This is a genomic window from Flavobacteriales bacterium (genome assembly GCA_016704485.1).
Taxonomy (GTDB): domain Bacteria; phylum Bacteroidota; class Bacteroidia; order Flavobacteriales_F; family PHOS-HE28; genus PHOS-HE28.
In genome coordinates this window covers 690,498-748,168 of the sequence record JADJAA010000001.1, presented here as the reverse complement: position 1 = coordinate 748,168, position 57,671 = coordinate 690,498, and the positions used below count along the sequence as shown (strand labels likewise).

The window sequence follows — 57,671 nt, the reverse complement described above, 5'->3', positions numbered from 1 at the left end:
GCATCCTTAAAATGCTCGATAGGCTAGGGCCGAAACGGATCATCGTTGTAAGCAGTGCGCCCCAGATCCGGTATCCCGATTGTTATGGGATCGACATGGCGAAGATGGGTGATCTTGCGGCGTTCCGTGCGGCCATTGAGTTGCTGCAAGAGACCACGCAAGAGAATATCATCGACGATGTTTACGATCGCGCCCTTGAGATGGTAAGTCGACCGTTCACTGAGCAGGAGAATGTGGTAAAAGCGATCTACGCACCATTTACTGCGGAACAGATCAGCGATAAGATCGCCGAGATGCTAACGCCACCGGATATTAAGGCCGAGGTAAAAGTGATCTACCAGAGCATCGAGGGTCTACATGCCGCTTGCCCGGACCACTTGGGTGATTGGTACTTCACGGGCAACTATCCCACACCGGGTGGAAATCGCGTAGTGAACAGAGCGTTCATCAATTACATGGAGGGGAAGAACGTGCGGGCTTATTGAACTTATTTCATGGCGCTCACAGCGATCCGCAGATCATGCAACTGCACGGATCCATTCCCGGACTGAAGAACATAGATCGCCAGGTCTTCATCGGGATCTGCTGGAGGTACATTGAAGGAGTGGTTCCATGTTCTCCATGGTCTGTCATCGGCTAGGCGAATATCATTGAGCGGGAAGGTCTGGTAAACGCGATCAGTTCCATTCTTACGCAGCGAATAGACCAACTGGGCCGAATTGGATGCATTGTGTTCCACGGCACTGCGGCCGCACGAAAGTTCCACACGTATTGTCCTGTGATCAGGAAGGATTTCCGGAGTGACAACCAAGGCCAGCGAGAGGCGCTCCTTCTCGTTGATCACGCCACTCGTATTACCCGTGTAGAACGTTGTGTCTGCTAGTTGATTTAAGCCGTTGGGGGCGAACGGAGGAGCCATGTTCGACCATCCGAACCGATCACGCCACTGATCGTCGGATCGTAAAAATATCATGGCATACTTCTCTTTGTCCATATTGAATGGATGAATGATCCCGTTCTGGTATTGCCACGTTTGGAATAGTTGAAGAACCATCAGTGGGATGGCAAGTCCGAATAAGCCATTCCGGATCGGAGTGCGCAATGACTTGAACAGAACTGCAATAGGAACGGCAAGCAAAGGAAGAATGTCGATCAATGGTCGCATGCCGTAACCGTAACCGTAGTACCAACTCCACCAGGCACTGGTAACGTAGATGATCAACGCGGACCCGATCCAAGCAAGTACACCGATCCCGCGCCATCGCACGGTGATCAACATCAGACCCAGTATCGCCAACAGCAGCAAAGGCCAGTAGAAAAAGAATCCCTTCCGTGCACCAAATAGCACCGACCAGATATGTGGATCGCTCCAGTTGAATCCTTCACCCGCATAAGGATCCACCCACCAAAGACCACATTGCAGATACCATGCAAGCGGTTGAATGAACAGGATGGCAAGTCCAACGGATCCAGCGATGATCCAGTGCTTGAGTTCGTGTTCACGGATCCATACCAACAACGGTCTTGGTTCAGTGATGGCCACCAGCGGAAGTGCAAGAATGATCAGTGCGTGGGTCGGACGTACCAATAACGCTAGACCGAGAACGATACTTGTCCGAAGCAGTCCGTAATTGCCGCCGTGCCATGCTCGTTGCGCCTCGGCCAAAGCAAGTGCAATTAGCGCAAAGCCATAAACATGTGACATGGAAGGCGTGATCACCGCGTGATATAAAAGGCCGCTTCCGAAAGTGATGACACTTAGCGTCATTGCGGTGATCACATCGCTCATGCCCAACCTCAGCAACACCTTCCGAAGTTGAAATAGACCGAACACCAAATAGAAGAATGCCGCAACACCAACAGCGATCTGATAGGGCATGCTCATTGCGGTCGGGTCGGTGTAACCGGTGATGGCGGTCCATGCTTTTGCAGCGAGAAAGAACGGCGCGATGAGTAGGGGAGTGCCGCAATAATATTGGATCACCCGGTTGTTACCCGCTGGTGTAAAATGCTGTTCTGCTGCGTCGGCTTTCGCTAGGTCGCCCTCAATGAAGAGTCCTGTCAGGTACGCGTAATAGCCCACGCCATCGCTGTTGATCGCTGTGCGCCACGCGTTGCCATTGTCGCCGGCATAGCGATAGGTATACGAACTGCCGATGTATAAAAGTCCAGCCAGTAAGATCACAACAAAGGACCACTTCCCTATAGTGAACTTCATGGCACGCGTTCCGATCGCCCTTCCTTGCAGAGGTCCTTCAATTGTTTGGCCGTGCCGTTCACTATGGCATCGCCGTGCAACACAATGCGCGAGTCCTTATCAGAGGAGAACTTGGCACTTGCTGAAAGGTCGATGACGCAACCCGGCATCACATGAAGCACCGAGCCACCGGTCACGTTGAGTTCAGCGTTATCGTCAATGAGAACATGTGCACCGGACTCGATCACGAATGTTGTTCGTTTACTGAAAAAGCGTTCGTTCCGAACGGTATCAGGGTCAGCAATACGCGTAGGTGTTCTTGAACGATCGATCGTAACAGAACGACCTTCCGCAATGTGAAGTGCATAGTTGTTCGTGTCAACAGGTGTGTGCAACACAATGCTATCACCACACCACCGTACATCCTGATCCACTAATGTCATATCATTCCGAACCTGCAACACGATGGAACCATCCGTTCGCTGTTCGGTCAGTTCCACGTTGATCCCGGTTAAGTGAACGACCCTGTTGTCCGGTGGTGATCCATTGTATTTCGTCTTGCCGGAAGAGCTGGTAAGCGTGAGCATATTCGCCAAAGGCGGGTTCGTTCCAAGACCTAGTTCGCGATTGCCGTTCACTGTGAAGATCTGTCGGGCATGTCCATAGAACATGGCCTCGTCGATGTAGTTACCGTTGCGCACCTCAACCTTCGGAACGATGCCATCTTTCGAACGCATGAGCACATCGGCACCACGCGTATCGAACAATGGGGCTTCCAATTCACTTGCGCCTGACAGTGGATTAGCGAGACCATCCTTTACTATCAACGGTGTTGTATTTGCGGGCCACAGGCATTCGAAACGTACCGTGTCGCCTCGGAGATACATATCATAGAACCCGGAAGCTGGCAATGCACGCAAGTAGTCGGCTTCTCCACGATAGATCTCCTTGCCCGATTTTTCTTCACGATCCACTTGCATTACGGCAAAGATCCCTGGCACGACACCTTGTACGCATGGCATGTCTTTTTCGAAGTGGAACCGATCCGTAGGTGAGCCATTGTTTTTCCAACCTTGGTGATTCTCCAGCCAAAGGAACTGCGGATATTCATTTGTGTTGAGGTATGGCATTTTTATCCGTAATGCATCGCCGGTCGTAACGAAATCACGGATCACGTACACTCCTGTATCGCCATTCAAAGGATCCAGATCACCGTTAACGCAATTGGAATTTGCGTCTCGTGCATTGATCCTGCTACAACCATCTTTCGCTCGCCATCCCAGTCGATCCCGGTCCCATGCGCAGGCGGTAAGCAATGAGCTGTTCGCTGCGCCCATCATGCTCCAACCACCTTGCAGCGACATGAAATAGCTTTGGAACATAGGTGCGTTTCCACCACCACTGTGAAAATTATTACCGCCGAGCAACAGGTGATTGAACTCATGTTTCAGGATCTCGAAGGGTAGGGCATTCATGCCTCCGAAGCGGCTTTGAGAATCGCTTTCGTAGCCGACTAATTTTCCGGGGCTGCCGCTATCCACGCTGCCTTGTCCATGGGTGAGTCTGCTGTTCCGAACGATCACCATCACATGGTCGTAGCTGTGCGGGTCGTCGGGTCCGGCCTCTTTCGGAAGCCCTGGTTTACCGCCTCTTTTCCATAGGTCGAAGTCCGAAATACTGAGGTTGTGATGGGTTTTAAGTCCGTTGCGTGAGCCGAGTTCTTTCACGGCCAAAGTTCCCAAGCCGAAGACGTTCTTGATCGAAGGGTTCTCACCTTCTTTGATCGTTACGATCTCATCGATGTAGTCACCCAGCACTTCGAATTGGCCCAACGAGATATCGTGGTAATACCGGCTTACCATTGCTATAGGTGCGCGTGAAAGCTGCGGGTCGAAAACGTCATCTTTCCAAACGGGAAGTTTGCCTTTGGGCCAATGATCCGAACCGCCGGGATTCGGGTCATCACTAGGAGTTTTATCGTACTCGATCTCGGCGAAGATCAACAGTACACGAATGGTGCCATGTGGCGAAAGCGACCAACCGTTCTCACTAAATGGAACAGTGGCGGTATCTACTTGAGCAAAGAGAAATGCATGCGCCAAGAGCGCGATAAGAACAACCAAGGAACGCATGCCGTGAAGATACGTTGGGCAGTTGGAAGTTGAAAAGACTATGACGTCGACGGTTTCGGTGCTTTGTATAATGGCACTGTGCTACATGGCTCGCCGAACATCAAGCTCTTCACAACGGGTAACAGTTTGGCACTGAGTTCCACGTACGCATTAAGTGGCACGTGTACTTTGCTGCAACCCTTTACCACCACACGAGAATCTTGGTAAGGAGCACCATCCAATTGCGCAACGAACCGTGTAAAGATCGCACGCTCCAATTGTTCAAGATCGCCTTGCGAAACGAATGCTGCGTGTGGTTGCAATTGTGTAGCTACCAACATATACGCCCACGTAGGTATGATCGCATCAGCCGAGCAATGCACGCTCACGAATTGGTCGTTGTATTGCGCCCAGTCATGCTCCTTTACGAATGCGCGAAGGTCAGCTTCTTTCAACGCTACCTCTTCCCAGAGCAATGGCTTCAGATCGAATACCACACGCTTTCCTTGGGGGTAGAGCTCTTCAAGGTCTAAGGTGATGATGCCACTGCTGGCTACTTTGTTGATGATCTCTGACACGCGACAAAGTTACCTTGAAAAGAGGGTCTATGGTCGTACTACCACCAAATGGCGCGCGACTGTTCCAGAGGCCCCATCAACACTGATGAAGTAAGATCCACTGGGTACACTACTGATATCATAAGTGATATTCGTGGACCCAACGCTCCGGTTGCCCGTTCCTAGCATTTTAACCGATCGGCCCAGAACATCCCTCAGCTGAATTCTATCTTTTTCACTTGTTGCGGAACTAAAAGTGACGGTGACTTGATCCGTTGCCGGGTTGGGATAGATGGCCGATATGTCGTTACTTAAACCTTCCTCATTAATGCCTAACGGGAAGTTTCCCAGCTTCCAAACCACGCCACTCGTGTTGCAGACCCATGCGCCTTCCAGATCGTTATCCAGCGCGATCCCGCTTAGACCAGATATGCCAACGGGAAGCGCATGGTTCTGTACGAATACACCATCCGGGGTGAACTCAGCAATACCAGCATCACTACTGCTTACGATGAACAAATTGCCGGAGATCGGAGAGATGTCCATATCACCGAAGTTCACATCGAAATTCGGATCGAGTGGAAACGTTTGTAAGGTGTCGCCAGTAGCAGCATCGATCTCAGCAACCCGATTTCCATTGAAACCGCTGGGAACGTTATCCTGCACCAAGTAGAAAGTGCCACGAAGCGGATGATAGGATCCACCTACAACATGACTTACTCCGTAGTCGGTGATCAGCGTGTCGATGACCTCATTCGTTACTTCGTCAATGGCGAAGATCTCTGCTACGCCGCTTTCGCCGTTGACCAATAGCAACTGCCCTTGGTCCACGAAAGTGCCATTGAGCATCAGGTCGGTCGGCGACATATCGATGTCAACATCATTCGCGGTTCCACCGACCATCGCTGCTGAGGTAAGAAAGGTGCCGTCCTCCGTATATCGATCAATGGTGTTGGCGCTGCAGCCAATAACCAATACCTCACCAACGGGGGAGTTATAGGCGATCCCGCACAAACCACCGGTGTTCGATGGGTTGAACTGAGTAAGGATAGTGAGTTGAGCCTGGATGGGAAAAGCATTGAGCAAAAAAACGGCAATCAAGAAAGAGTAATTGCGTGGCTTCATAGGTTGATGATTTGATCACGTAAAATTATTGGATCCAACCGCACTGGTTAATCCCACAAAAGGGGGATGGTTCACATAAATCCAAGCTCCAATTGAGCCGCCTCGCTCATCATGCTTTTCTCCCACGCGGGATCGAAGGTGATCTCCACCTTTGCACTTTTTACACCTGCGGCAGTCGCCACTTTATCCTCCACCTCGCCGGGGAGTGTTCCCGCAACAGGACATGCCGGACTGGTCAAGGTCATTTTGATGTAGACGCTAGCATCATCGTGGATCACTACATCGTAGATCAATCCTAGCTCGTAGATATCCACAGGGATCTCAGGATCATACACCGACTTCAACGTAAGGATAACGCGGTCTTCGAGTTGCTGCTTTTCTTCTGTGGTCATGGCATTGATGTATGCATTGAACTGCTATTGAACCACAAGTTCCGGACCTGAAGTTCAGCGTTGCGTCGTTGCAGCTTGCCCTGCACTTGATGCGGGGTTGCGGTAAAATTGGCTTTCATGGTTTTGCGCTTTTCCCGGAGTAGGCTAGGGCGTATCGCTTCATTTGATCGAGCATTGCTGCCAATCCATTGCTGCGGTTCGGTGAAAGATGTTCGCGAAGGCCAATTGATCCGATGAAGGTGAGTGGTGTGTTCAGGATCTCTTCCGGTGTGCGGTCGTTCAATACACGCACGAGCAATGCAACAATTCCCTTGGTGATCAACGCATCGCTATCAGCGGTGAAGTGGACAACTTGTAGCTCTTCGAGCGGAGTCGAGAAGGCTACTAGTTCAGCGCTCAACCATACACGTGACTGACAACCGCGCACAAGATTCGCTTCTGTTTTGTGTTCAGGAGCGATCAGAGGAAGATCTTTCGCTAGTTCGATCAAATGCTCATACCGGTCTTGCCAATCGCTGAACATGGCGAACTCATCAACGACTTCTTGTTGGGCTTCAACCAAGGTCATTTTCGCAACATTTTCAAAGCCTTCTTAACCCCATCCACCAACGCATCCACCTCACCAACAGTATTGAAACAAGCAAAACTCGCCCGAGTAGTTCCTGAAATCGCAAAGCGTTCCATCAAAGGCTGCGTGCAGTGGTGTCCCGTTCGCACAGCAATTCCTTGTTGGTCAAGCAACGTTCCAAGATCGTAATGATGCACACCATCAATAACGAAACTGATCACGCCCACTTTCTCTTGCGCGGTGCCAATGATCCGAAGGCCATCGACACTGAATAGCTCTTTCGTCGCATGTTTCAGAAGCACGTGTTCATGCGCGGCCATAGCTTCGAGATCGTAGTCCTGCATCCAACGAATGGCATCACCTAAACCGATGATACCCGCAATGTGCGGGGTGCCGGCCTCGAACTTGAAAGGCAATTTGGCATACGTGGTTTTCTCGAAAGTGACCTGATCGATCATCTCACCACCACCTTGCCACGGCGGCATTTTTTCGAGTAGTTCTTCACGCCCATACAACACGCCAATACCAGTTGGACCGTAACACTTATGCCCACTGAATGCATAGAAGTCGCAACCAAGATCTTGCACATCAACACGCATGTGTGGCATGGCTTGCGCACCATCGATCACCGTAACAATACCGCGTTTCTTCGCTTCAGCAATGAGTTCCTTTATCGGGTTGATCGTCCCTAAGGTGTTGCTGACATGCGTGAATGCAAGGATCCGGCAATTAGCTAATTGGCTGATCATCGAATCAGCTAATTGACCATTATCCGTAACTGGAATAACTCTCAACACCGCACCAACTCGCTCACAAGCCATTTGCCACGGCACAATGTTCGCGTGGTGCTCCATTCCGGTGATCAATACTTCATCGCCTTTCTTCAACAGCAAACTACCAAGACTGTTCGCCACTAAATTGATGCTCGCTGTGGTGCCACTGGTAAAGATCACTTCGTGGGCATGCTTCGCGTTGATGTGCTTACGGATCGTCTCACGTGCAGATTCTTGTGCTTCGGTCGCTAGGTTGCTAAGCGTGTGCACACCACGGTGTACATTGGCATTGATCGTGGCGTAATACATGCTTTCAGCTTTGATCACACGTCGTGGTTTCTGGCTAGTTGCGGCATTGTCGAAATACACCAATGGCTTGCCGTGCACGGTCTCTTTCAAGATCGGAAATTGCGAACGGATGGCTTCGACATCGAATGCCTTTTTGATGGTTGTATCGGTCTTCGTGTTCATGAATGTGAATGACTTGAACCGCAACCGCGCGACGACGCCACGAAAATACGCGCAACGTTTTCCGCTTCTTTGCGAACCTTTTGCGTCGTAGCGTCGTGGCGGTTATCCATCACAACGTTGCCAGCTTAGCATCGATCACCCCCGCCAAATGCTCTCTCCAATCTTTATTGCTGATCCGCTCCAACACATCGAAAATGAACGCATGCGCCATCATCTTTTTTGCTTCGGGTTCACTCACACCGCGTGAGCGTAAATAGAAAAGCCCTTGCTCATCGAAACGGCCGATCGTACAACCATGGCTGCACTTCACATCGTCCGCGTAGATCTCGAGTTCTGGTTTGGTATACACCTTAGCATCATCACCTTGTAGAATATTCGCGTTGCTCTGGTACGCTCGTGTGCGCTGGGCATCTTGCTTCACGTAAACCTTTCCATTGAATACACCGGTGCCTTTCTCAGCTATAAGGCCTTTATACAATTCATCGCTCGTGCAATCCGGAACATCATGCCCGATGTACGTATGATTATCGCAATGCGTGGTGCCGTTCAAAATGTAAACACCGTTCAATTCGACATGTGCGTTGGGGCCCGCTAAGGCGACATGCACTTCATTGCGTACCAAAGAACCTTCAAGCGTTGTCGTATCAATGCTGAAGTGTCCGTTCGCATCGATCTTCACACCGTCCAGTCCGATCATAGAAGGGCTATGTACAGCATTCTGCAACACGTGGATCGTCAAACGTGCATTCTTTCCAACATGTGATTCGCGCACACTGTTCACCAAAGTATTCGAAACGTCGTAGGTCTTCGAGCGGAGCCCGGTTAGATCTTCGTTTGAGTCGTCGTAGGTCATCGAGCGGAGCCGAGAAGCCGAGACGACCTCAACGATCACCTCCGCCTCGGCCCCTTCCTGTAAAATGATTAGATCACGTGGCTGGATCAACGCTTGCACATCTGTTACGATATGCAGAACATGGATCGGACTCTCAACTTTCACGCCTTTAGTAACTAACAGGATCAGTCCATCGGTCGGGGCTGCACCATTCATTGCGGTAAAGAATCGATCGTTGATCGGAGCGATGTTGCTATAATTCACTTTCACTGGTCCGTGCGAAAGATGGGTGTGCAAACTATCGATCACCATCCCTTTTTGCACTTTCGTATCATCACTCAGGTCAGCACGGTAATGTCCGTTCACGAATACAACACGTATCGTGGCAAATTCCAATCGTGCAGGTAGCTCAACGGCCACATCACCAATGGGTGCTACGTAACCCGTGTTGAACAGCTTAGCCACGCGTGTGTATTTCCAAGCTTCGATCTTACTGGTCGGGATCGGCAATGCATTGACTTGTGCCAAGGCTTCAGAGGCGTTGGGCCAAGTGCTTCCTTTCAGCAATGGCAACACCGTTGCCTTGGGGTCGATCAGTGTAGTTGTGCTCATATCAATATGGGTCGACCCATTGGGTCGACGTTACAGGTGCGCATGGTACGCTCAGCGTATACCCTTAGCTGGTCAACAAGTTGTCCGATCATAAAGATCATTTCTTTCCGCGTTATCTGCGTTCCCTCTTTCTATCCCTTCACCCAATCGTATCCTCTCTCCTCCAGCTCCAGCGCCAATTCTTTTGGCCCGCTTTTGATGATCTTGCCGTCGGCCATCACGTGCACTACATCCGGGATGATATGATCCAACAAACGCTGGTAGTGTGTCACCACGATGAACGCATTCTCCTTACTGCGCAATTTGTTCACACCGCCAGCAACGATGCGCAATGCATCGATATCCAGACCGCTATCGGTTTCATCCAATATGCCGAGTTTAGGTTCCAGCATTGCCATTTGGAAGATCTCATTCCGTTTCTTTTCGCCACCACTGAAACCAACGTTCAGGTTGCGGTTCATTAGAGCAGGGTCCATTTCCACCAACTTGGCACGTTCGCGTACAAGCGTTAGAAAATCCTTGCCGCTCAATTCGGCTTCATTGCGTGCTTTTTTTGATTCGTTCAGCGCTGTTCGCAGGAAGTTCATGTTGCTAACCCCTGGAATTTCCACAGGGTATTGGAATGCGAGGAACACTCCTTTCCAAGCGCGTTCTTCAGGAGATAATTCAAGTAGATCCGATCCGAAGTAGGTCACGGTTCCTCCTGTTACCTCATATTCCGAACGACCGGCCAACACATTGGCCAAGGTGCTTTTTCCGGAACCGTTAGGCCCCATTATCGCGTGGACTTCGCCTGCGTTAATTCGAAGGTTCAAGCCTTTCAGGATCTCTTTGCCATCAATACTGGCGTGTAGATTTTCTATGTTCAGCATAATTCACGATTCTTATTTAGAATGGTTCTAAATAGAATGGGAAGCAAAGGTACAACGGAACGTCGGGGTGGCAAAGGGATGTACTTGATTTTGGATACAATTGTCCGAAATAGAGGAAGTCGCTGTGGTCAGGACGGCTTACGCTAAGCCACCTCGGCAACCGGATTGAAAAGTCGAACTTTGAAAAGGTTTTATATTGAACTGCATGAAAAGCACCAGAGTAACGTTCCCGAATGGTACAGGTAGTGAGTTGAGCGCCCGATTGGATCTGCCTGCCGATCGCAGGGCTACCCAATTCGTACTATTCGCCCATTGTTTTACGTGCAGCAAGGACCTAGGTTCTGTGCGCAATATCAGTAGGGCACTAACGAGCAATGGTTTCGGCGTGTTGCGTTTCGATTTTACCGGCCTCGGGGAGAGCGAAGGCGAGTTCAGTGAAACTGATTTCAGTAGCAATGTGAGTGACCTCTATGCTGCTGTCTCGTTCATGGAGAAGGAATATTCGGCTCCGGTATTGATGATAGGGCACTCGTTAGGTGGTGCAGCGGCCATAGTTGCTAGTGCATCGTTAGCACAGGTCAAAGCAGTGACGACCATTGGTGCTCCGGGACACATTGGACACATCCGGAAGTTGTTCTCCGGTGATATTGAGAAGATCAAGGAAACGGGTAGTGCGCAGGTGAACATCGGCGGTAGGCCATTCACCATTTCCAATTCATTCCTAGAGGATATTGAAAAGCGGGACCTGGCAAGCATTGTAGGTTCACTTGGTAAACCGATATTGATCATCCATAGCCCACAGGACCGCATCGTAGCAATAGATAATGCAGCACAACTATACACTGCCGCCATGCACCCGAAAAGCTTTCTGTCACTCGATGGCGCGGATCATCTACTAAGTGATCCAAGAGATTCGAACTATGCGGGAAGTATGATCGCGAATTGGGTAATGCGTTATCTGCCTGCTATCGGGCGCACTGAGGAATTGAAAACTGAGCTCGACGTTGTTGCGCATATTGCCAACGAAGGATACACGACGCAGATCCTGGCCAACGGTCATCACATCGTTGCGGACGAACCTGAGTCAGCAGGAGGCAATAATTACGGCCCATCACCTTATGACCTTCTTACCGCAGCATTGGGCGCGTGTACGGCGATGACCATGAAAATGTATGCCGAGCGTAAACATTGGGATCTCCAAGAAGCATACGTACATCTTCGTCATGGAAAGGAACACGCACAGGCCACTGGAGCTGCCGACGAAAAGACTTCACGAAAGATCGATCGATTTGAACGGATGATCGAGCTACAAGGTAATCTGGATGAGGATCAACGAAAGCGTCTCGTGGAGATCGCGAACAAATGCCCTGTACACCGAACATTGCATGAACCCGTGCAAGTGGATACTTGGTTGATGAAAAATAATTGAAAGCGGTTAACGGTGATACGCTTCACGATCTTCTTCCACATGGTAGCGTACCCGTTGCTCGCAAGGTCCGAGCGCTAGGGGATAATGAAGATCTATCGAACCTTAGTGGATCGAAAGGATATTCACTTCCTGTCCATTGAATGTGATCGTTGCACCCGCCGCTTTATGCTCCAATAGTTTGCCAATTGGTGAAGCCTTTGAGATCACGAATACGGACTGTTGCTCGAACATCACCTTACCAAGTCCGATGCAGATGAAGTAGGTAGCATTGGTGGTTTCCACGAGGGACCCGAATGAAGCATGAACAAAATTTCCGGTCAGCGGAACACGGTCCAGTTCATTCCGGAGCAACACTGTTTTTGCAAGAAGCGCTTCTTGCTGATCAAGTTCCTGCTGGATCATCGCACGTCCTACTTCATGTTTATCACCCGCGCTGCTTTTGGAGTCGCTGTTACGCGAAACATTGGTCGAGGCAATGTCTCGCTTCATTACTTCGATCTTTTCGTCGAGCAACGAGCTGAGGTGGACGAGAAGGTAGGTTTTGTTCAAAGCATTCTGCTCTTGGGTCTGCAAAGGTGCTTCTCGCAGATGAATGAAGCGCTTATCATTTCTGGAGATCGCTTACTTCTACCGATCTTCGCTGTATGTCGAACATTCCGATCTCTGCAAATGAAACAAAATGGGAGCAACTGCGGAATGAATATCCCGCATTGCGAACATGCACCTATGTGAACACCCCCACGTGCGGTGCCATGGCCCGATCATCGGTAGAGAGCGCTGCGGTAGAACTTAAGGATCTACGATCGGGAGACAAGCACCATTTGAGCCACATTCCGAATGTACTAAAAGACTTTCTCCCCCCTCAATAGCCACTGGGACCAATCCTTGTTGTAGGTATGAACGCGCTGGCTTGTGCCTGAATCACTGACTACTGACCGGCCACTATTCACCCACTCAAAGATGCCTCCATACAAATTTTGGACATTTGTAAAACCCGCATCAATAAGTTTTTCGGTGATCTTTTCGCTTCGGTATCCAACGGAGCAATACACAATGATCGCCGTATCTTTCGATAAGTCCTTCACTGAAGCAATATCAAAATCATCATAGCCCACGGACCGGGCATTCTTGATATGACTTACGCGGAACTCTTGAGGTTCACGTGCATCCAGGAAAACCGCAGCTGTATCAACATGGGCTACATCCACAGCCGGTATAGCGTGATCGAGTAAGCGGTTCAGTTTATTCGCAAATGCGGCATTGCCAACGTTCTGCGCCGGCATGCTGTTGCATGTGCCCAATAGAATAAGTGCGGAAAAGAAAATTGCTTTCATCCAGAACGTTCAGGTTGAACGTCGCAAGATGGCATCAATTCCTTACACCTTTATCACGCAAGTGTAATATGCCTAAACGGGCAAGTAGAATGAATGGAGCACCGTGCCACAGCAGATCCAGCCAGTCCAGCGGTTGCATTCCAACTGCACCACCAGCGATCCATTTCAGTTTACCCCAAAGATGTGGCTCCGGAAAGAACGGCGCCAGCCCAAGGAAAGCACAGGCGGCCAAAAGAAATTTCCAGTCGTTCAGCGGGTTTTTCATTTCGTAAGAGGGTAGGCGAGTTGTTTGCCAAGGGTTTTAGGAAAGCCGTCATCACCAGGAAACCCAAGTTCAATATCACGTCCACTGGAAGGGATCACGGCAGTGCCGAAAATGTAATCCCAGAGGCTCAGGCTAATGCCGTAGTTGATACCGTTTGGGTGCCCTTCCGGTAATTCTTTCACATGGTGCCAAATGTGCATGGCCGGGTTATTCAGCACATACTTCAATGGCCCGTAGGTCAGGTTGATATTGCTATGGTTGAGGTGCCCGATCGCGGTCGCAATAATGTGTACGATAAAGAAATCGGTAAGGCCAAAACCGATCATGGCGAGTGGAATGTATTGAGCGGATTTATAGAAGATGTTCTCCATCCAATGAAATCGAAGATGCGCAGCGAATCCCATCTCTTTTACACTGTGATGCACCTTGTGGAACTCCCACATCCACGGTACGCGATGCAACGTGCGGTGAACGTTCCAATGAATGAAGTCCGCCACGATGAACAATGTGAATAATTGCAACCAGGCTGGCCATGAAGCGATCTCTATCGCGACCAGGTTGTTGATGCCGACAGCACCAAGAGTGTTGTTGAACAGATCAACGAAGACATTGCTGATGGCATTGTATGCGATCAACGAGAACAGGAAATAGTTGAAGAACATGTAGAACCCATCAAGCCAAAAATCCTGGCGAATGCGGGCTTGGTCCTTGCGCCAAGGAAAGATGATCTCTGCGACCCATGCGAATATGGATAGGCCGATCAACCAGTAGAAGTAATTGTGCCACGATGGGTTCAGGACCTCACTGGTCAAGTAGTTCCAGTAGTCCTTGTATGAATTGATGATAAGATCGATGTAGTACATCATGATCGGCCTTCTTTGGACCGCGAAGCTAAGAGTGAATGGAGCCGTGGTTTGTGCGCTAGGTCACTGAGCGGAACTGGTTCTTGAGTTCACATGTCGGAACTTTGTGTACTATATCCAACCAGTTGACCAAGATGAACAGTTTCCCATTACTAACGATCATAGCCACGCTCATTGCACAACTGACCACATGTGGAACGGGCACCAGCAAAATGGATGTACCAGAGAATGGCCCGGCGTTCATTGCTCCTTCCGAAGGGTTTAGTACGTATTGGTACCAAGGCAAAGCTGAGGTGAACCGATATGCTTTGACACAAGCGCGTTACGGTGAGATGCGGAATGGGGATGCGCTCATGGTGTTCGTTACGGAGGATTTTTTGGTGAATGAACAGGTCAAGTTCGAGGGCGGGTCGAAAAGCCCGAAGACAGGTGTCCTGAAATTGAATTGGATAGAACGTTTCAATACGGGGATCTACGATTATTCATTGATGACAAGTGTATTCTCGCCCGTGGATCAATCGCCTGTATTGAAAGTCACGTGTAGCGTTCAGGATTGGTGTGGACAGGCATTCGTACAATTGAACCAGCGCAAGGATGGTTACCGAATGGAGAGCAGGAGTTATTTCGAACAGGAGGGAGACGAGGATAAAAGGGTCGGTGAAGTCTGGTTGGAGGATGCACTTTGGAATCAGATCAGGATCGACCCGGTATTATTGCCCATCGGCAACGTGAAGCTGTTGCCAAGTGTGCGCTATCTGCAACTAATGCACAAACCGCATGAAGCTGTTGATGCTCTCGCAAAGAGGGAAGCTCAAGGGGACACAACGATCTATGCGATCACATTTCCCATGCTTGAACGCGACATGACCATAAAGTACGCGACCAAGGAACCACATACCATTTTCGGATGGAGTGAAACGCGCATGGACGGGCATGGGACGAATGCTCAGAAGCTTACATCGATCGCTATACTTACCCATCAGGTCATGGAGCCTTATTGGGGATTGAACAGTAATGCGGATGACAGTTTGCGTTCATCGTTGGGTATGCCACAGATGCCAGTGCGTTAGGGATTGCAACGGAAAGCCCGTAAAGGCCCTGGTTTTAAGGGCCTGCGGACTTGGAGAGTTAAGCCCGACCGTGCGTGGGCTGCATTTGAGCGTTGGAAAAGGGAACGCCCAAAAACTAAACGACCAACTTAAATTCTGTCGATCTCTTCCGGATCTCCCAAAGAATGAAAGTTCCGAGCAGAATGTATTCCACGGCGATCCACCAATAAGGTTGTGTGAATGGGTCCTGCGCATAGGTCAGGTATGTCGGTATGATCAGCAAGGACCACAGGATCGGCCATCGCCATTGCGTGAGCACGGATAAAGCGACAAGCGGTAGTATGTACCATGGGTGTACGGCTTGCGCGCCGAAGAGGTAAATGGCGTGGAGCCAAAGCATTGCGCTGGGCCAATCGGCATGTTTGGTTTTCCAGATAGATAGCGTGTAGATTACCAAAGCGATCAGTGTGAGGATGGAAAGAAGGCCTGTTCCTTTTACCAAGTGATCACCAAGAGTGTGGCGAAGCAATTCGAAAATAGGTCCATTGAATTCGAGGTAGCTGACATAGAGTTTCAGGCTGCTTGCGAAATGTTGAAGGATATCCGTGGTGTAAAGCGGGATCCATGATAGAGTGAAAAAAAGAAGCGTGATCGCGATGTAGCGAATACTTTTTCCAACACCAAGAGCTGAAGGGATCCAAGCGAGGAAGAGGATCGGCCAAAGTTTTGCTGAGATCGCTAGCGCGAGCAGGAATGCGGAGAGGTGATACCGTTGTTGCTTGAAGAAATAGATAGCACCAAGACATGGCGCGATCATCAGAGCTTCCGTATGCAGATTCACGGAGAATTCCAATAGAGCTAATGGATTCAGTGCATAGATCGCAACTAGTTGTACGCGGCTCACGTGGGCTTTCAGTAACGCTCCTAATGAAACTATGATAAGTAGGTCGAATAGGATGATGATCACCCGAAGCGCCAATGTCGATCGCCATATATCCACACCGCCGATCGATGTCGCAGTGGCGAAAATGAGTTGTGCAGCGGGTGGGTAAACTGAATGGAATCGAGGAGAATTGAGCTCTGCGAAATGTTGTGGAGTGAAGACTTCAGGTTTTGTTCTGACTAATTCTTCAGGCGTAAATGCGAATGGCGATATGCCGTTCGTGGAACAGAGACCATCCCAGAGGTAGCGGTAATGATCATCGGTCCAGTTGACCGGTGCAAGGAGCAGTAGGATGCGGAGTCCGATGGAAATGATCAGCAATTGATGCCAAGAAATGAACTGCTTGCGCGTGACGAGTACGTATGCAACGAACGCAACGGAGAAGCCGATCAGTAGAGCACTGGGATCAGAACGCGACGGACCGTAAGCCAAAATGACAATTGCTGCTATCAACGTAACAAGCGCTGCAACAAAGAAGCGTTTGCCGTTGAACATTAAGCGGTACGTAACGAATGGACGAAGCTGTAGTAACTGACCAGACCGAAGCCTACTGCAAGCATGAAATGGTAGGGGAGGAGGCCGAGGTCACCAACACGGAAACCGATAACGATGCCCCATACTGCATACCCTGCAATAGCTGCTTCCAACAAGGTCATGGGCGATATTGCACTTTTCCAGTAGGCGTCGTGCTTGATCGCTTTGTCGCCGTCGGATGAGCCCAGTTTCGGGGTGCGTAGGAAAGGCGTTCTTCTACCGAGATAACCTTCAAGAACAGCAACCGCATTATGCAATGAAAGCCCCATGCTCACGGAGAGAAAGACAGGAAATATCCAAATGAAACGGAATGCTCCGCGCCATCCCCTCAGTCGCTGGCGGTGGGCTACCCAATAGAAGAAGATAAGGACGAGCAGCGCGAAGGTGAAGACAATGGCAATGTCGAACAGGGTTCGGAATTCGGGATGTGTTTGTTTGAGCAACAAGAGCGGAACACTTAGCAACGCTGTCCCAAGTATACTTACGAAAACGGTGCTATTCATCAAGTGAAAGATCGCATGCATCTTTGTACCGAAGGTCACCGAACTGCTGCGGAGCACACGAGGTAGGTTCTTCACCGCACATTCCGCAGCTCCTTTGTTCCAACGGTATTGCTGGGTCTTCAACGCATTCATGGCAGCGGGAAGTTCGGCGGGTGATGCAACATCTTCCAAGTAGTGGAATTGCCAGCCTTTGAGTTGCGCTCGGTAGCTGAGGTCAAGATCTTCGGTCAATGTATCGGCTTGCCACCCGCCAGCATCAACAATACAAGCCTTTCTCCACACACCGGCCGTGCCGTTGAAATTTATGAAATGACGTAGGCCATTACGACCAACTTGTTCAACGGAAAAATGCGCGTCTAGACCGAACGCCTGCAGCTCAGTGAGCAAATTGCTGTTGCGATTCAGATGGTCCCAACGCGTTTGTACCATACCGATCTTAGGGTCATTGAACCAAGGGGAGATCACTTGCAACATGTCGGTCGGCGGCATGAAATCAGCATCGAATACGGCGATGAATTCACCCTTTGCGATCTTTAGACCGTATGCTAGTGCACCTGCTTTGAACCCTTCGCGATCGGCTCGGCGGATGTGGATCATGTCAATGCCTTCAGCTTGCCAATGGGCAATTCTGGCCGCAGCGAGATCAACGGTTTCATCGGTACTGTCGTCTATGACCTGTACCTCTAGACGGTCATGAGGCCAATCCATTTTAGCGACTTGATCGATCAGTCGTTCCGCCACGTGACGTTCGTTGTAAAGCGGCAATTGGATAGTAACGATGGGTAGCTCACCGAAGTTGGGCGGTGGTATCATCCGCGTGTATTTATGCTTGTTGAGATAGGCCAATGCGAGTCTGAGCTGCATGAAACTGAACAGGAGGATGAAGCTCAGTAGCACCGCGTATATCACGAGGATCGCAATAGCCATCAGCGATATTTGAAAATGGTTACGATGATCTTGTAACCAGCAAGAATGGAGCCTTTCACCGTACCACTGATCTTGGAGAAGCCGATACGCTTGCGGTAATCCACCGGCACTTCGATGATGCGGAGGTTCTGTTTGGCGGCTTTTAATTGCATTTCCACGGTCCAGCCAAATGTACGATCCTGCATATGCATGTTCTGGAGTGCCTGCCAGCGTATGGCCCGGAAGGGGCCTAGGTCTGTGTAACGCACGCCGTAGAATAATTTCAACAAGCGCGTTGCGAGCCAGTTCCCGAAGACCTGTTGGGGCATCATACTTCCGTCTTCGCGATGTCCTAGGGCACGCGATCCGATCACGAAGTCGGCATCGTTCATTACGATCGGTGCGACAACTTCCGTCATCTGTTGTGGGCGATCACTGTGATCCGCATCAATGAAGACCACGATGTCCGGAGGTGGTTGGTGTGTAGCTACTTTCTCTATTCCTTTCAAACACGCATTGCCATAGCCGCGCAGCGGTTGGTCCATAACGATAGCACCGGCTTTGCGCGCTTCTTCACTCGTACGATCACTGCTTGCGTTGTTCACTACCACGATATGCCGTACGAGATCCTTTGGAATATCGCCGACCACAAGTGCTACGGCTTCCTCCTCATTAAAGGCCGGAATGATCACGTCGATGATGGAGCTGGCGGTCATTTAGAAAAGGACAAGTAAAAAGTTGATGCCGAATAGGACGAGTTGTAGCGTGTTGTTGTTATTGACGATCAAATGCTAATGTTGGCTCAAGCATACTGTCCTACCTCAACGTAGCACCAGTCCTACCTATCGCTATTGGATCACTACTCACTCTTCCTTGAACTTTGCCTCCTGCAAGCTTGCGGGACTCAAGTTTCAACACGCCGCGTGGACAAACTGCTGCGCATACACCACAGCCCACGCAACTGGAACGAACGATATTCTCGCCGCGTTGTGCGTAGCTGCGCACATCGATGCCCATTTCGCAATGCGTGCTGCAGTTTCCGCAACTGATACACTGGCCGCCATTTGTGGTGATCCGGAAACGTGAGAAGAACCGTTGTTGCATTCCGAGTATCGCGGCCATGGGGCAGCCGAAACGGCACCACACACGGCTCCCCATCAACGGATAGAATCCTACACCGATCACACCACTGAATATGGCGCCGATCGCAAATCCGTACCACTTGCGCAGTGGATAGCTCTCTACAAAAAAGACATCACCACGACCGGTCAAGTACGCGTGTGCCGTAAAACCGATGATCAATAGCAGAATAGCAAGCACAAGGATTCGAACGGTGTTGTTCACCTCCTTGATCATACCCGGACGAACAATGAGAACGATGGCCACGCAACCCAGAACGAGACCAATAATTCCGAGCAACATACCACGCGTTACCCAGAAACCTCCCGCAGTATTGCGGGATGCGTCATCACCGAGGTAACTGTATACCAATGCAACGGTCATAACCACGGAGAAAACAAGAACGGTGTGAATGACCCACCGTTCGATCTTCCATGCGGTAGTGCTTTTATCACTGAGGTGGCGAAAGGGATCACCGGCGGTTTCAGCAAGACCACCGCAACCACAGACCCATGAGCAATACCAACGTTTCCCGTAGAAGTAGGTGAGGATAGGGGAGATCACGAAGATCATGGCAACACCGAACAGCAGCATGAACAAACCAAAACCTCCTGCATCGATCAAGCCTTTCAAGTTCCATTCATCGAAGAACGAATAGTTCAACGGCCACATGTTCTTGAAATCGTTGTACGGCAGGCTAAGTCGTGCAAGTAGTTCCGGGATCAGATAGGCGAAACCCAATTGAAAGAACATCACCGAAATGGTACGTACGACCTGATACTTGTTGTGCCTGTATTTCAATATGAACTTGTAACCCATCGAAAGGATCGCAACGGTATAGATCGTGCCATAAACGAACCATTGGGAAGCCGCATTTCCACTAAGAAAACGGCTCAACGGATCGAACAGTGCTACGATCCCATGGTTCACGTTTCCTTCGGCTCCAAGGCCGAGATATTCCGGATAGAAGTATAACAGAATGTAGAACCCCGTGAGGATGATCCCAATGATCCATCCCGCAATACCACGCGTTGAAATCCCACGATGCCAAACACCATTGTTCTGGATCCCTTCGGGTCGTGTGAGATAGGATCTGCGTGCATAAATGATGGTTCCCGAGATAATGGCCGCTAAAGCCACGGTCAACCATATTCCAGGGTTGGGAATAGTGTTCATCGGGATGCTAACGATCAGCCCAAGAACGCCGATCGCAGCAAGGCTCAGTGCACTTTTTTGAATACCATCAAGGATGCTGCTATGCGCATCCGTGATCGAAAGGCTATGGTCGGTCTGCTTCATGCAGGAACTGTAGAGGTTTGATTGAATGACCTCTTGATCGTGGATGCAAAGCGTTCGTAGAATTCTGGATCAAAGGCCGCTTCATCCAAGTGATCCACCACATGGTCCACTGTTATTTGATCATTCAGCCAGCGATCAAAAACTTCGTGCCGTAACCGGAACCCGAAACTACTCATGCCGTGGAAGATCCGCGTTCCAGCATCCCAAACAAGATGGATCGCGATCTTTCCATTGGGGTGTTCCCAGTAATATTCGGCTTCACCAATTCCAAGTTTATTGCGTACCCAGCCGTATGTCTGGTATTCAATGTCGAAGAATTTTGCACTGTTGAACCATTGACCAGGGGCATAGGGTGTCCGTTCTCCAGTGATCGTTCTAGCCACTTTCTCTCCCATCATACGTCCGGTATACCAAACTTGCTCGATCGACTTTCGCTGCTTATCCGGGTGTTCATGGAACTGCGCACAATCTCCAGTGGCATAAATGTTCGGCACATTGGTTTCGAGAAATTCATTCACGAGTACACCTTTGTCCGTAGCAATTGCAGGGCTTTCCTTCAGCCACGCTATATTGGGTTTTACGCCAACGGTAAGTCCAACGAACTGGCAATCGATCGTTTCCCCCGCCTTGGTAAGAATACCGCGAACGCGACCGTCGGGCCCAGCGATCACCTCTTGTAACTCAGAAGAGAATTGCAGATCTACGTGGTGTTCGCGCATATGCCTGGAGATCAGGTCAGCTTCTTGTTCTGGCATCACGCCTCCCCAGAATGTATCTTCACGAACAAGAAATGTAACAGCGATCTTGCGAGACAATAACATCTCGGCCATTTCAACACCGATCAATCCACCACCCACGATCACCGCATGAGAAATGCCCTTCGTGTTCACCTCCATCAATTCAAGGTCCTGTAAACTGTATAGCCCCTGCACACCAGGAAGGTCCTGTCCCGGCCAACCGAATTTATTGCTAACGCTACCTGTTGCGATGATCACTTTATCGTACTTGATATTGCCACTACTTTTCAACTCCAAGAGCTTCTGGTTCGTATCAATTCTATTGACCCGGTCAAGTTTAAGGTCGATGCGGTTCTTCTCCCAGAACTCATCCTCATAGGGTTTCACATCCTTGTACCGCATATGCCCCATGTAGACGTACATAAGTGCTGTGCGACTAAAAAAATGTTCGCTTTCCTCGCTGATCACAGTGATCTTTGCGTCGCTCCGCTTGCGGATATGGCGTGCAGCCGTGATCCCCGAAATGCCGTTACCAATGATCACGATATGGTCCATTCAATTCTGATGTGCAATTTTGTTGATATAGTTGTCGTGTCATAGTATGATGCTGACAGATCATGTACGGGTCTTAATTTTTGTGATCGGCTTTGCAGCGGTGAGCCAAAGTACGCATGCGCAAAAGATCCAAGGCGTGTGTTTCAGCGCCCCGCCGCGCGAAGTGGGTGATACATGCATAGCACAGGTACAAGCTATTGGGGCCGAGTGGGTCTGTTTCATTCCGTATGCATATGGCCCGGACAACAATGGGCGCATCATCTTTGATCCAAATGGCCACCAATGGTGGGGTGAGCGTCCAGTTGGAATACGTGCAATGGTAGCCATGGCCAAAGCACGAGGGTTGAAAGTGATGCTGAAACCACACCTCTGGTTGGGCCACGGTGAATTCACTGGTGCCTACGAGCCGGACCCAGCTGTCGGATGGGGGCCATTCGAACAGAGCTACGCGGAGTACGTACTTTATTTCGCGAAGTTGGCAACGGAACTGGATGTTGACCTGTTCTGCATTGGTACGGAAATGGAACGGTTCGTGACCCAACGCACGAACTATTGGCAGGTGTTGATCGATCGGATTTCAGAAGAATACAATGGGCCATTGACCTATGCGGCGAATTGGGATGAAGTAGTGCGGTTCCCGCTGTGGAAGCGGATGGCATATATTGGTGTTGATGGCTATTTCCCACTTTGCCAGAAAGGCGATCCGACAATGGCAGAATTGCGAACAGGGTGGGAGCCGCATCTGGCAATGTTAAAGGAGCTGAGTCTTCGATTGGATCGTCCCGTACTCTTCACTGAATTGGGATACACGAACACATCGACGTGTGCGAAGGAACCGTGGGCCGAAGATCAGGATGCGGTGCGCAATGAAGCAGCACAAGCTTTGGCATTCGAAGCGTTCTTTCATGTGTTCAGCAAAGAGACATGGTACTCCGGCTGTTTCATATGGAAGTGGTTTGCCGAAGGTGGCGTCCGTGAGAGTCGGAATGGGGTCGGGTTCTCTCTCCAAGGAAAGGTGGCGATCAGGGTGCTTAAAGAACACTTCCAATAGGTATACGGTGGATCGTTCCGTATTTTTATTGGCCTCTTGGTCAAGAATAAATTACGATGTTCAAAAGGATTTCGTTCACTAATCGACCGACCAGTGATGTCCGTGCAACAGATCAATTCAATAGTGTGCAGCATGGTCTTGGTTTTGTGTGGCAATGCAACCATACGCGCTCAGGAACATCCATTTATTGCGCATAATGAGCTCACTGAACTAACTGGTGGGATCCGGGTCGATTGGACCATTCAGGGTGGCAGCACATGTAATGGTCAGGCTGTTGAACGCTCGGCCGATGGCATCAATTTCACCGAAGTACACCACATTGAAGGCATATGCGGAGATCCAACGAACGCCGTCGCGTATCAGTGGTTTGATGAATCACCACCTGAGCTTAGCACTGTTTTTTACCGGATACAATTGGGCTTTGAAGGCTATAGTTCAGTAAGGTCAGTGGAGTACGAACAGATCGAATCCAGCGATCAGCGCTTCTATCCGTCGCCGATGAACGATGTGGCCACACTGTTGTTGAAGGTGCCATTCGGGACCGTAGTGGATCTGACGATCTGGAATAGTAGTGGTCAGTTGGTCCATCAACAAACCACTAACGGTGGAAAGGTCGATCTGGTCCTGCCTGGATTGCTAGCAGGTGTCTACACCTACCAAGCAAGTGGTGATAGTAAAGTGTTCAAGGGACGGTTCGTGAAATTTTGACCTTGATCCGCATAATACTAAGCATGAGAAAAAGCCTCAATGGACTCTTCTCCTAATTTAGTTGCACAAGATTCAAACTTCCATTAACCCGGCTGTAGGAGCGTTCGTTCTTACACTCTCGATCCCCTTATCACGTGCAGTTGTGCTTGTGTAGACCTGACTTGTGCCAACCACTTGATCATTGGCAGCTAGTAGGTTGAAAGAGTGTCCAGCGTCGGACTTCTTGCGTTCGTAATTAGCGTCATGGACAGCGTTGGTCTTCACGCTTTCGATACCGTTCATTGCAGATGCTTTGGCGGTGTAGCCTTCGCTGGCAAGGATTATCTCGCCGTTACCCGCTTTGAGCCGGAAACGAAATTCGCCAGCTTTGTCAGTGTAAAGTTCAAAAGTCGCCATGTGTGTTATTGTTTGTTTTTTAAGAATGAACATACATATTTCGTGCCGATAGTCAGGGGCAGGATCTATTGAAAGATCACGCTCAGACCACTTTCTCCAAGCTCACTGCATTCATGCAAAAACGCAGCCCGTTGGGCGCTGGTCCATCGGGAAATGCGTGTCCAAGGTGTGCATCGCACACATTGCATATGGTCTCTATACGTACCATGCCATAGGTCTTATCCATGTGGTGCGCTATCACATTCTCTGCGATCGGTTGGGTGAACGAAGGCCAACCAGTCCCACTCTCGAACTTGGAGCTGGCGTCGAATAATTCAGTTTTACAACAAACACATTTGTAGATGCCAGGTTCAAAAAGTGAACACGCTTCTGAGCTGAATGCACGCTCGGTTCCCTTCAAGCGTGTTACGCGGAATTGCTCGGCGGTCAGCACAGCTTTCCACTCAACTTCTGTTTTCTCAACACGGCTCGGAGGTTCCGGATTACCGTGGTTGGCGTAACCTAATACATCGTTCCAGTTCATAGTATGATCGGCCGTATCAGAATTCGGATCAGCCAACACTACCTTCAAGCGAAACAGCCAACAACTTTTGCGCCTCCACGGCAAACTCCATGGGCAATTGGTTAAGTACTTCCTTGCAGTATCCGTTCACGATCAGCGAAACAGCCTTTTCCGTTGCGATCCCGCGTTGATTCAGATAGAAGATCTGGTCCTCACCGATCTTGCTCGTGGTGGCTTCGTGTTCCACTATTGCACTAGGGTTCTCGCTCTCAATATAAGGAAACGTGTGTGCACCGCAACGATCACCCAATAACAACGAATCGCACTGGCTGAAATTCCGAGCACCCTTCGCACCGCGACCGATCTTGACCAAACCACGATAGCTGTTATTGCTAAGGCCAGCACTGATCCCTTTGCTGATGATGGTGCTTTTCGTGCCTTTACCGATGTGGATCATTTTCGTTCCGGTATCGGCTTGTTGTTTGTTGTTCGTAACGGCTACGCTGTAGAATTCCCCTATGCTGTTATCGCCTTTCAGAACACAGCTCGGGTACTTCCATGTGATCGCACTTCCGGTCTCTACTTGGGTCCAGCTGATCTTGCTGTTATCGCCAGCACACAGGGCACGTTTCGTAACGAAATTATAGATCCCGCCCTTTCCGTTCTTATCACCAGGGTACCAGTTCTGAACTGTGCTGTATTTGATCTCAGCATCTTTCAGCGCGACCAATTCAACGACCGCTGCATGCAACTGGTGTTCATCGCGTACGGGCGCAGTGCATCCTTCCAAATAGCTTACGTAAGCGCCTTCATCTGCTATTAACAACGTGCGTTCGAATTGGCCGGTCATTGCCTCGTTGATCCTGAAATACGTGCTCAACTCCATAGGGCACCGCACTCCAGGAGGTATGTAGCAAAAGCTACCATCGCTGAATACCGCGCTATTCAATGCCGCGAAATAATTATCGGTGCGCGGCACTACACTTCCTAAGTATTTCTTGACCAGATCAGGGTGATTCTGCACGGCATCACTGAAACTGGAAAAGATGATCCCCTTCTCCTTCAACGCCGCTTGGAACGTGGTCTTCACGCTTACGCTATCGAATACTACATCCACAGCAACACCGACCAAGCGCTTCTGTTCCTCCAACGAAATACCCAACTTTTCGAAGGTCTTTACCAACTCCGGATCCGCCTCATCCAAACTGTTCAGCTGCGGTTTCTTTTTCGGCGCGCTGTAGTAATATGCATTCTGGTAATCGATCTTCGGGTAATTCACATGGGCCCAGTGCGGCTCCTCCATCTTCAGCCATGCGTGATAGGCTTCAAGTCGCCAATCCAACATCCACTCCGGTTCATTCTTCTTCGCGCTGATAAAACGCACGATCTCCTCGCTCAACCCCTTCTCAGCCTTCTCGCTTTCAATGTCGGTGATAAACCCGTAGGCGTACTCCTTCTCGGTAACTTCCTTCAGGATATCGTCTGTCTCTTGTGCCATGTACTAATTAACCGCAAATGCGATCAGTTGGTTTTAAACGCGATCATGCGACAGCGAAAAGCTTCCGAAGATGCACCCTGGAACAGGCCACGTGTGCCCATAATAGGAGATGCAATTACGTTGCGTCGTTGCGGTTCATTTGATTCAGATCGAAAAACTCTCCCCACACCCACACGTCCGACTCGCATTAGGGTTCACGAATTGGAAACCCTTACCGTTCAATCCGCCGCTAAAGTCCAGTGTTGTGCCTAATAGATAGAGCATGCTTTTCTTGTCAATGACCACCTTCACGCCATTATCCTCGAACACTTTATCGCCATCTTTCATCTGGTCATCGAAATCCAGGTCGTACATAAGGCCGCTACAACCGCCGCCTTTCACGCCGACCCGCACGAAATGATCTTTACCACGGCCTTGCGTACCAAGCAGTTTGGTAACTTCCGCCTTCGCATTCTCACTGACTTTTATCATTACGATGCGTCTTATTTAGAATCGGTCTAAACAAGACTTGCAGCAAAGGTAAGGCTCAAGTACAAAAGAAAGTGGAATGAAGCCTTTTTCTTGATGTTAAAAGTGTCGTGTTGGTTCATGAAGTAGTTGAGCTCGATCGCTATCCAAAAAGTTAGCTGATCCGCTTATCTGCATAACATTGGTGTTATCGGGTTGGGTAGCACGGATCAGTGTGTAATATCCTGCTGCGGCAAAAATGGTTCTGCGTTACAAGATCTCAGACAATTTTCAGATCATGGTGTAATAGACAAAACGAATGGCTTTTGGGAGACGTTTGTCTCTAATGGACAAAACGAATGGCGAGTTATCAACCGTTGTTGGAGAACCTAATTGCGATTCTGATCTTTGGGTGTCTGGCGAAACGGAAGTAGGCTCTGCTGGAGAGCAACCTGCCAGAGATAAACCTGATGACTGAGCGATGATCGGATGGGGAACGGAACCTTCGGATCAACCGTTCCCATCGCGAGGTCCGCATGCCTTCAAAAACTCATCGATAAATTTTTGTTTCCGAGTCAAGGAGAGGCCATTGTGATTGCGAAGCTTGTTCTTCAGGTCTGCGAAGTAGCCATCTATTGCATTGGTGGTGTTGGGAATATCCAGTTCAGGATAGTCGTACCAAGTGAACAACCAAGGCAGATTGCACGATAGGCTCCGGTGTGCGCTCCGCAGGCGACCGTGCGTATAACGTGACTTGCCGGTGGTTGATTCCACAGTTCGTTCAGCGAGGAAGGCCTTCCATTTGGTATGCCATAGTTGTAGACCCCCAGTGAAGCTTTCCTTATCGGTCTTCTTCAGCATCTGTGTCAATTGGCGCAGCTCAATGGCTGCTGGCAACTTGGGCTTTCTAGTGAGATAGCGGGTAATGATCGCTACTTGATGAAATTGGCACATTTGCACCGGGATTCCTCTGCAGAGTTGCAACAGGCCTCGTCGGCCATCACAAACAACGGCGCTTATCTCCACGCCTTGTCCACGAAGGAATTTCAGACCATCCGCATAAAGCTGGTTGGTCTCATGTTTTACGTATTTCCTATACAGGACTGTGCCTGTAGTTGCATCCCTGAACACCATTACACCGAAGGTTCTCCTGAAGTAGGTCGTATCCATTAAAACCACGGCTGAAGATGGCAGAACAGCCTTGGCTTCAGTGCCTGTGTATTTGTCCAACGTCCGCTGTATGGTCCGAATAGAACAACCATACTTGAGAGCCAACTGCCTGTAAGTCTGTTTGCCAGCTTGATACTCAAACCATAGTTCTTCGGGCTGCTTTGTTTGGCCGCCTAAAAATTGCTTACCACAAGTGCGGCAACGGTACCGTTGCTTACCCCGAACCTTGGCCGTATTTGTTAATAACTGGACCACCACACAAAGAGCACTTTTTTGGTTCATGACCTTTGAAAGGCCTCTAACCTAAGCCAGGCAGGACTTTCAGAAGGTTTTACCATTCGTTTTGTCCATTAACCCCAGATCATCTAATTCCTGCCACCTTTGCACCCATGTCTCGCACAGAACTTTCCGCCCTAGGCGAATTCGGTCTTATCGAGCGGTTGGCCAGCCGCATTCATCTTACTCAAAAGAGCAGCATTAAGGGCATAGGTGATGATGCCGCAGTGATCGATCCACTTGGCTTGCAGCAGGTCATCACCACGGACATGCTTGTGGAGGGTGTTCACTTCGATCTGAGCTACATGCCCTTGAAACACTTGGGATACAAAGCCATTGTTGTGAACCTTAGCGATGTGTATGCCATGAACGCAGAGCCTCATCAGGTTACGGTGGCACTGGCATTGAGCAATCGTTTTCCTGTTGAAGCGGTTGATGAGTTGTACGAAGGCATGTTGCTTGCCTGCAAGAATTACGGCGTAGATCTGATAGGCGGTGACACTTGCAGTAGCACTAGCGGATTGATCCTAAGTATTACTGCGATCGGCGCAGCGGAGAAGGAGAACATTGTTTACAGAGGCGGAGCAAGCGATAATGACCTCTTGGTCGTAAGCGGAGACCTAGGTGGTGCATACATGGGATTGCAGATCCTGGAGCGCGAGAAACAGGTCTTCAAGGACACCAACTCACAACCTGATCTTGGAGGCCACGATTACATTCTGGAACGACAACTGAAGCCGGAAGCACGCAAGGACATTACAGCGCTCTTGAAAGAGTTGGGTGTTAGACCAACAAGCATGATCGACATCAGCGATGGACTTGCTAGTGAAGCGATGCATCTTGCAAGGTCATCGGACCTTGGCGTTCGGATCTACGATGAGAAGTTACCGATCGATCCGGAGACGTACAAGACAGCGCGGGAATTCAATCTGGATCCTACAACGTGTGCGCTCAATGGTGGCGAGGATTACGAACTGCTCTTTACCGTAGCCCAAGCGGATTTCGAGAAGATCAAAGGGAATCCGAGCCTCAGTATCATAGGTCATATGATCGACAAGGCCAGTGGTTACTACTTGGTCGACAAGCAAGGTGGCCTTCACGAACTTCGTGCACAAGGGTGGGATGCGTTCCTCGGAAAGGAATAGTTGCACGATTGATCTTTCTTCATTCACATTTGTAACAGCGGCTACGTCGATCCCTGTCGTACCGATATTTGCACCATGCCCAATTCCACAAAACTCCAACGTTACTTGCAAATTATTGAGCGTGTACAACAGCGAACATCATTCGCGGAATTGCATGAGTACATGTCGTCTCGCGGATTTGAACTAAGTCCGCGCACGTTACAACGAGATATCGAACAGATACGGGAGGATCTTGGAGTGGAAGTAGCGTACGATCGGGAGGAGAACACCTATCAGATCGTTTCGAAGACCAAAGGAACCGCAGTACTTTCTCAGTTGATGGAAAGAGCGCAACTGATCAAGTTGTTTCAGGACCAGACTACGGTAAAGGAATTACCGGCGCAATTGGAATTGGAAGGATCATTGAAGGGTTTAAGCCATATGCCACAGATCCTCCGATCGATCCGTGAACACAAAGAAGTGGTGCTGACCACACGGACAGGCAAGAAAGGAAAGGTGAAAGAATATTCGATCCATCCTGTGAGCATTAGAGAGTACCAAAGTCGTTGGTTCGTATTAGGAATAGCAACCCAGAATGGTCGGCCGGTCTCCTATGGCCTGGATAAGGTCATATTGGTGGTTCTAAAGTCCGCGACCATCACCGCGGAAGAAGTAGGTGAAGTTCGTAAGCGGTTTGCGCAAATTGTCGGTGTTGATGCGACCACCGCAAAAGTTGAAAAAGTGAAAGTGCGTTTTGTATCGGAAGTAGCGAATGAACTGCGGTTGCGTCCTTGGCATCATTCACAACGTGAAGGGAAGCGTAAAGGAGATCACGTCACGTTCCATTGGAAACTGCGTCCGAACAAGGACCTGATCGAACGAATTATACAATATGGCGCAGATGCTCAAGTGATGGAGCCAAGATCGTTCGTGAAACAGATCCGGAAACAACTCAAGCTAGCGCAGAAACAATATAGGAAATAGATCCTGGCGATACGATCCATGTCGAACGAACTGGATTAGGCCGCCCGACCTACGTTTTGTGCTCGCTGCTTCACCAACTCAGCGAAGGGCAGGCCGGTTAGTTTACTCTGCGCCCAGGCGATCGGGTCAAGATGATCGAACACCGCATGTTCCAATGGGTCGTGTTCAAGCGGTAGTAGCATATCATAGTAATGTTGGTAGGCTTCCCGAAGAGCCGTCACGCTCTTGGCTTTCATCAGGGCATGCATCAATTCGAGAAAATACGGTTCAAATTTGTAGGCTCGTTGGCGTGTTGCGAAGTAGCGTTCAGTGCTTCGCAACGCATAAGGAATTTGCTCCGTTTGATCCAATTCGATGTACGCCATTAAATTCAGGACGCGACCAAAACAGATTATCTCAGCGCTATCGTCAATATGCACATCGTTCAATAAGCGGTTGCTCCATTTCAACGCTTTGTCTGGTTGGTCAGCACCAAAATACGCGTAGGCCAATTGGTAGAAGAAACCGGCCTTGCGTACTGGACTGATGCGTTCATTATGATGCGTTAACCCGCGCTTTACGCATGGGACCAGCTCAACCGCTTTATCGAACGCTCCCATTTGTGCATGGATCGTCAATTCCAGACTGGTACTCGTGCTGAATAGCTTCAAGTCAAGATCTTCTGTTTCGGGCATTTCCCATTCAGCGGGTATGGTGCGGAAGCGATCGAGCAATGAGAATGCATCATCATACAGGCCTAGTCGCACATGCACATAGATCAAATTGCTCAAGGTGGAGATCACCAGACTTGGTTCATCTTCGAAACGCTCGCGTTCATTTGTGAGCAATGCGAAATTGGCAGTAAGATGTTGTTTGCAATCGTCCAATCCACCGTTTGCAAATGCAGCAGCACTTTTAATATGATGGAACAGGAATTTACCGCGAGCAGTTCGAAGGGTTTCCGGGTCTTTCCTAAGCATGGGATGCTTCAGCACATGGCTTAACTCCTTTTTACTTGCAGCGCTTCTTGTTTGACCTTGTCGGTACAATTCAATGAGCACTCGGCTCTTCAGGTCCCAGAGTTGATCAAGTTCGGTTTGCTCTTCGATCACAGCTGCACTTTCAACTGCTATTCGATCCAGCTCCTTCAAACTGCTACGACAATAATTCGCCGTTTCTATCAACCGCCGTTCCCATTGAAGAACGATGATCAATGCAGCTTGGTTGTCGAGTTGCCTTGCTAGTTTATGTGTGCTGTTCAAGATCTTTTCAGCATCCTCGTAAAGAGCCTTTCCGTAAAGCAGTTCGACCTGATGGAGGAGACGATGCAATTTGGCATCTGCGGAGCTATTCGCATGATAGGCATCCAAGCTTTGCAAGATCTGCTCGTACAACCGTCGTTTTGTAATGGCAAAGTGCTTGGCAAACGCTTCACGCTTGAACTTCTTCAACAGGATCGATTCGTCATAGACCTCCATGGTACCAATGGCATCGAAGAGCAGTTGCGCATTGTTCTGCCCTGCAACACTATGCCTTCCGGCGTATAGCTTGAAATACCGCTTCTCTGCCCGATCCATGGAGCGGATCAGGCGATGAACGTGGTCGTGGGCTTTGTGCGACATAGGACAATTCGATGAACTTCGAATGAAAAATAGTCCATGACCACAGCCCAGGAACACTGAATGCGAGGAACGGCGGGGAATGGGCAACCAACGGTAGCCTTTCAGGAATGGTATGAAAGATGAACGCCCGAGTTAGTTTCGGGCGTTCAGAATAGTTGGAAAAACGAGGCTTAGATCTTAGGCTTACGACCTTCTGAGCCGGATAGATCATCACCATCATCGCTGATCGCGGAATCCGTTCCATCGTCCACGGTGCCATCGCCGGATTTGATGATCGATGTTGGCTTACTATCGGTCAAAAGCTCCAAGGTGTTGAGTGATTTGCCTACAGCCTCGTTGTTTTCCTGGTGACAACGCGGTGCTAACGGCTCGTCTTTTGAGCAAGAAGTGAACCCTAACAAGGCAACCAATAGGAGGCCGGTCAGGAGACGAAGTTTCGCGACGTAGGTGCTCATCGTATACCAAAAGTACATTATTTGATGTCGTTCTGCAACTTTTCTTGCAATTTATTCATGCTGTCCATAGCTGGTAGCTCGATCGCTACCCGCGTACCAATAACGGTATTCGTGCCTGTTTCGTGCCATTGTTCAGGTCCTGTAATACGAATATCAGTTAGATCTAGTTTCCTGAGAACGTCCGCTCTGCCTTTGGTGATCTCGATCCCGCGGGATATATGGTCGTTCTTCTCTTTATTCTCCATACTTCGATCAAAGCCTATCCCGTCATCGTCTATACGCACAAGGACCCGTCCTGGACGTGCCTCGGTCACGTCAATTCGGACCAGACCTTGATTTTCCATAGGCAGTATTCCGTGCCAAATGCTGTTTTCCACGTACGGCTGTAGCATCATAGCGGGAAGTCGGACTTCTGCGGTATTTACACCTGGTGCCACAGTTATTTCGTACCGGAACTTGTCTTTGAAACGCATGTGCTCCAGGGTGAGGTACAGTTCCAATCGTTCCAACTCCTCGGCCAGCGTTGTTGTATCGTTTTGGCTGGCATCCAGGTTTTTCCGTATCAGCTTCGCGAAACTGCTCAAATAACGACTGGCCGTTTCCCGGTCCTGCTTGTTGATATGGTATTGAATACTGTTCAGCGCATTGAAGACGAAGTGGCGGTTCATATTGGAGTTAAGCGCTTGCTGTTCCAATTGTAACATGCGTGATCGAAGCAGCAATTGGCGCGTTCGTTCGTGGCGTTGGCGCACTAAAGAGCGAGCATGCATAATACCGTATGCTGCAGCTGCTAGCACCGTTACAATGGACACGAAGAACCACCACCTTAACCAGAATGGTGGTGCGATGCTGAAGGTGAACGTATCAGGCTCACTCCAGTTCTTGTCGCCTACCGCAGCAATGACCTGGAACGTATACTCGCCGTTCGGTAAGTTGCTATAGCTTGCGAATCGTGCATCGGTCGCAGGTAACCAATCAGGATCGAATCCTTCCAACCGGTAACGATATTGCACACGGTCCGGATCACTGAGGCTGATACCGGTATAATCGAATGTGAGGTAGTTCCTGCGATACTCAAGGTCCAGTCCAATGGGCAGACCATTAGGTGATATGCTGTCGCTTTGCTTGCTCCAATCCGTTTGTTGAAGGAATGAACGCACTCCGGTTATATGAACTTTAGGTGCCCGTACGAAAGGAGAGTTCGGATAACGGCGGGTATCATGGAACACCAGTCCTCCTGCGCTCCCCAGTAACAAACGGCCTTTGTCATCTACGTATCCGGCATTCAAATTGAATTCCAGATTGCTCAGGCCAGCGCTTCGCGTAATATGTTCATAGGCCAACGGGTCATTCAAAAGGCTATCGGGTTGAAAGAGGAATAGCCCATTGTTGGTCCCAGCCCAGATCCGTCCGCTTTCGTCGCACTGGAGCAGGCCAAAAAAGTTGGAGCCGAAGTCCGTAGCGAAACGAAAGGTCCTGAACTTACCAGAGTCGAAGCAGGAAAGACCGTTGTTCGTACCTATCCATAATCTGCCATCGTCATCGTGCAACAAGCATTGCACGGTACTATCACAAAGCCCATCCTTGACCCCATATTTGCCGAACGTGCTGCCGTTGAGAACACCGATCCCATGATCTGAGCCTAACCAAAGCCGACCTTCTCCATCGGCTATTATTGCGCGGATACTGCGGCCCGGTCCATTTGTTCCTGCTGGGTATCGTTTCGTAGTTCCGTCGGTATTCACAACGGCCAGGCCTTCCCGAGTTCCACACCAGATACGGCCTTGAGCATCTTCCAAAAGTGATAAAATGCGTAGTTCGGGCATTGCGATCTCCGGAGGAAGTGGAACAGGAATGCCGCGCTCGATCTTTGTGAGGCCTTCGTTCGTGCCGAACCAAAGCGCATCGTTCCTATCCTTAAGCCCGCACCATATCGTATTGTTCGGTAATCCCTCCCGAGTGGTGACAATTGCCATTCCATCCATGCGACAAACGCCGTTGTCATAAGTTCCTAGCCAACGGTCACCTTGGCCATCGGCAACAATGGTCATCACCAGGTCGCTGCACATCCCGTCCTTCACCGTATAGGTCACAAAACGATCACCTAGGAATTTGATGGCACCGGCGCCATCGGTGCCGAACCAGATGTTTCCTTCATTATCCTGGAACGAGCAATAAATATTGTCGTTCGGCATGCCTTGGTGAATGGTGAAGACACGAATACGGTCACCATCGAAGACGTTCAACCCCAATTTCGTTCCGACCCATACACGCCCGGTCCTATCAACCAGGATGCTCCGAACGTTATTGCGCATCAGGCCGGTTTCTTCGCTGAAATGGGTCAATGCACCGCTTGGTTCAATACGGAATAGTCCATCCAAGTATGTACCTACCCACCACGAACCGTCCATGCCTTCTGCCAATGCGGATATTGGTTCGGGTTCATCAGCATTAAGTGTGACGCGTGTGCATTTTCCATTGTCCCAGAGCAGGAGGCCGTTGCGCAGTCCGATCAACAATCGACCATCGCGCAACGCTAGTAAGGAACGTATGCTGGCTGCAGTATCCGTTGGGTAACCTTCCACGGCGTGGATCCCATTAGTGTCACGCACCCATAGTCCACCTCCATCCGTTCCGGTATAAAGCTTTCCATTTCCAGTAAAGACCATGCTCTGAATGCGGGCGCCTCCATTGCTTTTGGGCAGTGGGTCGTTGATCCAAGTGAGGCCTTTGCGATGCACAATGGTTGCACCGCAACCCATCCATAAGTTACCATCGCCATCAACGGCCGTTGCGCTCACTTGGGCATCGGGCAGTCCATCCTGTAATGCATAGTTCAAGAATCGCGCACCATCGAACCGGCTCGCGCCGCCGAGTGTCCCGAACCATAAATACCCGCGGCCATCCTGAGCAATGGTCCGTACTTGACTTTGCGCGAGACCATCACTGGGTGTTACTTGCGTAAAGGCATATTGCTGCGCGAAAAGAGTAGAGGTGAGAACACCTTGGATCGCAAAAGCAAGACAATATTTCAGCACGAATGATCGAAGATCTCGTTTCATGATGAGATCGGATCCTGAAGTACATTTCTTGATGTTAAACATACTTCGACCCCGTTTGAACATAAGTTGCTGAAGTAAGCGGAAATGTGAGTGAGGCGCACGTTGTATCGCTATCAGAACGCTAAGTTATTCCAATGAATGGATCGAGGTTCGTCGAAGTGCGCCAACAATTACCAGCTACCATCAGTTGCCTAGAACGTATTGATCAACGATAGGAAATCCGGCAATCGTCTCCGGGAAACAGGCACTAAAGCACCGTTGTCAAGCACCGCCATATTTCCTTCAGCGCGGCTGAATTCTTTGAGGTGAGCGAGATTCAGGATATAGGACTTGTGTACTCTGAAGAAGCTTTTAGGGTCCAAGTTCATCTCGAATACACGAATATGCTTGCTGCTGACCGAACGTTTTCCATCGACGGTATGGATGGTCGTATAACTATCGTTTGCTTCCAAGTATAAAATGTCCTTGTGCTTTAATAGCACCAACCCATCACGGCCAGGAATGGCTACGCGATTGCTCAAGGGTGATGCAGGGTCTTTCATCAACGCTGCGATCGCGGATGGAGTGGTTGACCCCAATTCTCCCGTTTGCTTCATGAGTATTTTAACGGCGCGATGTAGCTCGTCGATATCGATCGGTTTTTCCAAATAGCCCAATGCATTCTGTTTGAAGGCCTTCAATGCGAATTCATCATACGCGGTTGTAAAGACCACCGGAAGATCAAGTTCTGCGATCGAGGTCAATAGTGAAAACCCATCCTCTCCGGGCATTTTGATATCCAGGAAGAGGGCATTGGGTTGTAGCTCCTTTATTTTTTCCCGTGCTTCCGGGGCGCTTGCCGCAAGGCCAACGATCTCCACTTCCGGGCAGTGGGCTTCGAGCATCATCCGCAGGTTTTCCCGTGCGTCGGCTTCATCATCTACGATCAGTGCGCGCAATGCCATGGTGTTCGGATTTGGGGATAAGATAGATCGTGCAATGTAGCTGGAATGGGCCGACCAGCGAACGGTTGGTTGTGGCTCAGCAACGGTATTTTTCAATTCCTGATTCCTAGTGATCGTTACAGACCTATCATTTAGTCTTGGGATGCTGGGAATCAGGAATTAGAAATCAGCAATACGACCGGAGGGGGGAATCAGGAATGGAGCGAAGCGAGTGAACCGTTCATTCATTGACATCCGCCGTTGCTCGTTCACCGCTTTTATGCAACTGGACATAGTCGTAGTTTTGATCAAGTAAGAAATCAAAACCCCCTCGTTGCGATGAAAACTACGAACTTGAATTCGACCTCGAACACGAACCTTTGGATCTTTAACGACCAAGGTAGTTGAATGAAACGCGGGTAAACTACCCGCAACAAAAAAGGGAGTTGAGCGCCCCTTGTTTTTTGGAATTTTGGTTTGGTGGTCGCCCGGTCGGTTGAGGAACTGACCGGGCTTTTTTTGTGTCAATGGCAAATTGCTTTGGCACGAACATAGGTTTACTCCACGACTAAGATCCGTGATGATCATCACTTTCCGCGACATCTGCGTTCCATTCTTCAGTAAGCCTCCTCTCCGATCGGATAGGGGGTTTGGGAGCTTGCCTACCGAACGGGAGGGTGTGGTCACTTCTTCCCCTTCTTCCCAGAATTCATCATCTCCTCTATAGCCTCGGCTTCTTGCGGAATTTCCTTGAACAGATCATCCTGGCCTTTCTTGGTCACCAGAATATCGTTCTCTATTCGGATGCCCAAATTCTCCTTAGGAATGTAGATGCCGGGTTCAACCGTGAAGCACATGCCTTCTTTGATCGGTTCGTTCCACAGACCTACATCATGCACATCGAGACCAATGAAATGACTAGTGCCATGCATGAAGTATTTCTTATAGGCCGGCCATGCAGGGTCCTGGTTCTTGATGTCCGTCTTATCGATCAACTTCAACGCTAATAATTCCTTCTCCATCAACTTGCCCACTTCCTTGTGGTATTCAACGAGCATGGTGCCGGGACGAAGTAATTTCGTAGCTGCTGTTTTAACGCGTAACACGGCATCGTAAACCGCTCGTTGCCGTTTAGTATACCTACCATTCACTGGTATGCTGCGTGATAGGTCACTTGCATATCCTCCGTATTCACAGCCGAAGTCCATAAGGATCACATCACCGTCCTTGCACTTCTGGTCATTGGTAATATAGTGCAACACACAGGCGTTGAAACCACTTGCAAGTATGGGCGTGTATGCATGTCCGCGAGAGCCATTACGCAAGAATTCGTGCGTGATCTCAGCCTCGATCTCGTACTCCATTACACCCGGCTTGATGTAGCCGCAGACCCGTGCAAAAGCTTTACCAGTAATTGCAACAGCCTTCCGCATTTGAGCCACTTCCTCAGCGGTTTTTACACTGCGGATGCGGTGCATGATGGGTGCACTTCGCTTTACCATGTGTAAAGGAAATTGCACCCTTAATTGCTTGTTGTAACGATCCTCACGCGTCTCCACTTCGTTGCCCTGACGTAAGTGTTCGTTGCTGTTCTGATAGAGACTCTCGCACTGCGGTACCAGTCTTTTGAGCGTTGCCTCGTAGGCGCTGGTCCATAATACCGTAGTAACCCCGCTTAGGTCGGTTGCTTCCTTCTTGCTGAATTTGGCACCTTCCCAGATCGCGATATGGTCGTTCGTCTCTCGGACGAACAGGATCTCACGGTCCTTTGGATCCTGTGCATTCGGGAATAGCAACAAAATGCTCTCCTCCTGATCGATGCCCGTGAGGTACATGATATCCGTAGCCTGTTTGAATGGCATGGAACCATCCGCACTCGTCGGCATTATGTCATTGCTTTGGAACGTGGCAAGCCCGCCTTTCTCCATTGCCTTGCGGAATCGTGCTCGGTGTTCGCGGTAAGTAGCGGCGGAAAGTGGTGTGTAACGCATGTGGCGAAGGTAAGGTGATGAGGTGGATCCGGTTGACCGGGAATTCGTCCGGAGTCCGTCATGGCTGAAAATTCGATTCCAACTTTCTGGATTCCCAGCTCACCGTGTAAAACCTGATCTCTTTCATTTCATCCCCAATTGTCCACCACTTACTTTTGCCGACCACCGAACGGTGCATTCGCCGTTCACAATAGATAGGCATGGCATCTACAGGACTATTCGGCTCGTCGCTCACCAAGAAGTATTTGATGGCCTTAACGGGCTTTTTTCTGATCACGTTCTTGGTCGTACATGCTACGGTGAACGCCATGATCTTCTTCAATGATGGCGGTGTTACTTTCAACGGAGTTGCACACTTCTTTGGCACCAACATCCTTATCCGGACCATGGAGATAGTGCTTTTTTTGGGGTTGATCGCACATGTAGTTGATGGCTTGATGTTATGGCGCCAGAACCGCGTAGCTCGCCCAGTGAAGTATGTCATGGAAAAGGGAAGTGCGAATCGCACATGGTACAGTGCTAGCATGGGTATTCTAGGCAGTTTGATCCTCCTCTTCCTTATCGTTCACCTCTGGCATTTCTGGGTAAAGAGCCGCATTACGGGCTTGGATGTATACGGTCTTGATGCGGAAAAGCAAGAGAACCTATTTGCTGTAATGGTCGAGATCTTTCAGAACCCGGTCGTTGTGCTGGTGTATGTGCTAGGGTGTATCAGTCTCTTCTGGCATTTATTGCACGGTTTCAAGAGCGCGTTCCAGAGCCTTGGCCTGAATCATAAGCGCTATAACCCGATCGTTTCAGCAGTAGGAACCGCATTCAGCATTATAGTTCCGTTGGTATTCGCGTTGATGCCCATTACCATATTTTTTGGTTTGATCAAGTAAGGTCTGTAAGCACGAACAACGAAGATCACGTTATTTCAGGCCACGACCAGGAAAACCGACAACCGCCACACAATGAAACTCGACAGCAAGATCCCCGAAGGCCCAATAGACAAGAAGTGGACCGACCATAAGGATCATATACGCATAGTTGCCCCTTCGAATAAACGGCGCATCGACATTATCGTTGTAGGCACCGGATTGGCCGGAGGTGCGGCAGCAGCTTCCTTGGCTGAAATGGGATACAACGTAAAGGCGTTCTGTTTTCAGGATAGTGCGCGTCGGGCGCATAGCATTGCAGCACAGGGCGGTATAAATGCAGCGAAGAATTACCAGAACGATGGTGATAGCACCTTCCGCCTGTTCTACGATACTGTAAAAGGTGGCGACTATCGTTCGCGTGAGGCCAATGTGTATCGGCTTGCCGAGGTTAGTGCTAACATTATTGACCAATGCGTTGCCCAAGGCGTTCCGTTTGCGCGTGACTACGGTGGATTGTTGGATAACCGCAGTTTTGGTGGCGTACAAGTAAGTCGCACCTTCTATGCACGTGGACAGACCGGACAGCAATTGTTGTTAGGTGCATACAGCGCACTGATGCGCCAAGTTGGCAAAGGTGCTGTGAAGATGTACGACCGTCATGAAATGTTGGACGTGGTCGTGGTCGATGGAAAAGCCCGCGGAATTATTGCGCGGAACCTGATCACCGGAGAAATTGAAAGGCACGGTGCGCATGCGGTTCTACTCTGCACAGGCGGATACGGCAACGTATTCTTCTTGAGCACAAATGCCATGGGCTGTAATGTCACCGCGGCGTGGAAAGCGCACAAACGTGGCGCGTACATGGCTAACCCTTGTTACACGCAGATCCACCCTACATGCATTCCGGTAAGTGGAACGCACCAAAGCAAGCTCACGCTGATGTCCGAGAGCTTGCGTAACGATGGACGGATCTGGGTGCCTAAGTACATTGAAGATTCCAAAGCGATCCGTGAAGGCAAGAAAAAGGGCAACGATATTGCCGAGGCGGATCGCGACTATTACCTGGAACGCCGTTATCCTGCCTTCGGAAATTTGGTGCCACGTGACGTTGCAAGTCGCGCTGCCAAAGAGCGTTGCGATGCCGGCTATGGCGTGAATAAAACGGGAGAGGCCGTGTATTTGGATTTCGGAGCAGCCATTGAACGCTACGGAAAATTACAGGCCAATATCCATAACATGGAGAACCCATCACCTGAAAAGATCAAGGAGATGGGAACAGAGGTGATCAGCGAGAAATACGGTAACCTCTTCGACATGTACGAGAACATTGTTGGTGAGAACCCGTACATGCATGCCATGAAGATCTATCCGGCCGTTCACTACACCATGGGGGGCTTGTGGGTCGATTACAATTTGCAAACGACCGTACCCGGCTTGTTCTGTTTGGGCGAAGCCAACTTCAGTGACCACGGAGCTAATCGGTTAGGTGCTTCCGCCTTGATGCAAGGCTTGGCCGATGGCTATTTCGTAGTGCCTTATACCGTTGGTGATTACCTCGCGGATGATATCCGTACTGGAGCGATCGATACCAAAAGCGCTGCATTCGATGAAGCCGAAAAGGGCGTCACCGATCGTATCAACCACTTCCTGAACAACAAAGGCACCAAGCCCGTAGATGATTTCCATCGCCAATTAGGCAAGGTGATGTGGGAGAAATGCGGCATGGCGCGTAACGCACAAGGGTTGCAAGAAGCCATCGTGGAGATCCGTCAAATTCGCGAAGAATTCTGGAAGGATGTACGAGTTACCGGCAAAGGAAACGAGTTCAACCAGGAACTGGAAAAAGCCGGTCGTGTAGCGGATTTCCTTGAACTGGGCGAATTGATGTGTAAGGATGCACTAGAGCGAAACGAAAGCTGCGGCGGTCACTTCCGCGAAGAGTACCAGACCTCGGAAGGTGAAGCGATGCGCGATGACGACAACTTCGCACATGCGGCAGCTTGGGAATGGACCGGTGATCCCGGAACCAGTAATCGTCACAAAGAAGAAATGAAATTCGACGTCGTGAAATTGACGCAGAGATCATACAAATAACAGCACAATGGGCAATATGAAATTGAATTTAAAGATCTGGAGGCAGGCTGGCCCAAAGGCGAAAGGTGAAATGAAGACCTATCCAGTGAACGATGTCTCAGAAGACATGTCGTTCCTGGAAATGCTGGATATACTGAACGATGATCTCGTTCGCAAAGGCGATGAGCCTATCGCGTTCGATCATGATTGCCGCGAAGGAATTTGTGGAATGTGTAGTTTGTTCATTGATGGTGAAGCGCATGGCCCGGGCCGTGGCATTACCACCTGCCAATTGCACATGCGCAAGTTCAAGGATGGTGATACCATTCATGTGGAGCCGTGGCGTGCGCAGGCATTCCCAGTGATCAAAGACCTTGTTGTGGACCGTGGATCGTTCGATCGCATACAAGCAGCGGGTGGTTTCGTAAGTGTAAATACCAGCGGTAATTTGGTAGATGGCAATGCGCTGCCGATATCGAAACCAGATTCCGATACGGCCTTCGATGCTGCTACGTGTATAGGGTGTGGTGCGTGTGTGGCTTCCTGCCCCAATAGTTCAGCGATGTTGTTCGTATCCGCAAAGGTTTCGCAGTTATCACTGTTGCCACAAGGCCGTCCGGAAGCTAAAATGCGTGCTTTGAACATGGTGGAGCAAATGGATAAGGAAGGCTTCGGTAGTTGTAGCGCTATAGGTGCCTGCGAAGTTGAGTGTCCGAAGGGCATCAGCTTGGAGCACATTGCACGCTTGAACCGCGAGTACTTGGTGGCGAGTGTAACGAAGGAGTGAGAAGGAGTCCTTTAAGGTGAGAACCCGGATCCGGATCGAACCAACCCTTGCGGAAATAACTTGTTGGAATAATAGAAAGCCGCACCAGTGATGATGCGGCTTTCTAGTTTAGTATGACTTCGTTCGCTGTGGTCTATGACCAAAGAAGAAAGCTATTTCTTGGCTGATTTCCGCGCTTTGGCGAAATCCTTCATTACGGGTTCAAGTGCATTGTCCATTGCATTCACCCAATAGTTGCGGAAACCCATACCGACCGGAGTACCTGTAAGCCGCTGGTGATAGATGATACTATGGTCCTCTATTTGAAAAAAGGCATAGTGCATCACAGCGATATTCTTCTCCTTGTTCAAACTCACCATGAAGAGGGTCAATCCTATTCCGGCTGAATTCTTTCCGTTGTAGTGGGAGATCGCTTCCTGTATCTGAGCTTCGTCCACGTCGTAATCCTCATTCTCTATGATGCAGTCTTCTTCAAAAGCATACGCTTTGTTCCGAACGGTCACTTCATCCAGCGAAACCGAGTATTTGGGTATGCTGAAATACCTGGTCACACTGAATTTATCGCGTTCGATGACAAAGAGGTCATTCCATTCGGCGAAGTATTTGAATGGAAGCGACTTGCACATAGGCTTGCCGTTCTTATCCACGAAACCATCTTGGTGGATCAACCTCAAGAAGGAAAAATCCATTCCGAAGAACTCGACCTCCTTGCTGCCAAGAAGATCCCTTGGGATATCCTGAGCACTGATCTGAAGACCGAACGAGAAAAGAATGGCGACAACTAACGATCTCATTTTCCGGCGATCGTATTCTTGATGAATTTCGAAAAGAACTTCGAGCTATACATGATCGCTACATTCACGGTCATTCCCATGGTAGGTGTCGTCATGCCCCATTGCACACCACGCACTTCGGGTACGTGCAGCACGGCTACTTCCTCATCCGTGGCCATGTCGATAATGTGGATCTTCATTTCAATGCTGGAATAACGCACTGGCGTGCCGGTCTTCACCTTCATAGGCCGTACGATCATCTTGTACTTGCTGTCGGGATCGTCGCTGCTGATCTTCAGCTTGGTCTTTTTCAGATCCTTGGAAAGCATTTCAACGTAAGTGTTCGCAAAACCTGCTTTGTCTTTTTTCCAGCCATTCTCCCATTTTTCAGGGTCCTTTTCTTTTCCTTTATAGTATTCCACGAATGCTTCTTCGGTATCCAAGGCATCAATGGAGGAGAGGGACATATCCCATTCAACAAGAAATGAAGCATCGCCTTTGAAGATCGATTTGTCCCCTTTGATGAATGTTACGGGTTTACCCGCGATCGTCGTGGTCCCAATAAGGGCAGCGCAGAGTGTAATGAGCAGTGTTTTCATGTTCGAGGTTAGGTTAAGGTCCGGCGAAAGTAAACCGATCCGACGGTTTTGGGTGGCGATTGCCAAAAAGCATGCCAAGGCCTGAGGTTTAGGTATCGCGTGCATGAAGAATTGGGTGGTTACAAAACAGCCAAATTGCGCTCAGGCAATTGCGGGATCTTGCTTCAACAGACTGGCCAACGTAACGTAAAGCTCCGGTAATTCTTGTTTGAATGCACCTGGCTGCTCAAAGAAATACTCGACGGCTACGGCAAAGAATTCGGCCTGATCGCGACCGGCATACTTACGGAAGAATGCCGTTTTACCGTTATTAATGCGGTCTGCTTCGATCTGGGCGAGCTCCTTCCAACGAGCGAGGATCTTTGGTTCCATGAAATCGTTCTCGGCGTTGTCGATCTTGTTCTCGAGCCACAGCGCATGAGCCATTTCGTGCAGGCCAAGGTTGCGTCCATCAAACGCATCCGCTTCGCCTTGTATAAAGTGTTTCCAAGAAAGCACAATGAGCCGAGGGCCCGGTGCAACCTCACCTAAATGGTTCTTACCGGTTTGGCGATTCCTGTATTCATCCGAATACACCACGATCCGTTCAAAATGGATGAAAAGCAACCTGCCCAGGCCGAAGCTGATCTGCACGGCCAACGCTGCAATGTGCAGTTTCATCTGGCGAGTAAGCTCAATACCACGTCCTTCCCAATCCTTGTCGAAGATGAATTCCTTCACCTGTTTAGAGAATACTTTTTTACGATAGGGAGGAAGTGCGGCATAGAATGGGCTAATTCGTTCCAGCTCGATCTTGTCAACTTTTGGTAGTGGGGTCAGCGAATGTCCGGCAATGGCTACCAGCTGAAGACTTCCGCGAAATACTTGGAACAAACCGACCAATACGACCACAAGGGTCATGACCAATGCGAACATGGATGGGTCGTACCAAGTTGCCATCACTGGTGGTCAATTGCAAAATGAAAATGAGTCAATAAGCCACCTTATCCTCCTTCGCTTTCCACTCGTTGAACACCACTTGTGCTTCATCGCGAAAGGCATGTTCCGTAGGGATCTTGCGTTCGGTGTAGGGTAGGGGTAGCTCGTCGTAGATCAGTTGGTCATCGAACCCAGCATCTGCGGCATCCTCGCGTGTGCAGGCGTAAACAATGCGATCAGGGCGTGCCCAATAGATCGCTCCCAGACACATGGGGCAAGGTTCGCAACTCGTATATAGTACGCATCCGGTAAGCTGAAAATCGCCGAGCGCCTTGCAAGCTTCACGGATAGCGACCACCTCGGCATGTGCAGTTGGGTCATTGGTGCTGGTAACCTTGTTATTACCGCGACCAACAATTTCGCCATCCTTCACGATAACACATCCGAAAGGTCCGCCATCACCACGTAGCATTCCAGCGCGCGCAGCTGCAATTGCCTCGCGGATAAAGTCTTGATCTGTCTTGTTCATGACGGCTTATTAATTACGATCCCCAATTCCTTCAACTGTACATCATCGATCATGCTTGGCGCATCGATCATTACATCACGCCCGGAGTTGTTCTTCGGGAAGGCGATGAATTCACGGATATCACTTCGGCCACCGAACAGGCTCACCCAGCGATCGAAACCGAATGCCGCACCGCCGTGTGGTGGTGCACCGAACTCGAAGGCATCGAGTAGAAACCCGAATTTGTAGCGTGCCTCTTCGTCTGTAAATCCCAGCACACGGAACATTGCTTCTTGCATGGCACGATCGTGAATGCGGATGCTGCCGCCACCGATCTCGGTACCGTTGATCACAAGATCATAGGCATTCGCTTTTACAGATCCGGGGTCGCTTTCCAGCAGATGTGCGTGCTCCGGAATGGGGGAAGTAAAAGGGTGGTGCATGGCATGCCAACGGCCCTGCCTACCGGCAGGCAGGCGCTCATCTTCATCTTTTTCCAACAAAGGAAAATCCACGACCCATAAAGGTTTGAATACGTTCGGGTCGCGCAAGCCCAGTGTTTCAGCAATGTGCAAGCGTAGTTCGTTCAGTTGCTTGCGTGTCTTATCAGCTGGGCCTGCCATGATGCAGATAAAGTCACCCTCTTTCATATTGAAATGTTCGGCCCAACGTTTCAGTTCATCCGGTCCGTAGAACTTGTCAACGGTGCTCTTCAACCCTTCAGCATTCCAGCGCAAGAATATGATGCCCGTAGCACCGATCTGCGGACGTTTTACGAAGTCGATCAACGCATCGGTCTGCTTACGGCTATAGCCAGCGCATCCCTCTGCATTGATGCCCACCACCAATTCCGCATCGTCGAATACTTTGAAACCTTTGCCTTTCGCATGCTCGTTCATTTCATGAAAGCGCATACCGAAACGCAGGTCAGGTTTATCGCAGCCATAATACCGCATGGCCTCATCATAGTTCATCCGCAAGAATGGCTCGTTCATATCCTTTCCAAGAATAGTCTTGAACAAATGCTTGGCAAGTCCTTCGAACGTTTGCAGGATATCCTCTCGGTCCACAAAGGCCATCTCGCAATCGATCTGGGTGAACTCAGGCTGTCGATCCGCACGAAGGTCCTCATCCCGGAAGCATTTCACGATCTGGAAATAGCGATCCATGCCTGCCACCATCAGCAGTTGCTTGAATGTTTGCGGACTTTGCGGCAGCGCGTAGAACTCACCTGGGTTCATGCGGCTAGGCACCACGAAATCGCGAGCACCCTCAGGTGTGCTTTTTATCAGAACCGGTGTTTCGACCTCTAAAAATTGTTGGTTGCTTAAATAATTGCGCACTTCGATCGCCATACGGTGGCGCAGCTCCATGTTCTTGCGCACACTGTTGCGGCGAAGGTCCAAATAGCGGTACTTCATGCGCAACTCATCGCCGCCATCCGTATCTTCCTCAATGGTGAAAGGAGGTGTCTTCGCGGTGTTCAATACCTTCAGGTCAGTAACGACCAATTCGATCTCGCCGGTAGGGATGTTCTTGTTCTTGCTTTCGCGTTCTGTAACAACGCCTGTTGCTTGCACCACAAATTCGCGGCCCAAGGAATTGGCTTGATCGCGCAGTGATCGATCGCGTTCCGAATTGAAGCTAAGCTGAGTGATCCCGAATCGATCGCGCAGGTCAACAAAAGTGAGACCACCCAATTCACGGGTGCGCTGAACCCAGCCAGCAAGGGTTACTGTTTGGCCAGTTTGGCTAGGGCGGAGTTCGCCACAAGTGTGGGTGCGGTACATACGGATGCTCGAAGAAGGCACTTGAATGCCTTGGGGCGCGAATTTACCGGAAGGCAATGAACCAATGGCAATTACTGCACAACGAACGTAAGTTGGCGCCAGATCCGGTCGCCATCATTCTCCTCAACTCCAAAGCTCCATCGTTCCATACCCGCTACGCCACGTAGAATGATCTGCTTTTCGAACTCAAAAGTGTCGGAACCGACCGGAAGACTATCGGTTATGATAGGTTGTTGTTGATCATAAACGGAGCGCACTAGGAATGTTCGCAAATTTTCATTCCCTTGTTGAATGATCACACCGACCTTCAGTGTATCGGATAATGGCAAGGTATCGTTGAGATAGGTATACCCGGAGTCCATGACGAAATTGATCGTAGGGTTCACGACAGGCCCATCATCATCCCGGTTGCACGAAGTAGCGGATAACAAGCCAATAAGCAGCACGCCCAAGGCGGTCCGTATCCATATGGTTAAAGTTGGGTGCATTGTACTGCAAAGGTAGCATTGTCTCACATGGTTAACTGGAGATCAGCGCGATAAGGCAACGGAACTGCTGTTCATTGTGTCTTGATGCTATGCACACCGTAGCTAAATTCTCCTTGGCCTTTGTGGTTGGTCTGATGTTCCATGCAAGCACACTTGCTTGTTCGTGTATTGGTCCGCAGACCTTTTGTGAAACGATCGATCCATCATTCAGTGGCGTACCTGATGCCATTGTGCTTGCCGTAAAACTGGGTAATGTGGAATACGGTGCGGATATGAAGGTGATCCGCTCGTTCTCCGGAACACTACAGGATGATCAAGAAGTACGCGTATGGGGTGATTGTGGTGCGCTATGCCGCTGGTATGTGGATGGCTTTGCTGTTGGCGATACGGTGGTTTGGGGCATCCATCAAACTGACCTCTCGGGCAACGTGATCTGTGGCACATCCTTCGAACAACCGAGTGATTTTCATTTGTCGATCTGCGGTATTTACTGGTTAGGTTATGAGAACGGAGTCGTAACTGGTCCACTGACAACAGCCTTCGCATCTGAGAGTTTGCCCGAATCTGAATTCGCGCTATTCGTGAACGGGTGTTTAACAACAGGGGTCGATGATCATGATCAAGCAGACCCGATCACCGTTCGGCAGGAGCTGGATGGCACGACGATCTCATTGAACACGAATGAAAACCTTCAGATCACTGTCTTTGATGGCCTCGGCCAACTTTGCGTGGAACGCACGTGGAACGGAATACCCATTAAGTTGAACCAATGGCCTACAGGCATTTACACGGTTGCTGTGCTTAGCGATAAGAAGCGTTGGGTCAGGAAGGTGTTTGTGGAGTGAGGTGTTTTCAATCAAAGCGAATATCAAATAGTGCGTTTTCCGAGCTCTAAGGATGAAGCCGTTACCTTGCATTTTTGAAGTCCGACTTCAAAAATACAAGGATACTTTGTGCAAATTCCTCGAAGAGTATACTTTGGTTTTTCAATTGCGGATAGATTTTCAACGAATGTGTCGTCTATTCAACCGAGTTCTCGAAGTCTTACTATGTCTTTCTCAATAGAACTGTTCTCGTCTTCATTAGCCAAATGACTAGAAGCCATCTCAAAAATAACTTTTGAGAATTATCATTACGCAAGCCAACTGCACCATGCCTAAGAAGAGGTCTGCATGGTATTCATACCGAACGAATGTACGGCGCGAGTTAAACAACCACGCGAACAACCTTTCGACCTTCCAGCGGCGTTTGTAGCGCCGTAATTCCCGTCCATCTTGATGCACTTGTCGTTTTCTGTTACTCCTGTGCGGACATACCAGTTGGATTCCGCGTTTCTTCAATGTGCGTCTTAGTTTGTCACTGTCGTACGCCCTGTCGGCGATCACACGTTTGGGCTTTATGGCACACGAACGGATCGTCCTATCGGCTAGCTTTACTTCATGGGTGCTGGCGCTAAAGGCCCGTACGGTGAGAGGAATACCAACAGCGTCTGTGACTGCCATGATCTTGGTGCCTTTCCCTTTCTTAGTAGGTCCAACACAAGCCCCCCGTTTGTGGCACTTGCGAAGGTGCCATCGATAAAGCATTCGGTAATGTCGATCTTCCCTCGATCGCGTAGATCCGATGCAAGAGCATGCAGCAGTTTATCCCAAGAACCGCTCTTGCACCAGTGTTTGTGGTACCGATGGCAAGTCTGGTATGGCGGGTATCTGCCAGGTAGATCTGCCCATGGTGCACCGGTCCGGCATATCCACAAGATCCCGTTAAGCACCGCACGTGGATCTTGTCTGGGCCTGCCACGTGTTTCGCTCTTATGAAAAATACTTGTAAGCGGTTTTTCCAACACTTCCCATTGCTTGTCGCTGATGTCCATCGCTTTTCTTAGCGAAGTACATTGCGCCAAAGAAGAAGATCAACTGGAACATTAAAAAGTTGATCAAAGCCCAGTGTTCATAGATAACTTAGGCAATGCTTATTTTTGAGATTCCTTCTAGGTTTTATCAATCTCAGGCGTGATGCATCATCACTGAAATCGTCTAGAGTGTTAATGGAGTACGAACTGAATTTCATGGGGGAATGACGACCACCAACGGAAATTTGTACATTCAAGTCACCAAAAAATAGTTCCTCATTTACTGGGATGTTCACATCGAAAGGTAAGCTTTGAAAAGTTCCGTAATGTAATATGCCACCAGCTTTTGAAACCACAACCGTTCTGCCCCCATTGGTTACAACTGAATTGCGAAATTTGCTTTCCGGGAATGAACCGTGGCTAATCATAGCAGAGACTGAGATGTTTTCTTCGTTCTGGAGTCTGGAATGGTTCACGCATTTGATTATGAAGCTAACTATCACCTTTTCTTGGGTCCTTTGAACCGAGATAAGCTCTAGGTATGCTGCGATATCCGGAAAAGTCACTCGACGCGTCAGCGCCTCGACCAAGTAGTGTGGTGCGGGATGAGTTTGAACATTGAACCGTGCAAAGTAGGTGCCATTGAGTTGATGCGGAGCATAGGGGCTCTTCCTGACCTCAAATACATAAATCCGATTCGTACCTTCTACAAGTTTTTGATGCCGAATTCCCGGAGGCATGGGGCTAATTGTCTGAAGAATTCCATCAGACATCTGGTCATCGCCTAAATCTGAATCAACGGCGGTCAAATCGCCTCTGAAAACTTTCTCCTTTTCTCCTTCTGGCTTGTAACCTACGGGTGCGCCCCAAACGAGCAGTCCGCCGTCGGAATTGAGAAAGGCACAAATCGTTTTACGTACAGTCGATAAGTGCTCTTTCGGACTTTTATTCTTATAGTCGGTGCCGTATGATTTGAACTCAAGAATATCACTTTCCTTTCTTTCCTGAGTGAAGAATGTCTTCAGATCTTGATACTCGAGTTCATGTATTTCTTTCCCGAAAACTCTACTTGCAAGACTGTGTTCCATTTTGATAGCTTCAAATCTTAGCCGCTACCATGGTAACGCCAATTGCTTTTCGTCCTAGAAGACCTACAACGTCCCTCTCGACTCCTGCTCCCTTTCAATAGCCTCGAACAACGCCTTAAAATTCCCCTTGCCAAAACTCTTCGCGCCTTTGCGTTGAATGATCTCGAAGAACATTGTGGGGCGGTCTTCAACCGGTTTGGTAAAGAGCTGTAAGAGGTACCCTTCATCATCGCGATCAATAAGGATACCAAGTTCCGCTAAAGGCTCCAGATCTTCATCGATCGGTCCTACGCGGTCCAACAAGCCTTCGTAATAGGAAGATGGCACTTTCAAGAACTCCACACCGCGGCTCATCAGGTCGCGAACGGTCTTTACGATATCATCCGTCGCCACTGCGATGTGCTGCACTCCTTCACCGTTGTAGAAATCGAGATATTCTTCTACCTGACTTCTCTTTTTCCCTTTAGCAGGTTCATTGATCGGGAATTTGATGCGGCCATTGCCGTTGCTCATCACCTTGCTCATCAGCGCGCTGTATTCGGTGCTGATATCATCGTCATCAAAGCTGAGCACGTTCGCGAAGCCCATTACTTCTTCGTAGAACTTCACCCACTTGTTCATTTGGTTCCAGTCCACGTTCGCCACCATGTGGTCCACGTATTTGATACCGGTGCTGGTAGGATTATAGGAACTCTTCCAAGGTTTGAACCCGGGCAGAAAAGTGCCATTGTAATTCTTGCGCTCAATGAAAATGTGGACGGTATCGCCGTATAGTTTTATCCCACTTTTCACTACTTCGCCATCGCTGTCATTTTCAACGGTCGGCTCCATGAACGGCACTGCGCCGCGTTTGGTCGTTTCCTCGAACGCTTTGCGCGCATCATCCACCCAAAGCGCGATCACCTTCACACCATCACCATGCATGCGCAAATGATCATTGATCGGATGGTCCTTGGTCATCGGAGTAGTAAGCACCAGGCGGATCTTGTCCTGCTCAAGTACATAACTGGTTCGATCCTTTACTCCGGTCTCCAATCCAGCATAAGCCAAGCTCTGGAACCCAAAAGCGGTTTTGTAATAGTGAGCGCTTTGCTTAGCGTTACCAACGTACAGTTCGATGTAGTCAGTGCCGAGTAGAGGGAGGAAGTCTGCTGCTCCTTCAACGATCTTTTCCAGTGTGGGCGTTTTGCTTTCTATACTCATGGTGTTTGTATTTTATGATCGGTCATCCTGGAGAGCGCGAAGCGGTGATCCGCGGCTGATCGTCTGAACATCTAATTTTCTGATCGTCTAATTTTCTGATCATCTGATCCTCCATTCACTCCAACCAGCTCTTCCAGTATTTTCCGTCATCGATCTTCATCGCCTCCTCGGTCACCATCAACGGTTTAAAGGTGTCGATCATCACGGCGAGTTCGTCGGTTTCTTTCTTACCCACGCTGCGCTCCATGGCACCGGGGTGCGGGCCGTGGGTGACACCTGCGGGGTGCAGGCTGATGTGCCCAGCGGCGATGTCATTGCGGCTCATGAAATCGCCGTCCACGTAGTATAGCATTTCATCGCTATCGATGTTGCTGTGGTTGTAAGGCGCGGGGATGGCATACGGATGGTAATCGTACAGGCGTGGGCAGAAGCTGCAGACTACCATCGCACTGCTCTCGAAGGTCTGGTGTACGGGAGGTGGTTGGTGTACGCGGCCGGTCAGCGGCTCGAAGTCGTGAATGCTGAAGGCATAAGGGTAGTTGTATCCGTCCCAGCCCACCAGATCGAAGGGGTGCGTGGCGTAGACGAACTCGTGCATAGCACCCTGTTTCTTGATCAACACACGGAAATCGCCGATCTCATCATGTGTTTCCAAGCCATGCGGACGACGGATATCGCGCTCGCAGAAAGGAGCACTTTCCAGCATCTGGCCGAACCAGTTGCGATACCGCTTCGGCGTGTACATCGGCTGATGACTCTCCAGTGTCAACAGGCGGTTGTCCTCTGTATCGAAATCCAGCGTATAGATGATCCCGCGCGGGATCAACAAGTAGTCGCCGTACTTGAAATCCAAGGTGCCGAACGTGCTGCGCAGGCGGCCGCTTCCCTTGTGGATGAAGAGCATCTCGTCGCAGTCGGCGTTCTTGTAGAAGTAGTCCACTTTCTTTGCCGTAGGTGCGGCCAGACCGATGGCCACATCGCTATTCACCAGTATGATCTTGCGTGCTTCCAGGTGGTCGGCTACGGGAGCCACTTCAAAGCCTTTCAGCCGTAAGGCGCGCAGGTTCTTCTCCACGGCGATCTTAGGGCTGACGTCGCGTGGCGGCTTCATCTCCTTTACCTGCGTGGGGCGGTGCACGTGGTACATCAAGGAGCTCATACCATCGAAGCCAACGGTGCCGAATAGCTGCTCGTAGTAGAACTTGTCTTCCGGGCTTTTGAAAATAGTGTGCCGCTTGTGCGGGATGTTGCCGAGAGTGTGGTAGATTGGCATTACGTTGAATGGCGTTATGGTCGGTAAGTTCGGTACTTTACTTGATCAAGGCGCTGATAGTTCTTAGTTCAGGATGTAGGGTTCCTGTCTTACTTAAGAGTTCCTCTTCCCTCTTGATCCGGGACCTAAGCGCTTCCGGATCAGTAATGGCCTTGCTCTTGGCACTTTTGCTTGGGCGGCCCTTCCGCCACTCGCGTTGTATGTCTTCTGGAAGTAAGTGTATTTCTCTACAGCTTGGCGAGCAACAATTCGCGTATTCCGATGCACACATTTTACATTGCACCAATAATAGATTGCACGTGGCCATTTGGCAATTGGTGATCCGGTCGTTCGGCACGCCACACTGCATGCAGTTGCTTACAACGTCATCAGAAATGCGTTCTGCCAGTCGGCCGTCGAACACAAAATTCTGTCCTTTATATCTATTCGTTAGCTCTTCCGCTTTTACTTGCCGAGCATAGTCGATGATACCGCCGTGCAGTTGGCCGACGTTGGTATATCCATGATGACGGAACCAAGCGCTGGCTTTTTCACAGCGGATGCCTCCCGTGCAATACATAAGGAGTGGTTCGTCCTTCTTGTCCTTAAGCAAATCCAACATTTCTTCCAATGCTCCACGAAAGGTGTCGCTCTTGGGCAGCAACGCACCCTCGAAATGGCCGATCATCGCCTCGTAGTTGTTGCGCATATCAACCACCGTAGCGCCTTCCCCCATCTTTTGGTTGAAGGTCTTGGCATCGAGGTGTTCACCAACATTGGTAGTGTCGAAGACATCATCGGCTAAACCATCGGCCACCAATTTCGGTCGCACTTTGATCGTGAGTTTCAGAAAGCTATAGCCCTCGTCCTCAACCGCGATCTTGAATGGAACATCCTTGAATTCCTTACGTTGATCGATCGCAGCACGAAAAGCCTGCAGGTTTTCGGTGGGAAGGCTAAGTTGCGCGTTGACCCCTTCGTTCGCCAAGTAGATCCTGCCCAAAACACCTAATGCACTCCATTCCACGTAGACCGCGTTCCGCAGAGTTTGCGGTTCCGGCAAATGCACATACTGGTAGAAGGAAAGGGTAGTGCGGGGCGTGCCTTCTGATTCCAACTGATGTTTCAGGGTTTCCGCTGACAGGGTATTTTGTAGCTTTTTCAACTTAGGCAAAGATAATGAAGACCACTTGCCTTAGACACGAATTCTTGCTTTAGATGGCTACTTTCGTCACCATATCTTTGAAGGATGTCCGCAAAACGTATTCTCGTCATTGGCTCCAGTGGCCAAATAGGTACTGAACTGGTTGAAGGGCTGCGCGCCCGATTCGGAGATGATAACGTAGTTGCGTCGGACATAAAAGAGCCACAAGTGGCACAGACCGGTCCCTTCGCGATGGTAAATGCCATGGATCGCCGTGGCATAGAGCGCGTCATTGATAAGTATGGTATCACTGATGTTTACCTGTTGGCAGCACTCCTAAGTGCAACGGCGGAAAAAGACCCTGCGTTCGCTTGGCAATTGAACATGGAGAGCCTGTTCATTATCTTGGAATTGGCACGTGAAGGCAAGTTGAAGAAAGTGTATTGGCCGAGTAGTATTGCTGTGTTCGGTCCCACAACACCAAAAGAGGGGACACCTCAGCACACAATAGCCGAACCGAGTACAGTGTATGGCATCAGCAAACAAAGTGGGGAGCAATGGTGTGCATATTACCATAAACGCTATGGTATTGATGTCCGAAGTATCCGTTATCCGGGACTCATCGGTTGGAAAAGCGCACCTGGAGGGGGTACCACGGATTATGCCGTACACATTTTCCATGAAGCGATCAGGACCGGTAAATACACGAGTTTTTTGGGCCCTGATACTACGTTGCCAATGATGTACATGCCGGATGCCATTCGCGCCACGATCGACATCATGGAGGCCCCATCGGAAAAGATCAAGGAACGAACAAGTTATAATTTGTCTGGCGTGAGCTTCGACCCTAAGGAGATCGCGTTGGAGGTGAAGCGTCACATTCCTGCATTCGAAATAAGTTACGTTCCAGATAGTCGCCAAGCTATTGCGGATAGCTGGCCGCGAAGCATAGATGACGGCGCTGCCAAGGCCGATTGGGGTTGGGAACCACAATATGACCTGAGGTCGATGGTGGATGATATGATGCTGAATTTGAGGCGGCAGCTGGGAGAATAAGTACCCATGCGGCACCCGCTTTGGGGTTGTAAATGCTTAATGGACGCGTACTCTAAATTCCGGATCAAGTAACCTTTTCGCGTGTTTTTCGTTTCGCAGTGCGTACAAGAAGCACAGATGAACCGATACCTATTTTCCTTACTAACGGTCATATGCATTGTCCAGCTAAGCTTCGGACACTCGGCTTGTGCTCAAGCTAGTGCTGGTTCTACTATCGATACCCTGAACCGCGTGGATGAAATGGGCCGAAAGCAGGGGCATTGGCGGTTCATTGCCCCAGAGACCGAAAAACCAGGATATACTGATGGTGCATTGGTTGAAGAAGGTACATATACCAATAGCAAACGGATCGGCGTATGGCGCCGGTATTGGCCCAATGGGAAACCCATGAGTGAGATCACCTACCAGATGGGCAGGCCGCGTGGTGAATACAAGACCTATTACCCAAATGGGAAGGTTGAGGAACAAGGAGCATGGGATCTGGACCGGAACACCGGGAAATTTCTTCGGTACCATCCCAATGGGAAATTGGCACAGGATTTTGTCTTCAATGACCAAGGGCTTCGTGATGGTGAGCAGAAGTATTACCACGATAATGGTAAGCTGGCGGTTCATGTGAACGTAAGAGAAGGCCGAGAAGATGGATTCCTGAAGCGCTATTCGGAGAATGGTGAAATTCAACAGATCGCCGAGTTCAATAACGGTGTGATCAACGAAGCCAATAGCAAATACATCAAGTCCGCACCTAAGGCTGAAGAAGTAAAAGTGGACGCGACAGCGCCAATAGCACCTGCGGTTACAGCAGAGGAAAAACCTAACGCGGTGCGCTTCAACGAAAACGGATACAATACGCTTTACAACAGACAGCTCAAGATCTCGCAGCAAGGAGAGTTCCGCAAGGGTAGATTGTCTGATGGTAAACGGTATACATATGACTCCGACGGGATCCTGACCCGTATCCAAGTGTTCAAAGGAGGACGATATGCTGGTGATGCGATGATCACCGATGACGATATTCAGTAACATGATAATCGGTTAACGATCGACTACAGAGAAGCCCGCTCAACATCTAGAGCGGGCTTCTCTGTAGTAGAACCGTACCTTACCGCCGAACGGTGCGCCTATCTACGCTGAGTTCAATGAATATGGAAGAGATGGAGGACCGGGTCAGATACATTTTGGAATTATTGCGCAATAATCTGCGCCGCGTATTGATCGCGGCCGTTGTCCTTCTGACGTTGCTAACTGCGGTCAAGACCATTGGCCCGGAAGAAGAGGGTGTGGTACTCTCCTTGGGGAAGTATTCGCGGACTTTGCAACCCGGCCTCAATTTCATAATGCCATGGGGAATTGAATCCTTATTTAAGATCCCCGTGCAACGGCAACTGAAACAAGAATTCGGTTTTCGCACCAGCTCGTCCGGGGTTAATTCAAGATACGAAGAAGGTGATTTCAGTGATGAAAGCAGCATGTTGACCGGAGACCTCAACTTGGCCGATGTGGAATGGGTGGTTCAATATCGGATAGTGGATAGTTATAAATACCTGTTCCGTGTCCGCAACTCCGAAATGACGTTCAGGGATATGAGCGAAGCTGCGATGCGCAAGATCGTTGGCGACCGCACGGTGAATGAGATCCTTACCGTTGGGAGACAAGAAGCTGCTAGCCGTGTAGAAATGCGCTTACAGGAAATGTGCGACGAATATGAGAATGGGATCCGTGTGGACCAGGTGGTTCTACAGGATGTGAATCCGCCTGAACTCGTGAAGCCGAGCTTCAATGCGGTCAATGAAGCGCAACAGGAACGGAGCACATTGATCAATCAGGCGGAAAGTAAGTACAACATGGTAATACCCAGAGCAAGAGGTGAAGCCATGGAAACCGTGCAATTAGCGGAGGCATATGCGCTCAATCGGGTGAACGGCGCATCAGGCGAGGCGGATCGTTTCCTTGCTGTTTACAGTGAGTTCATTAAGGCCCCGGAGATCACTCGGAAGCGATTGTACCTGGAAACATTGGAACGAGTGCTTCCCAAGGTCGGGAACAAGATCATTGTGGATGAGAAAAGTAACAATGTGCTACCACTGTTGAACATGGGTGACCTGAACACAGCAAAATGAAGATGGGCATCCGTAATATCATCATTCTTGTTGTCATTCTGCTGGCTTTGGCAGCTACTTACAGCGCTACATTCATTCTGGACGAGACCCAACAGGCCATTGTAACGCAATTCGGCAGACCTGTTGGAGTGCCTCGTACTGACCCCGGCATGCACTTCAAAACGCCTTTCATCCAGAAAGTGCAATTTTTCGATAAGCGTTATTTGGAATGGGATGGTGATGTGAATCAAGTGCCTACCAAGGACAAGAAGTTCCTTTTGGTGGATACCTATGCTCGATGGGAGATCACGGATCCCTTGCAATTCTTCATCCGCTTGCGCGATGAACGTTCCGGACAATCCCGATTGGATGATATTCTGGACGGAGAAACACGGAATGCGGTAGCGAACCATGAATTGATCGACCTGGTGCGCAGCAGCAACCGTACGCCAGAGGTGGTTGAGAGCTACATGCAAGAGCTTGAGATACTGGATAGCATCAATGTAGGCAGAGGGGACATAGAGGCGCTGATCCTCAAGAAGGCCAATGAACGTACGAGTGACCTAGGAATACGCATATTGGATTTCAGGTTCAAGCGCATGAACTACGTGGAGGATGTGCGACAGCGCGTATACGAGCGTATGATAAGTGAGCGTAATAGAATTGCGGATCAATTCCGAAGTGAAGGACAAGGTGAGGCTCGTAAGATCGAAGGCGATAAGGAGCGCGATCTGGCAAAGATCCAGTCCGAAGCGATCATGCAAGCGGAACGCATTCGTGGTCGTGCGGATAGCTCCGCTGCGGCAATTTATGCCCGTGCTTATGACCGAACATCCGCTTCCCGCGATCTATATGGTTTCCTTAAGAGCTTGGAAGTATTGGAGAAGTCCATTGATACCCAAAGCACGGTTATTCTTTCAACAGAAAGTGAACTGTACAGGTAC

Annotated in this window: 54 protein-coding genes and 1 pseudogene (2 of these 55 cut by a window edge); 16 read left to right on the top strand and 39 right to left on the bottom strand. The window is 49.7% G+C overall.

Annotation, left to right across the window (positions count from 1 at the left end; all coding sequences use genetic code 11):
* Nucleotides 1-485 carry the end of an amidophosphoribosyltransferase gene (locus tag IPF95_03255; GenBank protein MBK6473711.1) on the top strand. 1,417 nt of this gene lie to the left of the window's left edge, so only the last 485 of its 1,902 coding nucleotides appear in the window; the start codon falls outside the window, past its left edge; it ends in the stop codon at nt 483-485.
* A gap of 2 nt (nt 486-487) precedes the next feature.
* Here IPF95_03255 and IPF95_03250 read toward each other — a convergent pair whose 3' ends face one another.
* From IPF95_03250 to sufC, 9 genes are all read right to left on the bottom strand, one after another.
* The gene (locus IPF95_03250) at nt 488-2,218 is read right to left on the bottom strand and encodes a hypothetical protein (protein MBK6473710.1); all 1,731 of its coding nucleotides are present in this window, start codon (nt 2,216-2,218) and stop codon (nt 488-490) included.
* On the bottom strand, nt 2,215-4,329 hold the full coding sequence (locus IPF95_03245; protein MBK6473709.1) for a hypothetical protein: 2,115 nt from the start codon (nt 4,327-4,329) through the stop codon (nt 2,215-2,217). Before IPF95_03245 ends, IPF95_03250 begins: the two co-directional genes overlap by 4 nt.
* A 38-nt stretch (nt 4,330-4,367) precedes the next feature.
* Entirely contained in the window at nt 4,368-4,886 is a 519-nt protein-coding gene (locus IPF95_03240; GenBank protein ID MBK6473708.1) for a DUF2480 family protein, read from the bottom strand.
* A 27-nt stretch (nt 4,887-4,913) separates the two neighbouring features.
* Nucleotides 4,914-5,990 (bottom strand): T9SS type A sorting domain-containing protein, encoded by a 1,077-nt coding sequence (locus IPF95_03235; GenBank protein ID MBK6473707.1) that lies wholly within the window; start codon nt 5,988-5,990, stop codon nt 4,914-4,916.
* 71 nt (nt 5,991-6,061) lie between these two features.
* Nucleotides 6,062-6,382, bottom strand: a complete 321-nt coding sequence (locus IPF95_03230) for an SUF system Fe-S cluster assembly protein (GenBank protein MBK6473706.1) — start codon at nt 6,380-6,382, stop codon at nt 6,062-6,064.
* Nucleotides 6,383-6,497: 115 nt separating this feature from the next.
* Nucleotides 6,498-6,950 (bottom strand): SufE family protein, encoded by a 453-nt coding sequence (locus tag IPF95_03225; GenBank protein ID MBK6473705.1) that lies wholly within the window; start codon nt 6,948-6,950, stop codon nt 6,498-6,500.
* Complete coding sequence (locus tag IPF95_03220; protein ID MBK6473704.1) at nt 6,947-8,194, bottom strand: cysteine desulfurase; 1,248 nt, start codon at nt 8,192-8,194, stop codon at nt 6,947-6,949. Before IPF95_03220 ends, IPF95_03225 begins: the two co-directional genes overlap by 4 nt.
* Nucleotides 8,195-8,303: 109 nt before the next feature.
* Entirely contained in the window at nt 8,304-9,638 is a 1,335-nt protein-coding gene (sufD, locus tag IPF95_03215) for a Fe-S cluster assembly protein SufD (GenBank protein ID MBK6473703.1), read from the bottom strand.
* A 131-nt stretch (nt 9,639-9,769) separates the two neighbouring features.
* Nucleotides 9,770-10,510, bottom strand: coding sequence for a Fe-S cluster assembly ATPase SufC (gene sufC, locus IPF95_03210; protein MBK6473702.1), 741 nt, complete (start codon nt 10,508-10,510; stop codon nt 9,770-9,772).
* Nucleotides 10,511-10,715: 205 nt separating this feature from the next.
* Here sufC and IPF95_03205 point away from each other — a divergent pair, with 205 nt between their 5' ends.
* Nucleotides 10,716-11,939 carry an OsmC family protein gene (locus IPF95_03205; protein ID MBK6473701.1) on the top strand — a complete coding sequence of 408 codons (1,224 nt, stop codon included), beginning with the start codon at nt 10,716-10,718 and terminating at the stop codon, nt 11,937-11,939.
* Nucleotides 11,940-12,041: 102 nt separating this feature from the next.
* Here the strand turns inward: IPF95_03205 and IPF95_03200 are convergent, their stop codons facing one another.
* A complete protein-coding gene (locus IPF95_03200; protein ID MBK6473700.1) occupies nt 12,042-12,488 on the bottom strand; it encodes a 3-oxoacyl-ACP synthase in 447 nt (148 codons plus the stop codon).
* 95 nt (nt 12,489-12,583) lie between these two features.
* Between IPF95_03200 and IPF95_03195 the strand changes: the two genes are divergently transcribed.
* On the top strand, nt 12,584-12,808 hold the full coding sequence (locus tag IPF95_03195; GenBank protein MBK6473699.1) for a hypothetical protein: 225 nt from the start codon (nt 12,584-12,586) through the stop codon (nt 12,806-12,808).
* Here IPF95_03195 and IPF95_03190 read toward each other — a convergent pair.
* The 3 genes from IPF95_03190 to IPF95_03180 are packed head-to-tail and all read right to left on the bottom strand — an operon-like array spanning nt 12,782 to nt 14,404.
* A complete protein-coding gene (locus IPF95_03190) occupies nt 12,782-13,273 on the bottom strand; it encodes a rhodanese-like domain-containing protein (protein ID MBK6473698.1) in 492 nt (163 codons plus the stop codon). The genes IPF95_03195 and IPF95_03190 overlap by 27 nt on opposite strands.
* 34 nt (nt 13,274-13,307) lie before the next feature.
* A complete protein-coding gene (locus IPF95_03185; protein ID MBK6473697.1) occupies nt 13,308-13,538 on the bottom strand; it encodes a hypothetical protein in 231 nt (76 codons plus the stop codon).
* Entirely contained in the window at nt 13,535-14,404 is an 870-nt protein-coding gene (locus IPF95_03180; protein MBK6473696.1) for a sterol desaturase family protein, read from the bottom strand. The genes IPF95_03185 and IPF95_03180 overlap by 4 nt, the downstream gene beginning before the upstream one ends.
* A 131-nt stretch (nt 14,405-14,535) precedes the next feature.
* Between IPF95_03180 and IPF95_03175 the strand changes: the two genes are divergently transcribed.
* Complete coding sequence (locus IPF95_03175; protein MBK6473695.1) at nt 14,536-15,471, top strand: septum formation inhibitor Maf; 936 nt, start codon at nt 14,536-14,538, stop codon at nt 15,469-15,471.
* A 115-nt stretch (nt 15,472-15,586) separates the two neighbouring features.
* On the opposite strand, the gene IPF95_03170 is transcribed toward IPF95_03175, so the two are convergent.
* From IPF95_03170 to IPF95_03150, 5 genes are all read right to left on the bottom strand, one after another.
* Nucleotides 15,587-16,888 (bottom strand): hypothetical protein, encoded by a 1,302-nt coding sequence (locus IPF95_03170; protein MBK6473694.1) that lies wholly within the window; start codon nt 16,886-16,888, stop codon nt 15,587-15,589.
* A complete protein-coding gene (locus IPF95_03165; protein ID MBK6473693.1) occupies nt 16,888-18,357 on the bottom strand; it encodes a glycosyltransferase in 1,470 nt (489 codons plus the stop codon). Before IPF95_03165 ends, IPF95_03170 begins: the two co-directional genes overlap by 1 nt.
* Complete coding sequence (locus IPF95_03160) at nt 18,357-19,052, bottom strand: glycosyltransferase family 2 protein (GenBank protein MBK6473692.1); 696 nt, start codon at nt 19,050-19,052, stop codon at nt 18,357-18,359. The genes IPF95_03165 and IPF95_03160 overlap by 1 nt, the downstream gene beginning before the upstream one ends.
* A gap of 100 nt (nt 19,053-19,152) precedes the next feature.
* Complete coding sequence (locus IPF95_03155) at nt 19,153-20,754, bottom strand: 4Fe-4S binding protein (GenBank protein MBK6473691.1); 1,602 nt, start codon at nt 20,752-20,754, stop codon at nt 19,153-19,155.
* The gene (locus IPF95_03150) at nt 20,751-22,046 is read right to left on the bottom strand and encodes an FAD-dependent oxidoreductase (protein ID MBK6473690.1); all 1,296 of its coding nucleotides are present in this window, start codon (nt 22,044-22,046) and stop codon (nt 20,751-20,753) included. Before IPF95_03150 ends, IPF95_03155 begins: the two co-directional genes overlap by 4 nt.
* A 46-nt stretch (nt 22,047-22,092) precedes the next feature.
* Between IPF95_03150 and IPF95_03145 the strand changes: the two genes are divergently transcribed.
* Both IPF95_03145 and IPF95_03140 read left to right on the top strand, forming a co-directional pair.
* Nucleotides 22,093-23,097, top strand: coding sequence for a glycoside hydrolase (locus tag IPF95_03145; protein ID MBK6473689.1), 1,005 nt, complete (start codon nt 22,093-22,095; stop codon nt 23,095-23,097).
* 96 nt (nt 23,098-23,193) lie between these two features.
* Nucleotides 23,194-23,805, top strand: a complete 612-nt coding sequence (locus tag IPF95_03140; GenBank protein MBK6473688.1) for a T9SS type A sorting domain-containing protein — start codon at nt 23,194-23,196, stop codon at nt 23,803-23,805.
* 72 nt (nt 23,806-23,877) lie between these two features.
* Here IPF95_03140 and IPF95_03135 read toward each other — a convergent pair whose 3' ends face one another.
* The 5 genes from IPF95_03135 to IPF95_03115 form a co-directional block, all read right to left on the bottom strand.
* On the bottom strand, nt 23,878-24,201 hold the full coding sequence (locus tag IPF95_03135; GenBank protein ID MBK6473687.1) for a YegP family protein: 324 nt from the start codon (nt 24,199-24,201) through the stop codon (nt 23,878-23,880).
* 82 nt (nt 24,202-24,283) lie between these two features.
* Nucleotides 24,284-24,724, bottom strand: a complete 441-nt coding sequence (gene msrB / locus IPF95_03130) for a peptide-methionine (R)-S-oxide reductase MsrB (GenBank protein ID MBK6473686.1) — start codon at nt 24,722-24,724, stop codon at nt 24,284-24,286.
* A 28-nt stretch (nt 24,725-24,752) separates the two neighbouring features.
* Nucleotides 24,753-26,201, bottom strand: coding sequence for a Fe-S cluster assembly protein SufB (gene sufB / locus IPF95_03125; protein ID MBK6473685.1), 1,449 nt, complete (start codon nt 26,199-26,201; stop codon nt 24,753-24,755).
* A gap of 144 nt (nt 26,202-26,345) precedes the next feature.
* The gene (locus IPF95_03120; GenBank protein MBK6473684.1) at nt 26,346-26,672 is read right to left on the bottom strand and encodes an iron-sulfur cluster assembly accessory protein; all 327 of its coding nucleotides are present in this window, start codon (nt 26,670-26,672) and stop codon (nt 26,346-26,348) included.
* A 486-nt stretch (nt 26,673-27,158) separates the two neighbouring features.
* Nucleotides 27,159-27,923, bottom strand: a complete 765-nt coding sequence (locus IPF95_03115) for a hypothetical protein (protein MBK6473683.1) — start codon at nt 27,921-27,923, stop codon at nt 27,159-27,161.
* Between the two features lie 284 nt (nt 27,924-28,207).
* Here IPF95_03115 and thiL point away from each other — a divergent pair, with 284 nt between their 5' ends.
* A complete protein-coding gene (gene thiL, locus IPF95_03110) occupies nt 28,208-29,239 on the top strand; it encodes a thiamine-phosphate kinase (GenBank protein ID MBK6473682.1) in 1,032 nt (343 codons plus the stop codon).
* 75 nt (nt 29,240-29,314) lie between these two features.
* The gene (locus tag IPF95_03105; protein MBK6473681.1) at nt 29,315-30,202 is read left to right on the top strand and encodes a WYL domain-containing protein; all 888 of its coding nucleotides are present in this window, start codon (nt 29,315-29,317) and stop codon (nt 30,200-30,202) included.
* A gap of 35 nt (nt 30,203-30,237) precedes the next feature.
* Here the strand turns inward: IPF95_03105 and IPF95_03100 are convergent, their stop codons facing one another.
* From IPF95_03100 to IPF95_03080, 5 genes are all read right to left on the bottom strand, one after another.
* Nucleotides 30,238-31,803, bottom strand: a complete 1,566-nt coding sequence (locus tag IPF95_03100) for a hypothetical protein (GenBank protein MBK6473680.1) — start codon at nt 31,801-31,803, stop codon at nt 30,238-30,240.
* A gap of 170 nt (nt 31,804-31,973) precedes the next feature.
* Nucleotides 31,974-32,258, bottom strand: coding sequence for a hypothetical protein (locus IPF95_03095; GenBank protein ID MBK6473679.1), 285 nt, complete (start codon nt 32,256-32,258; stop codon nt 31,974-31,976).
* Between the two features lie 17 nt (nt 32,259-32,275).
* A complete protein-coding gene (locus IPF95_03090; protein ID MBK6473678.1) occupies nt 32,276-35,320 on the bottom strand; it encodes a histidine kinase in 3,045 nt (1,014 codons plus the stop codon).
* A gap of 191 nt (nt 35,321-35,511) precedes the next feature.
* Nucleotides 35,512-36,264, bottom strand: coding sequence for a response regulator transcription factor (locus tag IPF95_03085; protein MBK6473677.1), 753 nt, complete (start codon nt 36,262-36,264; stop codon nt 35,512-35,514).
* 662 nt (nt 36,265-36,926) lie between these two features.
* Nucleotides 36,927-38,234 (bottom strand): aminopeptidase P family protein, encoded by a 1,308-nt coding sequence (locus IPF95_03080; protein MBK6473676.1) that lies wholly within the window; start codon nt 38,232-38,234, stop codon nt 36,927-36,929.
* Between the two features lie 200 nt (nt 38,235-38,434).
* Between IPF95_03080 and IPF95_03075 the strand changes: the two genes are divergently transcribed.
* The 3 genes from IPF95_03075 to IPF95_03065 all read left to right on the top strand — a co-directional run bounded on the left by IPF95_03075 (nt 38,435) and on the right by IPF95_03065 (nt 41,957).
* Complete coding sequence (locus IPF95_03075; GenBank protein ID MBK6473675.1) at nt 38,435-39,118, top strand: succinate dehydrogenase cytochrome b subunit; 684 nt, start codon at nt 38,435-38,437, stop codon at nt 39,116-39,118.
* Between the two features lie 72 nt (nt 39,119-39,190).
* Complete coding sequence (locus tag IPF95_03070) at nt 39,191-41,191, top strand: fumarate reductase/succinate dehydrogenase flavoprotein subunit (GenBank protein MBK6473674.1); 2,001 nt, start codon at nt 39,191-39,193, stop codon at nt 41,189-41,191.
* A 16-nt stretch (nt 41,192-41,207) separates the two neighbouring features.
* Nucleotides 41,208-41,957, top strand: coding sequence for a succinate dehydrogenase/fumarate reductase iron-sulfur subunit (locus IPF95_03065; protein ID MBK6473673.1), 750 nt, complete (start codon nt 41,208-41,210; stop codon nt 41,955-41,957).
* Nucleotides 41,958-42,109: 152 nt separating this feature from the next.
* On the opposite strand, the gene IPF95_03060 is transcribed toward IPF95_03065, so the two are convergent.
* The 6 genes from IPF95_03060 to IPF95_03035 form a co-directional block, all read right to left on the bottom strand.
* Nucleotides 42,110-42,751 (bottom strand): hypothetical protein, encoded by a 642-nt coding sequence (locus IPF95_03060; protein MBK6473672.1) that lies wholly within the window; start codon nt 42,749-42,751, stop codon nt 42,110-42,112.
* Nucleotides 42,748-43,329, bottom strand: a complete 582-nt coding sequence (locus IPF95_03055) for a hypothetical protein (protein MBK6473671.1) — start codon at nt 43,327-43,329, stop codon at nt 42,748-42,750. Before IPF95_03055 ends, IPF95_03060 begins: the two co-directional genes overlap by 4 nt.
* 141 nt (nt 43,330-43,470) lie before the next feature.
* Entirely contained in the window at nt 43,471-44,268 is a 798-nt protein-coding gene (locus IPF95_03050; protein MBK6473670.1) for a zinc-dependent peptidase, read from the bottom strand.
* Nucleotides 44,269-44,299: 31 nt separating this feature from the next.
* On the bottom strand, nt 44,300-44,776 hold the full coding sequence (locus tag IPF95_03045; protein ID MBK6473669.1) for a nucleoside deaminase: 477 nt from the start codon (nt 44,774-44,776) through the stop codon (nt 44,300-44,302).
* Nucleotides 44,773-46,545 (bottom strand): aspartate--tRNA ligase, encoded by a 1,773-nt coding sequence (gene aspS, locus IPF95_03040; protein ID MBK6473668.1) that lies wholly within the window; start codon nt 46,543-46,545, stop codon nt 44,773-44,775. Before aspS ends, IPF95_03045 begins: the two co-directional genes overlap by 4 nt.
* 71 nt (nt 46,546-46,616) lie before the next feature.
* A complete protein-coding gene (locus tag IPF95_03035) occupies nt 46,617-47,033 on the bottom strand; it encodes a hypothetical protein (protein MBK6473667.1) in 417 nt (138 codons plus the stop codon).
* Between the two features lie 89 nt (nt 47,034-47,122).
* Here IPF95_03035 and IPF95_03030 point away from each other — a divergent pair, with 89 nt between their 5' ends.
* The gene (locus tag IPF95_03030) at nt 47,123-47,878 is read left to right on the top strand and encodes a T9SS type A sorting domain-containing protein (GenBank protein ID MBK6473666.1); all 756 of its coding nucleotides are present in this window, start codon (nt 47,123-47,125) and stop codon (nt 47,876-47,878) included.
* 261 nt (nt 47,879-48,139) lie between these two features.
* On the opposite strand, the pseudogene IPF95_03025 reads toward IPF95_03030, so the two are convergent.
* The 5 genes and pseudogenes from IPF95_03025 to IPF95_03005 form a co-directional block, all read right to left on the bottom strand.
* A pseudogene (locus tag IPF95_03025) lies at nt 48,140-48,906 on the bottom strand (IS5 family transposase).
* A gap of 77 nt (nt 48,907-48,983) precedes the next feature.
* Nucleotides 48,984-49,973 (bottom strand): ATP-binding protein, encoded by a 990-nt coding sequence (locus tag IPF95_03020; protein ID MBK6473665.1) that lies wholly within the window; start codon nt 49,971-49,973, stop codon nt 48,984-48,986.
* 63 nt (nt 49,974-50,036) lie between these two features.
* Nucleotides 50,037-51,176, bottom strand: a complete 1,140-nt coding sequence (gene hppD / locus IPF95_03015; protein ID MBK6473664.1) for a 4-hydroxyphenylpyruvate dioxygenase — start codon at nt 51,174-51,176, stop codon at nt 50,037-50,039.
* Nucleotides 51,177-51,291: 115 nt separating this feature from the next.
* Nucleotides 51,292-52,449, bottom strand: coding sequence for a homogentisate 1,2-dioxygenase (locus tag IPF95_03010; GenBank protein MBK6473663.1), 1,158 nt, complete (start codon nt 52,447-52,449; stop codon nt 51,292-51,294).
* A 37-nt stretch (nt 52,450-52,486) separates the two neighbouring features.
* Nucleotides 52,487-53,593, bottom strand: coding sequence for a rhodanese-related sulfurtransferase (locus tag IPF95_03005; GenBank protein MBK6473662.1), 1,107 nt, complete (start codon nt 53,591-53,593; stop codon nt 52,487-52,489).
* An 84-nt stretch (nt 53,594-53,677) separates the two neighbouring features.
* On the opposite strand from IPF95_03005, the gene IPF95_03000 reads away from it, so the two are divergent.
* The 4 genes from IPF95_03000 to hflC form a co-directional block, all read left to right on the top strand.
* Nucleotides 53,678-54,628 carry an NAD-dependent epimerase/dehydratase family protein gene (locus IPF95_03000; GenBank protein ID MBK6473661.1) on the top strand — a complete coding sequence of 317 codons (951 nt, stop codon included), beginning with the start codon at nt 53,678-53,680 and terminating at the stop codon, nt 54,626-54,628.
* Nucleotides 54,629-54,745: 117 nt separating this feature from the next.
* On the top strand, nt 54,746-55,651 hold the full coding sequence (locus IPF95_02995) for a toxin-antitoxin system YwqK family antitoxin (protein ID MBK6473660.1): 906 nt from the start codon (nt 54,746-54,748) through the stop codon (nt 55,649-55,651).
* Nucleotides 55,652-55,767: 116 nt separating this feature from the next.
* A complete protein-coding gene (hflK, locus tag IPF95_02990; protein MBK6473659.1) occupies nt 55,768-56,748 on the top strand; it encodes an FtsH protease activity modulator HflK in 981 nt (326 codons plus the stop codon).
* A 2-nt stretch (nt 56,749-56,750) separates the two neighbouring features.
* A protein-coding gene (gene hflC / locus IPF95_02985; GenBank protein MBK6473658.1) for a protease modulator HflC crosses the window boundary here: on the top strand, nt 56,751-57,671 show its 5' portion. It continues 18 nt past the right edge of the window; 921 of the gene's 939 nt are visible here — the first part of the coding sequence; its start codon is at nt 56,751-56,753; its stop codon lies off the right edge, out of view.

What these genes read in the sequence shown, in the direction of transcription:
- IPF95_03150 (MBK6473690.1), bottom strand. Translation starts at nt 22,046, where the DNA reads ATGGACCATATCGTGATCATTGGTAACGGCATTTCGGGGATCACGGCT.
- IPF95_03250 (MBK6473710.1), bottom strand. Translation starts at nt 2,218, where the DNA reads ATGAAGTTCACTATAGGGAAGTGGTCCTTTGTTGTGATCTTACTGGCT.
- IPF95_03135 (MBK6473687.1), bottom strand. Translation starts at nt 24,201, where the DNA reads ATGGCGACTTTTGAACTTTACACTGACAAAGCTGGCGAATTTCGTTTC.
- IPF95_03190 (MBK6473698.1), bottom strand. Translation starts at nt 13,273, where the DNA reads ATGAAAGCAATTTTCTTTTCCGCACTTATTCTATTGGGCACATGCAAC.
- IPF95_03065 (MBK6473673.1), top strand. Translation starts at nt 41,208, where the DNA reads ATGAAATTGAATTTAAAGATCTGGAGGCAGGCTGGCCCAAAGGCGAAA.
- IPF95_03085 (MBK6473677.1), bottom strand. Translation starts at nt 36,264, where the DNA reads ATGGCATTGCGCGCACTGATCGTAGATGATGAAGCCGACGCACGGGAA.
- IPF95_03095 (MBK6473679.1), bottom strand. Translation starts at nt 32,258, where the DNA reads ATGAGCACCTACGTCGCGAAACTTCGTCTCCTGACCGGCCTCCTATTG.
- IPF95_03090 (MBK6473678.1), bottom strand. Translation starts at nt 35,320, where the DNA reads ATGAAACGAGATCTTCGATCATTCGTGCTGAAATATTGTCTTGCTTTT.
- IPF95_03235 (MBK6473707.1), bottom strand. Translation starts at nt 5,990, where the DNA reads ATGAAGCCACGCAATTACTCTTTCTTGATTGCCGTTTTTTTGCTCAAT.
- sufB (MBK6473685.1), bottom strand. Translation starts at nt 26,201, where the DNA reads ATGGCACAAGAGACAGACGATATCCTGAAGGAAGTTACCGAGAAGGAG.
- aspS (MBK6473668.1), bottom strand. Translation starts at nt 46,545, where the DNA reads ATGTACCGCACCCACACTTGTGGCGAACTCCGCCCTAGCCAAACTGGC.
- IPF95_03225 (MBK6473705.1), bottom strand. Translation starts at nt 6,950, where the DNA reads ATGACCTTGGTTGAAGCCCAACAAGAAGTCGTTGATGAGTTCGCCATG.
- IPF95_03030 (MBK6473666.1), top strand. Translation starts at nt 47,123, where the DNA reads ATGCACACCGTAGCTAAATTCTCCTTGGCCTTTGTGGTTGGTCTGATG.
- thiL (MBK6473682.1), top strand. Translation starts at nt 28,208, where the DNA reads ATGTCTCGCACAGAACTTTCCGCCCTAGGCGAATTCGGTCTTATCGAG.
- sufC (MBK6473702.1), bottom strand. Translation starts at nt 10,510, where the DNA reads ATGCTGAACATAGAAAATCTACACGCCAGTATTGATGGCAAAGAGATC.
- IPF95_03060 (MBK6473672.1), bottom strand. Translation starts at nt 42,751, where the DNA reads ATGAGATCGTTAGTTGTCGCCATTCTTTTCTCGTTCGGTCTTCAGATC.
- IPF95_03020 (MBK6473665.1), bottom strand. Translation starts at nt 49,973, where the DNA reads ATGGAACACAGTCTTGCAAGTAGAGTTTTCGGGAAAGAAATACATGAA.
- IPF95_03050 (MBK6473670.1), bottom strand. Translation starts at nt 44,268, where the DNA reads ATGGCAACTTGGTACGACCCATCCATGTTCGCATTGGTCATGACCCTT.
- IPF95_03205 (MBK6473701.1), top strand. Translation starts at nt 10,716, where the DNA reads ATGAAAAGCACCAGAGTAACGTTCCCGAATGGTACAGGTAGTGAGTTG.
- IPF95_03175 (MBK6473695.1), top strand. Translation starts at nt 14,536, where the DNA reads ATGAACAGTTTCCCATTACTAACGATCATAGCCACGCTCATTGCACAA.
- IPF95_03195 (MBK6473699.1), top strand. Translation starts at nt 12,584, where the DNA reads ATGTCGAACATTCCGATCTCTGCAAATGAAACAAAATGGGAGCAACTG.
- hppD (MBK6473664.1), bottom strand. Translation starts at nt 51,176, where the DNA reads ATGAGTATAGAAAGCAAAACGCCCACACTGGAAAAGATCGTTGAAGGA.
- IPF95_03010 (MBK6473663.1), bottom strand. Translation starts at nt 52,449, where the DNA reads ATGCCAATCTACCACACTCTCGGCAACATCCCGCACAAGCGGCACACT.
- IPF95_03170 (MBK6473694.1), bottom strand. Translation starts at nt 16,888, where the DNA reads ATGTTCAACGGCAAACGCTTCTTTGTTGCAGCGCTTGTTACGTTGATA.
- IPF95_03155 (MBK6473691.1), bottom strand. Translation starts at nt 20,754, where the DNA reads ATGAAGCAGACCGACCATAGCCTTTCGATCACGGATGCGCATAGCAGC.
- IPF95_03185 (MBK6473697.1), bottom strand. Translation starts at nt 13,538, where the DNA reads ATGAAAAACCCGCTGAACGACTGGAAATTTCTTTTGGCCGCCTGTGCT.
- IPF95_03180 (MBK6473696.1), bottom strand. Translation starts at nt 14,404, where the DNA reads ATGATGTACTACATCGATCTTATCATCAATTCATACAAGGACTACTGG.
- IPF95_03120 (MBK6473684.1), bottom strand. Translation starts at nt 26,672, where the DNA reads ATGATAAAAGTCAGTGAGAATGCGAAGGCGGAAGTTACCAAACTGCTT.
- IPF95_03230 (MBK6473706.1), bottom strand. Translation starts at nt 6,382, where the DNA reads ATGACCACAGAAGAAAAGCAGCAACTCGAAGACCGCGTTATCCTTACG.
- IPF95_03245 (MBK6473709.1), bottom strand. Translation starts at nt 4,329, where the DNA reads ATGCGTTCCTTGGTTGTTCTTATCGCGCTCTTGGCGCATGCATTTCTC.
- IPF95_03045 (MBK6473669.1), bottom strand. Translation starts at nt 44,776, where the DNA reads ATGAACAAGACAGATCAAGACTTTATCCGCGAGGCAATTGCAGCTGCG.
- IPF95_03140 (MBK6473688.1), top strand. Translation starts at nt 23,194, where the DNA reads ATGTCCGTGCAACAGATCAATTCAATAGTGTGCAGCATGGTCTTGGTT.
- IPF95_03100 (MBK6473680.1), bottom strand. Translation starts at nt 31,803, where the DNA reads ATGTCGCACAAAGCCCACGACCACGTTCATCGCCTGATCCGCTCCATG.
- msrB (MBK6473686.1), bottom strand. Translation starts at nt 24,724, where the DNA reads ATGAACTGGAACGATGTATTAGGTTACGCCAACCACGGTAATCCGGAA.
- IPF95_03165 (MBK6473693.1), bottom strand. Translation starts at nt 18,357, where the DNA reads ATGGCTATTGCGATCCTCGTGATATACGCGGTGCTACTGAGCTTCATC.
- IPF95_03035 (MBK6473667.1), bottom strand. Translation starts at nt 47,033, where the DNA reads ATGCACCCAACTTTAACCATATGGATACGGACCGCCTTGGGCGTGCTG.
- IPF95_03080 (MBK6473676.1), bottom strand. Translation starts at nt 38,234, where the DNA reads ATGCGTTACACACCACTTTCCGCCGCTACTTACCGCGAACACCGAGCA.
- sufD (MBK6473703.1), bottom strand. Translation starts at nt 9,638, where the DNA reads ATGAGCACAACTACACTGATCGACCCCAAGGCAACGGTGTTGCCATTG.
- IPF95_02995 (MBK6473660.1), top strand. Translation starts at nt 54,746, where the DNA reads ATGAACCGATACCTATTTTCCTTACTAACGGTCATATGCATTGTCCAG.
- IPF95_03220 (MBK6473704.1), bottom strand. Translation starts at nt 8,194, where the DNA reads ATGAACACGAAGACCGATACAACCATCAAAAAGGCATTCGATGTCGAA.
- hflK (MBK6473659.1), top strand. Translation starts at nt 55,768, where the DNA reads ATGAATATGGAAGAGATGGAGGACCGGGTCAGATACATTTTGGAATTA.
- IPF95_03055 (MBK6473671.1), bottom strand. Translation starts at nt 43,329, where the DNA reads ATGAAAACACTGCTCATTACACTCTGCGCTGCCCTTATTGGGACCACG.
- IPF95_03160 (MBK6473692.1), bottom strand. Translation starts at nt 19,052, where the DNA reads ATGACCGCCAGCTCCATCATCGACGTGATCATTCCGGCCTTTAATGAG.
- IPF95_03105 (MBK6473681.1), top strand. Translation starts at nt 29,315, where the DNA reads ATGCCCAATTCCACAAAACTCCAACGTTACTTGCAAATTATTGAGCGT.
- IPF95_03145 (MBK6473689.1), top strand. Translation starts at nt 22,093, where the DNA reads ATGATGCTGACAGATCATGTACGGGTCTTAATTTTTGTGATCGGCTTT.
- IPF95_03070 (MBK6473674.1), top strand. Translation starts at nt 39,191, where the DNA reads ATGAAACTCGACAGCAAGATCCCCGAAGGCCCAATAGACAAGAAGTGG.
- IPF95_03000 (MBK6473661.1), top strand. Translation starts at nt 53,678, where the DNA reads ATGTCCGCAAAACGTATTCTCGTCATTGGCTCCAGTGGCCAAATAGGT.
- IPF95_03075 (MBK6473675.1), top strand. Translation starts at nt 38,435, where the DNA reads ATGGCATCTACAGGACTATTCGGCTCGTCGCTCACCAAGAAGTATTTG.